Here is a 57,671-nt window from a genome sequence, read left to right on the forward strand (position 1 = left end):
TGGTTTTGTGTAAATAAGTTGATGGCCTTGAGGAAAGCATGAATTATAAGTACCAATTAGAAAAAGTAATTGAGTTTATTGGCAAACATCTTGATGAAAAGCTTGATTTAACTCAATTAAGTACTATTGCCTGCTTTTCAAAATACCATTTTCATCGTTTATTTACTGCTTATACAGGACTATCGCTACAACAATATATTCGTTGGCTTCGTTTAAAACGAGCGGCCCATCAGTTAGTTGTTGATAAAGATAAAACCATTATCGAAATTGCAATAAATGCGGGATTTGAATCCCATGAGGCTTTTACTCGTGTATTTAAACAAGCTTGTGGTATGAATCCAAGTGAATTTAGAGTGCACTCAAATTGGAGTTTTTGGGAAAACCCACCGTATTATTTGCCAAAACAAGGTAACATCATCATGAATGTATTGATAAAAGATATACCAGCCAGACGTTTGGCGGTATTTGAACATCGAGGTGCACCTGAAAAATTAGGTGACAGTGTCAATAAGTTAATTCATTGGGCAAAGTCTCAATCAATGAACTTAAAACCGAAAGCAGGGGAAGCTTTTGGCTTTGCTTATGACGATCCAAAAACAACTGACCCTGTAGATTTTCGTTTTGACTTAGGGATTACCGTACCAGAACAAATAAAACTCGAAGGTAGTATCATTGAAAAACACCTACCTGCAGGACGTTATGCTGTAACAGTGCATAAAGGCTCACGTGATAGCATTGGAGACACAGTCTATGGTTTATATCGTGATTGGTTGCCTAATTCAGGCGAACAACTGGGTGATTTACCCTGTATTTTTGCTATTACAACTTTGATCATGAAGTAGCTGAGACAGAGCTGCTTACAGAGTGTTGGCTGTTATTAAAATAAACTTTTTATGATATTGGTTTAAAAAGGGAGCCTGGGTGAAGGCGCAAGCCGTAACCCGGGAAATCAGCGGCAAGGAAAACCCGGGTTGCGCTTCGCTCCACCCAGGCTACGAGCTACAAAGCTTAACTTTGTTGCCAAGTGGCTTTTGCCTTGAATAGTTCAGGTAAGTCATTTACGGTTTTTTTTACCTCTTGTGGCAAAGCAAACAAGTCCCGAGTTTTTTGATAATAAACGCCCAAAGGCACTGGGTATGCAGGAAAAGATAGAGAGGCAAGGCGCATCGCAGCAACAAAATCACTTGGGCTATGATGATAAATACCTTTTTCCTCTGCTGAAACACTGGCGAATTGCCCTTCTTTTATGTGCAATGCTTTCTCTTTTTGCGAACCATAGAGTAAAGGTTGGCCTTCTTCCAATATCACAGTATTCTCAGCCCGATTACTTTTAAGCGCAAACTCATCAAAAGCACCATGATTAAAAATATTACAATCCTGATAAATTTCTACAAAAGAACAGCCCTGATGCTCTTGTGCTTTCTTTAATATAGTTCCCAAATGAAGGGGATCTTTGTCTACAGCCCGAGCTACAAAGCTAGCGCCCGCAGCTAGAGCTAAAGTAAGTGGGTTCACAGGTTCATTAGCTACTCCCTTAGGAGATGTTTTTGTCACTTGACCTTTTTGTGATGTTGGTGAGAATTGTCCTTTAGTTAAGCCATAGACCTGATTATTAAATAACAAAATATTAACATTTACATTACGACGTAAAATATGAATCAGATGATTGCCGCCAATGCTTAAAGCATCGCCATCTCCGGTAATTACCCAAACACATAGATCCTCGCGAAGCGCTTTTAATCCTGTTGCAACTGCAGTAGCTCGACCATGAATGGTATGAAAACCATAAGTATTCATATAATAAGGCAGCCGTCCAGCACAACCTATTCCGGAAATAAAAACATGCTGTTCTGGTGGTAGCCCCAAATCAGGCAGCATTTTTTGTAACGCCATCAAAATGGCATAATCACCACAACCAGGGCACCAACGAACTTCATTAGCATTGGCAAAATCTTCGCGCTTATAATTGTTGTTCATAATTGGCTTCCGCTTTTATAGTATTCATCAGATGACTGACAGTAAAAGGCTGACCATTTGATTGGCCAACCACCTGTGCATCAACCAAATAGGTGGCACGGATAATTTGGCATAATTGTCCTGAATTTAACTCAGCAACCAATACTCTATCGTATTTTTTTAAAATATCACCTAAATCATTTGGTAAAGGATGTAAATGACGTAAATGCACATAAGCAATTGCTAATCCTTGCTCCAAGCATTGCGAAACTGCTGATTTTAAGCTGCCATAAGTACTTCCCCAACCCATTAAAATGATTGACGTATTAACATCGCCTTCAATTACTAAAGGTCCATATTCTCGTGCAATTCCATCGATTTTTTGCTGGCGTAAGTGAACCATTTTTTGATGATTTTCAGCATCATAGCTTACACGGCCGTCTTCGCCTTGTTTTTCTAAGCCTCCTAATTGATGAATATACCCTGGAGTACCTGGTCTATTCCAGCTTCGACTTAAAAACTCGTCACGAGTGAATGGTTTTGGAAAACGGTTAAATTCAATTTGAGGCAGTTTTAAAGAGCTTACATCAGGTATCTTCCAAGGTTCAGCAGCATTTGCTAGATAAGCATCCAGCAAAACAATCACCGGGGTCATATATTTAACAGCCAAATAAAATGCTTCTAAAACCGTATTAAAGCAATCTGCAGCAGATTGTGCTGCTAATACAGGCAATGGTGCTTCGCCATGGCGTCCATAAAGCGCCTGACGTAAATCACTTTGGCTTGTTTTCGTTGGTAATCCTGTGGAAGCTCCTGCGCGTTGAACATCAAGTAAGACTAAAGGGAGTTCAGCTACTACAGCCAGACCAAGACTTTCACTTTTTAGATCCAGCCCCGGTCCCGAAGTTGTAGTTAAAGCCAGTCTTCCTCCGTATGCAGCTCCAATGCAAGCACAAATTGCAGCAATTTCATCTTCTGCTTGGAGTAATTGTACCCCAAAATCAGATAATCGCGCACATTCATGCAGTATCGCTGAAGAAGGAGTAATCGGATAACCCGAAACCAACATAGGTATTTGTAGCGAAGTAGCCAATGTAGCTAGTGCTAAACCTACTGCTTCTACACCTGTAATTTGTCGATATTCCCCTACATCCCGATTAACCTCGCCTAACATATAGTCACGGCGCGTTAACTCTAAAGTCATGGCATAATTGTATCCAGCTAATAATGCCAATTGATTGGCTTTGGCAACAACAGCATTCGTTTTGAATTTTTTAGCAATGAACGCTTCACATGCTGCCGTTGGCAAATCAAATAACCAGAGTACTAAACCCAAAACATAAAAGTTTTTAGTCTTGGTAGCTTGTGGTTTAGTCAATTCAAGCGAAGATACTGCCTGCAATGTTTGGGTAATTAAAGGAAATGAAACAATTTGGTAATGCTCAGCACAATTATCGAGAAAGCACTTATCCATTCCTGCCTTTTGCCAATCTTTCTCCTGATAACTGTCTTCATTAATAATTAACAAACCGCCTTGATTTAGATGTTGTAAGGAGTTTTTTAATGCCGCTGGATTTAAAGCAACCAATACATCCAACGATTCACCTGCCGTAAAAATAGCATGTTCAGCCATCGCCAATTGAAAACCGGAAACCCCAGCCACAGTGCCCGCAGGAGCCCGAATTTCGGCAGGAAAATCTGGTAAAGTACGTACATCACGACCAGTAAGTGCCGCGCTAATGGTGAGTTGCTCGCCCACCAATTGAACGCCGTCTCCTGAGTCTCCAGTAATACGAATAACAATCACGTCAGATGTTGACATAAAGTCTTGCTTCCTGCATTAGTTGGCGCATGTGTCTTACTGCCTCTTTCATACCACAAAATAAAGCTCGGGCAATAATCGCATGGCCTATGTTAAGTTCATGTAATTCTTTTATAGACGCTATAGAGTATACATTATGGTAATTAAGGCCATGGCCTGCATTGACAATCAAATTTAAACTCGCTGCATATTCAGCGGCATGCTTTATTCGTGCCAATTCATGTTGTTGCTGTTCCACATTGACAGCATCAGCATAACACCCTGTGTGCAATTCAATTACAGGGGCGCCAATATCTGCTGCAGCTTTAATCTGCTCATGATCTGGATCAATAAATAAAGAAACCTCACTACCCATAGTCTGCAAACGCCTTACCGCATGCTCTACCGACTTCTGGTGTGTGATCACATCCAGTCCGCCTTCAGTAGTTAATTCTTCGCGTTTTTCTGGAACTAAACAAGTATGCTCGGGTGCTATTTCTTCTGCAAAATCCAGCATTGCATCGGTCACTGCTAATTCAAGATTCATTCGCGTTTGTAGTACTTGTTTCATCAAACGGACATCACGAGCCTGGATATGTCGTAAATCTTCTCTCATATGCAAAGTAATACCGTCAGCTCCTGCCTCTTCCGCATCCATTGCAGCCTGAACAGGATCAGGATAACGAGTTCCTCTTGCCTGGCGTACGGTAGCTATATGATCAATATTAACACCCAATAGTATTGGCTTATTCATTTTACACCTTACAATAAAATAAAGAGTATAAAGTCCATCATGGCCTAAACTCAAGTTGCTTGAAAACATATATATGCGTTATACGTGTTCAGTGCAGCACACCATTTAATATTGTAGACTCGACCCTTAAAACTATTTAGGGTCTGTTACCAATTCGCTAAATTGAGCCAAAATGGTAGAATTGTTAACAAACCTATTTTATTTCTGCACAATATAAAGCCCTTGTCTTAATCTCACGACCACCTAGAAGATGATCAATTGCTTGACGCATAATTATTTTTGCTGATTTAAGGTAAGAGGCTTCATTTAAATTATCTTGTGCCAAAGCAAGAATATGTGCCCCAGGAATTCCCCTGCTATGTATAATAAATCCTTCACCTGCAACAAATTGATAACGTAAGTCTGCAACAATCAGATTTGCTGTTCTTGCTTCGTGTGTCAATGAAAAGGAATAGCCGCATGCATGCAATAAAGTCCACTCAAAACGCCTTAACAATGCTTCTATCACTAATCTCTCTTTTGCTGATGCGAGATTATTTAAAGTAAACAAATAAGCATCGAATAATGCCGTGTCGAGATAATTGGGGCTTAGTGCATAATAAAGAATTTCATTTACATATAAACCTGCAAAAAGTGAGCCGCCTGTAAGTTGAAGCGTGGGCACAATACTTTCAATAGATTGCGTATAATATCGCTCATGACGTTCAGCAAGATTTACCCACAAAGGAGTAAAAGGTTGTAAAAGAGCTTGCTTTTTAGGTGTACGGCCGCCTCTGGAAAGACATTGAACCACACCTAACTCACGCGTAAAAAAACTGACGCGAGCACTCGTATCTCCAGACCATTGCTTGTGTAAAACCCAAGCCTCTATTGTCCTAATCATAGCCTAATTGTTTTAATATACGCTCGTCATCTGACCAGCCGGATTTTACCTTACACCAGCATTGCAAGAATACTTTCTTACCTAAAAGTTTTTCCATGTCTATCCGTGCAGTTGTTGCCATTTCCTTTAATTTTTGTCCTTTATCACCAATAATCATTCGCTTATGATTGTCTTTATCCACAAAAATCAATGCATGAATACGCACAAGCGTGCCTTCATCTTTAAATGACTCAATATCTACAGTAACAGAATAAGGTAATTCTTGTCCGCAAAAGCGGAAAATTTTTTCACGCAATAATTCCGCACATAAAAATTTTATGGGCCGATCGGTCAATTGATCATCTGGAAATAAATGAGGTCCCTCAGGCAAATAATTCTGTAATTTTTCTTGCAATTCATCGACCTGCACCCCTGTTTTTGCCGATATAGGAATAATCGCATTAAATTCATGCTCTTGACTTATTTGCTCTATCCAAGGTAACAACTGAGCTTTATCATCAATTTTATCCACTTTATTGATTACCAAAATACTCGGCACTTTGGCTTGTTTTACTAAATTCAAAACGTACTCATCCTCTTCTTCCCAATGAGTCCCATCAACCAAAAAAGCAATCACATCAACATCGCGCAATACACTAATCGCAGTTTTATTCATCATGCGGTTCATTGCTTTTTTATTTCCTTGGTGAATCCCGGGTGTGTCTACATAAACAAATTGGTACTCACCTTCAGTACGTATCCCTAAAATACTGTGTCGGGTTGTTTGTGGCTTTCTGGAGGTTATGCTCACTTTTTGCTGCAAAATACAATTAAGGAGGGTTGATTTACCTACATTAGGTCTACCAACTAAAGCAATATAACCACAATAACTAGTCATTAAAATAGATTCCTGTTTATTTTTAAAACATTTTATCAGTGACGCTATAAAATTTCTAGGTTTGTATCTGTTCCTACTTGATATTTCACTAAAAAACCAAGTATCCTGTGCAGTATGTGAACAAAGGATGGTTCCTATGTCTTATTTTGTAACGACGAACGGTCACACACAAATTATCGTTCCCTTAACTATTACACCTTTCAGTCATCAAGCATTACCTACTATAACAGGAAGCCCATTCAGCTATGAAGCAGGGACGGTACTGTATGGTCATTATGATATGGAATATCTCCTTCCGGGAGGCGACAGGCTGCGCTTAATCGCCAACCATGATAAAAAAACCGTACAGCTCATGTTATTTACTCATCAGGCGGCTCTCATTCAACTCCTGCCAGGAGAACGCCCTTCTTCATTGGTAGCGAATATCATAAGTAAAGTTCATCGCTACAGAATACGTTCAACGAGTTACAAACAGCCACTGACTCCGACACAAGAACAAAAATTGCAAATTACTAATGAATGCCTTGATTCATTAAAAAAACTGTTAAAAAAAGAGCGTCAATTAACCAGCCAAGATCATGAAGGACATGAAGCATTAAGAAAAGAAGTGATTGAAATCTTAGGACACTATTCTGATCAGAATCGCTTGCTAGCAGCTTCTCCGCTTGTATCTGAAGGTTCTCTAGGAAATATTCTTTATGAAGCCCATAAAACAGCACAACATTATGCTTTTAACCGTGTCTACCCTGTGTCACGGCAAGATCAAATGGATTTTAGTCGCACCGTCAAGAACCATGAAGCACCCCAACCCTGCCTCGTGTGGGATAGTGAACTTCACATAGGGCATAACAGCAAAGATTTGGATGATGCCTTAAGAGTTATTTGTAACTATTACAAACTCCCTTCCGCCGCGAATTTGAGCAATGTGCCAGCAAATCGATTCGCACAGCTTGCAGCTTTTTTTAACAAGCTATGGCGTGATGGCTATGATTGGATTAATTATCTTGCAATAGATACCAAGCCAGAACATAAAACAGAAGTACTGCCGCGTTTAGATGGGCTCACGATTACCCAAATAACCCCCTATTACAGGCTGCAAGGATTTCCACAAAAAGGTTATCCAGATTTAAAAACCTTGATCGCGAGCCTTATAAATAGCTCCAAAGAACCAATATTTGAAAATAACAGAAAAAAAGCGAAAAAGAGGATCAGCAAACTACCCACCGGTAGTTGGATAATTAGCACTAATGAGCAACTCATCCTGATAAGACAGGAAAACAAAATAGTACAATTACGCTATTTTGTTCACGATGAGCTCTTCTATCCTTTACCCGAAGGACAGGATTTATATACTTTAGGACAAATCAGCAAACGTCACCTCTACTTGCCAGAGCGTGTTAGCCTTAGACTTAATGCGTTTATTTCACGTATTCCCAGATTTTTCCATAAATTCTACAAAAGCATGCATCACTTTATTATCCATAATGTGCATCATGATTTTTTCAACCATATACATGACACCCATATTCCAAAACAGGACGATTTTAAAGAAAAACACAAGCACTACACTAAAGTAAGAAACTCGCTGATATTGGCTTTGGAAAATAAAGGACTTTTAGCTAACGGACAAACCCTGGAAGAATTCATTAAAGAACAAATTAGCAACAGTCCTTATGTCATTGCTCGCCCCAATCATCCTCCAAGCCCGCCAGCTTATGACAATCCATTTCATCGCATCTTGGGAATAATACGTCATATTGCCAGTTTTTTTATTGATGTAAGCGAACAAAATCCCTTGATCGGTACTCTAGCACTGGCCGCTTATGCTTACGGTGGTGGTGCAGTACTTGCCCCCGAGTTCCTTAAATCCATTTTAACTAAATTACAATTACACGGTTTAATTGCAGGCATTGAACCGACACAAAAATTAGCTCATTGGATGAGCCATGGAACCCTCTCTGAAGCGATTTCTGCATCGATGACCTATTGGCAAGGTGTGCAAGCAGCAGGAAATCTGGATAAGTTTTTTGTTGAAGCATTCAATATCCTTAAAGAAGATCCTGCAGAAATTGCCATTATTGCTTCATTAGCGCTTGGTTTAGGGTACGGCTTAACTAAAGTCATTCCATCATTGGGACGTGAAATGGGGGATTTTCCCTATACCAATTATGCCGCTTTAGGTGGAAAAGGGGGCGCAGCTATTTATGATACCATTATGCACCCAGGTGACGATTGGTTTCTTGGGACGTGTAAATGGTTATGTAAAAGCTTTGTAACCCTGGGGAAGCTGTGCATTGCTCCTTTTATTGAAGGATATTATTACGGATTTAACGATGGGTTTATCAGGGGTTGGCAAAAAAGTGGATTACTTGCCAAGAACATCAGCAAACAAATTTTATCAGCCTGCACTGATTTTACCTTGGCACTACTCACCATCCCACTTATCGAAGTAAGCGCTCTTTTTATCCATGTACCCTTTCGTGGTATTACGAATCTACTCATTAAAACACTTGCACTCTTTGGTAACATCAGTGATATAGGTGAATTATTACTTTTCTTTTCAACAAGACCACCAGCAGACAATTTAATAACCAATTTCAGATTATCACCGCTTTATGGGTTTACCTGGCCCTTCGGACACTTTTCCAATAATCCATTCCTTAATCTTTGTATTAATGGTGTTCGAGGTCTAGGCATCCCGCTATTACAATTAATAAAAAATCTTCTTGTTTTACCCTTTCTTGATTTTATTTCTTTCTCTACCCGCGTGGGACTCACTGTTTTAGATCCTATAAGCCGCATTTTTGCCTACGCTTTAGGCAGTATTATATATACCATCGGTGAAGTATGGGATAGTTCTTTTGGTATTTTATTTGCAGCTAGCGCAAAAGGAATTACAACACTCTGTAACTGGATCGATAATCAAGCCAGCGCGATGAAACACATTTTATTATCCTTTATAGAAAGTCAACGCGGTCATTTGTATTATTGGGCATTTGCAAAAGATGATCTTAAACTGCATACGGCTTTAGATGATATGGAATATTACGCTAAAGATCCCAGGCGTTATGAACTCATTCCACATTCAAGCAGCCACTGTTTGCTACAAACTCTCCTGGATAATGACAGTGAATCACATACATTAGAAAAAAATCATAGCCCTATTTCTCATCACCAAACCTTATTTACAGTAAAAAGTTCGAAAAGTAATGCAAAAGTTCCTTTTCAAAAAGAAACAATCAGCTATAGTAGTTAACGTGCCATTCTAAGCTATATGCTTCTGATGATTTATTGTACAATGTTGTATATAATTATAATATGGTGTAAGAGGATACAGCTCTATGTCGATTGCAAAAGAAAACCTAACAGAACATCTTACCTCAGATGAACTCGCCCTTATAAATGAAAAACTTGACAGTGCCATACAAGCAAAAGTAGGCAGTGGTGAGCTTAGTTTTTCCTCACCTGGAGATGGAGCTGATCCTAACCCTTCTACAATCGATCTGAGCCAATTTGGCTTACGTAATCCAGAAGATATAAAGATTTTCTTATTATCGCCTGCTGGGGAAACAGTAACCCATGAAATTGGCGCCGAGTTAGCTCTTGAGAGAGCCATTGAAGAAGAGCGGCAACTGCAAATACAAGAAGAAATCACGATGCAAGAGCGGAGAAGAGGTTTTCTATTCCAGTGGCTGCTCGCAGAGGAAGCTGAAGCCCAAAAAGCGCAAAATGAGTTAATCCAAATGCAACAGGATAAGGTCTTAAAAAATGATCAAGTTCCATTGAAAAGCCCACCTACTGAACTAAAATCAGAGACTAAAGAGGCCATTAAAAATTATACTGAAGCTATAGAAAAACTTCAGCAAGATATAAAAACACTTGAGCAGCATGAAGAAAAGTTAAAAACTGAACGAAAAATGCTTACTGAAAAATATAGTACATACAATGAGGGTTTAGATAAATTTAATGCACCTCAGTTTGAAGCACAATCAGAAAAGCAAATTAAGAAACAAATTAAAGCCCTCCAAAAAGAAGCCGATTTAATCTCAGATAAGATGATGCGGCCTGGTCTAAAAGATGAAGATATTTATCGATTAGGAAATGAGCTCAATACAGTCGGTCTAAAAATTGCTAGCTTGGAAGACATCCTTGCCGCTAAACGACAAAACAAAGAACCTGAAAAAATCTATGCTGATATTAATGGAAATGTTAAAGATTCTGCAGGAAATGACATTACTAAAGAAGATGCTGCATTTGTTCTTTCAAAAGATCAAAAGATTGAGAAAGATAAAGATGGAAATTATTATCTTCTAAAAAAAGAGCAAGAATTAAAAAATATGACGCCAGAGGAAATAGCTCAGGCCAAATGGGATTTCCAAAATAAAAAGAAAGATCTCACAGTAAAAGTATTCGCTGATGCTGAGGGAAATGTTAAGGATCCCGAGGGAAATGCCATTACGTACGGCAAGGCTGCTTTTGTTCTTTCTAAAGGTCAAAAAATAGCGAAAGATAAGGAAGGGAATTACTACCTTTTAAAAGAAGGTCAAGATTTAGACACTATGAGTGATAGTGACAAAAAACAGGCAAAGAACGACTTCCAACATAAAAAAAACGATCTCAAAATTGTAAAAGATGTAGTTAAAGATGTGGAGAAGGAAGAGCTGAATCTCAATACCGCACGCAGCACTCAAGCCAAAGCTGAAAAACTAATGGCACAAAACCAACTTACTTTAATGCAATCTGCTCGTGCAAAGGCAGAACAATCTTTAAACCCTGCTTTGTCTATGCAACCCCCGCAATCCACGATCACGTCAGGTAATAACTTTGGCTTGAACGCAATATCCATTCCAACGCCGACGCAATCTAAAGGAACTTCACCTTCAATGCCGTCACCGCAACAAATTTTAACTGCTGCTGCATTCGTCCAAACTGTAAACAATGGACAAAAACCCATCACTTGGGGCTCTCTATTTACTACAGTCAAAACAATACAAGATCCAAAATCACGTGATAAAATGGACGACTACGTTACAGATAAGGCGAAGAAAACTTTATCAAAAGACGAACAAAACGAATTGGATAAAAATCCGGAAACATTAAAAGAAAAAATCAAACGTATGTTAGAAATGGCACCTGTTCCCCCAACAACGATGAACGATTTATTGAAAAATATGCCTAAATTTGGGGAAGACTCCTATAAGAATAATGTTACTTCCGAATTGAGTCCAGTGGAAAAACGAGAGGAACAAGTCAGCACTCCATCCTCACCTAGATAACAAGCAATTCACCCCTATCCGAGCATTCCATAGAATGCTCGGTGCATACTTTAAACACCGTAATTTTCTTTTTTCAAACTAATTAATATCCCTAATTTATTTCAAATAAGAATCACTAATATACTTGCCAACACAAGCCAACTCTTCTAACATTAAGTTTTGTAATTTAACCCATTTGAAACAAAGTTTACTAAAAAATATATAGCATCATCCGCTCCAGCTTGCAACGATGTATAAAACTTAGAGGATGACACTATACATCACCATAGGACTAGCTATGATCTTAGATAAGTTACTTGGCAATCAATCTGTAATTATATCCTTGGATGTAGACAATTTTTTGTTTGAACGGTTAGAGCAAATTAAAACAGCCGGTTTCGATTTAGTTGAAATTAATTCAACAGATCAAAAATTATTAAATCAGGCAATTACTCGTTATCCTTCGCTTAAAATCGGTGCCGGCGGAGTGATTGATACACAGCAACTTGAAAATTGCTATCAGGCTAATGTACATTTTGCCACCAGCCCTGGTTATTTGCCCGCCATTGCCCACACAGCAAATGTTTACTCGCTGAATTACTTACCCGGAGTTGCGACGATTTCAGAAGCAATGGCAGTAATGAGCCTAGGCTATGTGCATGTTCGTCCATTTCCAGCTGATTTGGCCTTTTGCACTCTTTTGAATAAATGCCTCCCACATTTAAAATTGCTCCCTGCCGAAATTGAATGGGAAGAAGCAGAACATTTCCTTAATTTACCCGCTGTAGCGGCAATAAGTATACATAATCCCGATACAAAACAGCTCAGTGCGCTTACAACAAGTATTTTGGCGTAACAATATGTTTTATTTATAAAGATCAGAATTCAACTTAAGTACTGCCAAGATAGATAATAATCCTTAAGGTTGAGTAATCTATAATATAGTCACTTTAACGCCCTGATTATGCTCACTGATGCTCTATTAGATAGAACAGTAATTATTCTCTCCTCGTATAACGGGCAAACTAAAACCGATCCTGCCTTCAATCTGCACAAGCTAGGCATCAAAAATGCGCTCATTGGATTTATTGAACAATGCAAATTATTGCCACTTGCTCAACAATTAGAGCATATCGCTAAGGAAATGAAAGAAAAAACAGGAGATATGGCTGCTAAAATTGAGCATGAGAGTAGCCAAAAACGAACTTGGACCTTAGTTTTTACTTTAGCGGCTTTGGCATTAGAACGTAAACAAAATCTTCCTGAAAATCATCCTGAAATTGTACCTATTAATAAACTATTATCCGGATTAAGCAACGGTTGGGTTCATGGATTTGGTTCTATAGGACTTGGATTAAACCTTAATGTAGAAGCAATTAATAACCTTATAGAAGGAATGAAGGAGTGGATACAATATTTTGACATCAATCAAGGCATGCAAAACAAACACGAAGTTTTATTAGCTCTTTATGCTGCTGCATGTTCACTTGAGGAAAAACTATCAAGCTATCGCATAATACCTAAAAAATTTAAAGATGAAATGGCAACAATAAAAAGCTTGATTGCTAATAAATTTAATGACTTAAAAAATAAGTTGGAAGAAGAAAACAGAAACAGAATAAGTAGCGCTTTGCAAGTGTTGGGACCTGACGAAGACCCTTTATATCGTCAATTCAAAGAGCAGATAATTAGATTAAAAACATAACAAGAAGCAATGCAACAAAAAAGAGACAGCTTTCCAAAAGATAAATTGAATCGATTACAAGAATTACAGCTCTTGCTGAAAAAGCAAGAGATACTATCTGAAACAGAGATACTGAGTCAATTCTGGGAGAAGTATAATACTCCAGAAAAATTTACAGGGATCCTAAATGATCTCGAGATCCCAGTAAGTGAAAGACCTGGATGGCAAGAGTATTATAATTACCAGCATGGCTCCTTTAGACAACAATTTTTTTCAGTATTTTTGACCGGCTCTTGGGGAATACCTCAACAGTTGGGAGGAATTCCAAGTAATACAATTTCTGTAGACTCTCTTAGTTCTAAAAGCGGAGCTGTGATACAACGACTCGAAGTGATGCGCGCTGAAATTAAACAACAGAAATTAATTCCTGATGAAGAAAATCCGTCTCAACTTTTTGAGAACATAGAACAAAATTTAAAAGTCTTATCAGGTTTTAAAAAGGTTAGTCTTGAATCAATAACGGAACAATTTGAAAAAAATAGAGGAGGACAGGCCTCAACGAAAGCATTGGTACAGGTAAATAGTGATATCGATTTACTTAAAAAAAATTTGCACGCACAAAAACGTTTAGTTGAATCTCTTCAGAATATTTATGCTCAAATAAACAAAATAAAACACCATGTAGATTGTAGTGAACTCGAAAAAACGTGCGAAGCTCTTCTAGATAAAGTTGTTAAAACCATTAGCTACACTGAAATACCTTCAGATTTACCAACCTCACAAAAAATTAATACCTTGAGTCTCTCAATAGATAGAGCCATTGATAATGTAGAAGGCATCCAACGGAGTATTAATATCCTTGTACATTCGAAACAAAAAACAATGATTGAATTGGTGACTGGATTTATTAACTCTAAGGAAAATACATTCGGCCATAAACTATTATTAATTTTTTCTCCTGCCTATAAAAAAATGTTCAAAGACTTAAAAGAGGCTACAACAGCAAAAGAGGTTAGCTCAGAGGAGTCATCTGAAAAAAGTTTTAATAAAATTAAAGAGATACTAGGCCTATCCGATGAACATGCTCGTGAGAAAGAAATTAAAAATCAATTTAAGACTCTAAAGGAAGAAGCACAGAAAACTTTAGATGGAGGATCCAGGGTAACAATTCCAGTTCATAATTAAGTTTAAAAATGAGCCTCTTTTTAGAAAAAGCACGCTTGCAACACCATTTTGGCATACTTCCAGTTTATTTCTTATAACTATTATTTAATTCGTGACCTGTTTGTATTTCATATTGTCTTAATATAATCATGTTATAATAAATTAAGCACTGTGATTTATTTTAGGTCTATTATGTTTTCAAAAGAATCTGTAGACTCAACCGAAAAGAAACTTTTAAGTTTTAGTCCAGAAACGGAAAATGTAAAATTAGATAAATTTAAGAAGTCTATAGAAACAACCTTTAATCCTTTTATTAGCGATGTTAAAAAAGAACCTCTTGCGAATCAGTTAAAATTCATTGAAGAAAATTTGAAAAAACAACTTCCTTTGAAGAAAAGGCTGCGCTTTCTTTTTTTTCTGGCAGTAACTGCAACGGTACGTGGTGAAAAACTGACAGAAAATCATCCAGAAAAAGCACCTATCAATGAACTATTATCTCATCTAAGTGACGGATTTATCAATGGTTTTACTGGTTTTATGAACGCTCCTAAATTCAGGCTAGTGATGGATGTTATAAAAAGTTTCAACGAATGGTCTAAGGCATATAAAATCGATGATCCAGAAATGAGTCATAATGTCTTGCTTGCTTTTTATTGTATGGCCTGTTTTTTTGAAACTCAATTAGACCATCCCCTGATTCCTAAAAGTGCAGGGAAAGATTTGGAAGAAATGAAGGGGCAAATAAAACAACAGTTTACTCAATTAGCACAAGCATATGGAGATTCGTTAAAAAACAGTGAATCATCACACAGTAGTGCCTTACAACAATTAACTCCCGAGAAACAGGCATACAAACAATTTCAGGTAAACTTGGCGTCAATAAAAGAACACGAAGCTAAAGTTGTACGGATGATGCAATTGAGGCAGATCTTATTAAGTAGTCATCCTAGAAATGCAACTCCAATAGAGAGATTTTGGGCGCATTATCAAACTCAAGAACAGTTTAACCAACTCATGGATGATCTCGAAATAAAGCCAGATCAAAGAAAACATTGGCAGGCATTTTTTAATGCAGAGCGTGGCAATTTCTCCCAAAAAATTTCGGGAGGATTCTCTATCATTCTTTTTCCTAATGCTATAGGTGGTACTCCAAGTGATTTTTTCTCTCTAGGCATGCTTACTCGGGAAAATACTCTCGCTTTAAGTAAATTAAAGGTTAATTTAATAACATACAAAGACCCTACTAAGCTTGTTGCTGAGATTCAAAGTGAATTTAACGAGCTAAAAACAGTAGAAAAAAAAGATATACAAACATTAAAAGCGCATCAGTCACAAATTAAATCAACTAAAGGTATAAAAGAAGGTATTATTGATATCGTACTTTCTGATGTTAATGCATTTCAACGACATTTACTTGCTCAGGAACAATATGTCCTTCATCTGCAAAAGATTCATACAAAGATATTAGAGTTAGAAGCGCTAGGAATTAAGGCCGATGATTTACTTGGTCCCTTTAAGGTGATGCTTGATCATGCAGTAGAAACCGTTCCGCATGGGGATAAACAAATAGATCAAAAATCACCTGAAGAAAAAATCGACGCTTTGCTTCAAGGAATAAGAAAAACTCAAACAGATGCTGGAGAACTCGGAGAAGAAATCCAAAAAGATGTAGCTAAAATACGCGGTCTGGTACATAGTGATTCCAATGATGCTCTTCTTAATGCCACGGATCGATTTATCCAGAAACATGAAAAGAATTTCCTTCATAAGATATTATGTTTTTTCTCTAAAACCTATAAAGAAATGTTTGAGTCTTTGCAAGATGCTGTAAAGGCAAAAGACACTACCCAGATAGCAAGTATTTTAGTAGGAAAGGCAGAGGAATACGCTAAGACACGTCCCGTAAAAATGTTATTTGATGAGGCACAGGAATTGCAAACATTAAAAACAACACCCGCGAACAACGGCTGAGGCAAGCTCCATCAGAGAGTTTGGTCACTTGAATAGATTAGTAACGCCAAATTGACTCAATATACACTGAGTCATTCTCTATTCACCAACAGATCCAGAAGAAAAAAGCCAGCACCAATACAAATTGCACTATCCGCTAGATTAAATGTAGCAAAATGATGATGCTTATAATAAACATCAATAAAATCAATCACATAGCCATCAAGTGCTCTATCGATCAAATTACCAATCGCACCACCTAAAATAAGACTAATGCCAACTAAAAGGAATCGAGACTGGCTTTCAGTACGATACAACCAGACAGCAAGTATAACGCTCACGATGAAGCTAAAACCGGCAAAAAACCATCTATGCCAATCTCCGGCACCGCTTAAAAAGCTAAAAGCAGCGCCAGAATTATAGGCCAAAGTAAGATTAAACATTGGAAAAACAGGTAATGGCTTATAGGGAGTTAAAAAAACACTCGCTAAGTACTTACTTACTTGATCAAAAACAATCACTATAAGACTGAGCATAAACCATGGCCATTTTCTCATATAAACTGCCTCATTTCCTCTTGGCCGCTAATATTGCCAACACAACGTAAGCAGAGCTCAGGATGCTGGGAATTTTGACCCACATCAGGCCGTCTGTGCCAACAGCGAGCACATTTTTCATGTGGACTTGCCGAAACGGCAATAGAAACACCATATGCTGTAGCCGCTATACCAGCTGGAGCTGAATTCATAGGATGTACTGCGGCACCAGATGTGATGAGTAAAAAGCGCAATTCCTCACCCAAACGAGTCAGTTTAGGCAATACTTTGTTGTCCGCATATAAAGTGACTTCTGCAGCCAAAGCAGAGCCTATTTCGCCTTTTTGACGTGTCTCTTCCAAAGCCTTATTCACTTCGTCACGGATTAAATGCAATTCATCCCAATCGTCCATGTTCACATCATCAATCTTTGGCCAGGCATCATACCAAAGTTCGGTAAAGACCGATTCTTGATTATAACCGGGTATATAACGCCCTATCTCTTCTGCTGTGAAAGACAAAATAGGCGCCACCCAAAGAGTAAATGCCCTAATGATGTGATACATTGCCGTTTGGCAAGAACGTCTGGCTTTGCTTTCTTTTGCGGAGGTATATTGCCGGTCCTTAATCAAATCAAGATAAAAACTTCCCATGTCTACCGCACAGAAATTATGAAGTTTCTGATAAATCACATGAAATTGATAGCTTTCATAAGCTTCGATAATTTCTTTTTGTAAAAGCTGGCTGCGCTTTAACGCCCATTTATCCAATTCCAAAAGATCTTTGTTGTGTACGCCATCAACTGCTGGGTCAAAATCGAATAGGTTTGCTAATAAAAAACGGGCTGTGTTGCGAATCCTTCGATAAGCGTCTGCATTTCGCTTGATAATTTCATCTGAAATACTCACTTCATGTCGGTAATCCGTGGAAGCGACCCACAAACGTAAAATATCCGCACCGTGTTGGTTAACCAACTTATCCAAAGCAACATAATTCCCTTTGGATTTAGAAAGCTTTTTACCCTCAGCATCCACAGTATAGCCATGAGTCAATACTGTTTTATAAGGAGCAATACCATACATAGCAACAGAAGTAGTCAATGAAGAGTTAAACCAGCCGCGATGCTGATCTGAACCTTCAAAATAAATATCTGCAGGGAAAGATAACGCTTTATTTTGTTGCAAAACACAGAAATGAGTTACACCAGAGTCAAACCACACATCCATAGTGTCGTTAATTTTGTCATATAATTCAGCATCATCTCCTAAAAGCGCTTTTGCATCCATCTCAAACCAGGCATCAATGCCAGATTTCTCAATAAGCAACGCAACTTTTTCAATAAGCTCCAGTGTATTAGGATGCAATTCACGAGTCGTGTTATGAACAAATAAGGGCATAGGAGTACCCCAAGCTCTTTGTCTTGATATACACCAATCAGGTCTATTTTCAACCATATTACTGATACGAGCCTTACCCCAATCAGGAACCCAAGTCACTTTATCAATTTCTTTAACAATATGTTCCCTTAACCGACCTTTATCCATTGAGATAAACCATTGAGGCGTCGCTAAAAAAATCATCGGGGATTTATGTCGCCAACAATGAGGATAACTATGTCGAATATTCTCTTTCGCTAAAAGAACTCCTTTTTCAGCCAAAACTTCCAAAATTGTGTCATTGGCCTTTAATACAGAAAGTCCAGCAAATAATTCAACATCATCAGCAAAACAACCGTTTCCTTTAACTGGATTAATTAAAGGCAATTTATAAGCTTGGCCGACCAAATAATCATCTGGTCCATGTGCAGGAGCTGTATGTACGCTTCCAGTACCGGATTCAGTAGTTACATGCTCGCCTAATACCACTGGCACAACTCGATTATAGAAGGGGTGTTTTAAGTTTAAATGCTCAAAAACCTTTCCTTTTGCTGACCCACAAATTGTATATTGGCTCACTCCGTAACGAGCCATAGTAGATTCAACCAAATCGGTGGCAAGTATTAAATAAGAATCATCTGTATCGACTAAAGAATAATCAATCGCAGGATGTAAGCACACAGCTTCATTAGCAGGTAAAGTCCAAGGAGTCGTAGTCCAAATAGGAAGGCTAACTGGCTTTGTTTTTGCATTTTTTTTAAACAATCCAATAAATTCTTCGGGATTCACCGCAAAAAAAGCAACATCAATAGAAGGCGAGGTTTTCTCGTCATAATCAACCTCTGCCTCAGCCAAAGCAGAACCACAATCAATACACCAATGTACTGGTTTAAAGCCTTGTTGCAAATGACCATTTTTAATCATCAAACCTAATGCGCGAACGATATTGGCTTCATAACGAAAATCCATAGTGACATAGGGATTATACCAATCTCCAAAAACCCCAAGACGTTGAAACTCATCCCGCTGAATATCAATTTGACTGGCGGCATACTCACGACATTTGGCACGAAACTCTCGTGCAGATACCTTATCACCAACACGCCCTATCTTTTTCTCTACATTGAGTTCAATAGGCAACCCATGACAATCCCAACCAGGAACAAATGGCGCGTCGTACCCGCTGAGTGATTTGGATTTAATAATAATGTCTTTAAGAATCTTGTTTAACGCATGTCCGCAGTGCAAATGGCCATTCGCGTAAGGAGGGCCATCGTGTAAAATAAAGTGCTTACTTCCGGCACGAGCATTACGAATTTTTTCATAAACTTTTTTTGCTTGCCAATTAGCCAAAACTTCAGGCTCTCGAGTAGCTAAATTTGCCTTCATTGGAAATGAAGTATTAGGGAGATTTAATGTATCTTTGTATTCTGCCATAAGAGTTTACTCTGCGAAATCGTTAAATTGTTTGGTGACTATTCACCCTATACTGTCCCTATTTATAGTGTATCTTGAATGAAAAATAATTTGAAAAAACCATACAGTATCATCCCTATCCTATTTTCAAAATGTTTTTCATTCAACCTGCACTCAAATCTATTCCCAACATTGATACAGAGGCCTTTTCATTACAATTCCTGAGGAATTCCTTTGCCGCTGCAATATCATCATAAATCTGTGCGATTAAAGCCTCCACCGAAGTGAATTTAACCTCATCGCGCAATTTGTGCAAGAAAAACACCTGCATCAATTCACCATATATTGACCGCTCAAAATCAAATAAATGCACTTCCAAAATATTTTTGCTGCCATCTACTGTAGGACGACGTCCAATATTCGCTACCCCATACACCATTTGCGAAGCAATTCGAACTCGAACTACAAATACTCCCTGCAAAGGCAAAGAATAGCGATGCAACGCCAGATTTGCCGTAGGAATACCCCACTGTCGCCCACGCCCGTCTCCATGTAATACACGACCACAAATACTATAAGGTCTACCTAGATATTTTGCTGCTGTATTCAGATCGCCATGTTGCAATGCCGTTCTAATTCGTGTTGAGCTGATTCTATTTTCGTTAATACAAAAATTTGAATAAATGCTTATATCGCAGGCATATTCCGAACCAAGCTTTTTCAACAAGCTCACATCGCCTTCTCTATTTTTGCCAAAACGGAAATCTTCACCTACCAAGAGATATTTCACATTGAGCGTAGAAAACAAATAAGTGCGTGCGAAATCATCTGCAGAAGTTTGCGCTAAGCTATTATTAAATTTAAAACAGTATATGTAATCAATCTGATATGAGCGTAATACATCCAATTTTTCTCTTAAACTGGAAAGTCTTGCTGGAGCTTTCTCTTGTTGGAAATATTCTCTAGGCTGAGGCTCAAATAGAATTAGGACTAAAGGTAACTTTAAATCATTTGCTTTGTTTTCTAAAGTCCTAATAAGATTTTGATGCCCTAAATGCACGCCATCAAAATTACCAATAGTAGCGACCACGCCTTTATCAAACGCAGAAAAATGTTGAATGCCGCGCAACAATTTCATAAGTAATTCAATCGTGTAACTCGAAACCCAGTAGTATACTTGTTTTCTGCTCCGTTGAGAAATAGTAAGCGAGTTGAAACAAACTATTAAAATAGAAGCATTTATAAGCCAAACGAAGCCAAGTGAACCTGGATAAACAGAATTAATATAAACCCGGGTTACGCTTCGCTGCACCCAGGCTACATTTTTATACTTGATTCTTACGCTTTAGAATGTTTCTCAGGTATGGATCGGACAATTAAAACATCGCATTCAGCGCCATGCAAAATGGAATTTGCTGTTGAACCCAATAATAAGGAAAGACCATGCTTGCCATGACTCCCCGTAACAATCAAATCAATATGTCGCTCTTGTGCGACCCTTAAAATTTCATTTTTAGTGGAGCCAAATTCAATAAATCGGTGTTTTGCATCTACCCCTAACTTTTCACCCAATTCATTGAGTTCTTTTTCAGCTTGCTCGCGAATAGATAATTCAACTTCAGCAAATCCGGCAAACCCAGGATAAGCATAAGCAGGAATGGGTTCTACGACATGAACTAATATCAAATCAGCGCCGTTCTCATCAGCAATTTTTTTTGCCTTATGCGCTGCTATAACACCTACTTCGTCAAAGTCAGTAGCAAACAATACCCTCTTATACATCATTTTCTCCTTATAATTCTGATGCCTATTTATAGACTAGCAGATTTAAAATTAATTGCATTACAAAAAGATATGTTTTGTATCCCGAAAGTAATGAATCAAATCTCATAACTGAACACGCTCACCCTATTAAATCAGAGGCGCCGATTAATTGGATGTATGAATAACTATTTTAAAAACATCAATGCAATAAGTGGATTGTGGAACAAATTTTGTTGGGTCGAACGACTCAACTTACTCGCTATGGTCCATTTTGAAAGATGGATCCGTGTCTACACAGAGATGACAGCCTTTTAGCATCATTGAAATTGTACTATTGATAAACGCTTAGATAAAATCAAAAATTGATGGGGACCTCAAGATTATAATGTACTCTACAGCAAAATCACTCCAGATTTTTATCTTTTAACCTCAGATGCTCTTCAGCTTTTGCAATTGCTTTCCGAATTACTTGAGCTTCTTCTGATTGTTCTGGAGCCAGTTTTAACAAACGTTGCCAATAACGTATTGCATCTTCATACGCATGACTTACAAAAGCATCCATCGCGAGCATCGCCAATGCATCGGGCTGATTTGGATTATTTTTTAATAATCGGCTAAATACTTCAGTGATCTGTTCAGTAAATTGCTGATTATTCAGTACCCACAAACTGTGCGCATAGTTCACTGCATATTGTTCATCATTTGGATTAAACTGATATGCTTTTGCAAAAGCATCTGCAGCATTTTGTTTTTCATTTTGGCTGCTGTACAAACGTCCCAAAAGATACCAACCTTTAGCACTTTTTGGGGTTTCATCCAATTTTGCACGCAATTTTTCAATTAATTCCTGTGGACTTTTAATCGATTCCAATATTTTTTTAGCCTGTTTCTGGGAATTAAGATGATGGACATACTCTTGCCATCCTCCAAAACCACCCCAATAAAAATATCCTGTAAATGCGCCTAAAAAGACAACAGGAACCAGCAATAGGCTGGCGATAAAACGGCGTCGGAATGGGTAAACCATGAACATACAGGCTAAGCCAGTCAAACCTGCTAATAATCCCAGTAACCACCATTCATTCATAAGAAACTCACTAAATTATGCATATTCCTTCTCTCGCGTTCCAAAACAAGTCCGCCAGAAAATAACAAATCCCAAGAGTAAAAATAAAATAGGTCCAAACCACAATAAAAGAGTTACAGCTTTAACCGGTGGATTAAACAGGATAAAATCTCCGTAACGAGCAGTCAAATAATCACTGATTTCACTATCGCTCTTACCCTCTTTCACCATTTGATAAACCTGATTACGCAAATCTTTAGCCAGTTCAGCGTTAGAATCTGCCAAATCTTGATTTTGACAAACCAGGCAACGCAAATCTTTGAGCAGATGATTAAATTGAGCTTCCTTTTGAGCAGAATCCAAAGGATAAGTACTGTTTGCCCAAACTGACGAACCTAAAAAAAGCAAAAACCCCAAAAAAATAAAATATGTTAGAACTCTCCCGAAACTTGCAACAAAACGAGAAGACATGAAGTCATATGAGGATTCGAGCACCGTATCGATGAAGTAAGCACCCTTTGCAGAGGCGTTTCGAAAGAGGTCTATTCTCATGAAGTCTGCTCCAACTGTTTCATTAAAGGCGAAATCTCTTTTAGCCACATCTCTTGAGTCATAATTCCAGCATGTCGATAACGGATGATTCCTTTTTTATCAATCACAAAAGTCTCTGGTGCGCCATAAACACCCAAATCGATAGCAACTTTTCCGTCCTGGTCTTGGATGACTCGCTTATAAGGATTTCCCCATTGCTTCAGCCAGCGGAGAGCATCATATGATTTGTCTTTGTAATTCAACCCATAAATTAGCACTCCTTCACGCGCCAATTGCAACATAAAAACCTGCTCATCGACACATGCTGCACACCAACTCGCCCAAACATTTAATAAAACCACCTGGCCATGTAATTGAGTGGAGCTAAAAAAAGAATTCGGATGATGTAATTCAGGCAGACTAAAGTGAGGTAATGGCTTCCCAAGTTGCACCGAAGGTAATTCATGCGGATTTAAGGACAAACCACGCCAAAGAAAAACACAAAGCAGCAAAAAAAGAGTAATTGGAATCACTTTCCATCCTATTTTTTTCATGCCTTCAACTCCTGGGCACCAATTATTGCTTGCTGCCTTTTTTGATAATATCGTCTATCTGTCAGTGCAAAAAAACCACCTGCCAAAATCATAAAACCACCAGCCCAAATCCAACGAATCAAGGGCTTATAATAAAGTCTTACAGACCAGGAACTATCAGTTAATGGCTCACCTAAAGCGACATAAATATCTCTAAACGGCGTTACATCAATTGCGGACTCAGTCATAGCCATTTGCCCCACTGTATAAAGCCTTTTTTCAGGATAAATCAGCTTGCTCTTGCCCTGATAATTTATTTTAAATTGAGCTTTAGTTCCTTTATAATTTGGTCCGTTTAATGGTTCCTGGTGCATAAATTCAATAGAATAACCAAGTAAAGATACTTTTTTTCCAGGTTCCATTTGTACATCATCTTGCACACCATACGCGGTAGAAACTGCAATACCAATTACCGTAGCTGCCACTCCCAAATGTGCGAGAATCATTCCCCAAAAAGCTCGCCCTACTTTATATAAACCACGATCAAAAATCCGTCTATAAGCAGCTTGAAATGTACTTAAAATCACCCAAAAAGCCAGACTTAATCCCATAAAAGCTGAACTATTAAATTCTTTAGTGGTAGTAATTAATAAAACCAAAGGAATTAAGAAGCTAAGAACAATTGTTTTCCAAAGTTTTTTTAATACACTTTGCCAATGATCTCTGTTCCATTTTAAATGAATACCAATTCCCATTAATAGCAACAGAGGAATCATTAAAGGGACGAATACAGCATTAAAATAAGGGGCTCCGACAGATAGTTTACCCAGGCCTAAACCTTCAACAAGTAATGGATACACCGTTCCCATTAAAACAGTGAGCATAATTACTACTAAAAAAACATTATTTAATAATAAAGCGCTTTCCCTGGAAAAAGGACTGGGGTTGCTGCTTGAATGTAAGGTTTGAGCTCTAAAAAGAAATAATAACAAAGAGCCACCAATAACAAATAATAAAAATCCTAAAATATATAATCCGCGCTGTGGATCTACAGCAAATGCATGAACTGAGGTCAAAACCCCAGAACGCACAAGAAAAGTACCTATTAAGCTTAAAGAAAAAGCTGCAATTGCAAGCAACATAGTCCATGCTTTAAATTGTTGACGCTGCTCAGTTACCGCCAAAGAGTGCAACAAAGCAGTACCTACTAACCAAGGCATAAAAGAGGCATTTTCGACCGGGTCCCAAAACCACCATCCGCCCCAGCCTAACTCACGATATGCCCACCAGCTTCCCAAAGTAATCCCAGCCGTTAAACAACACCAGGCAGCTAATGTCCAAGGTCTAGTCCACTTGGACCAACTGGCTTCTACTCTACCTGACCAAAGTGCTGCAATGGCAAAGGCAAAAGCTACAGAAAAACCGACATACCCCATATACAACATTGGCGGATGAAATAAAAAACCCGGATCTTGCAATAAGGGATTCAAATCACGACCTTGGGTATCTAAAACTTGAAATTGGCGTAAAAAAGGGTTAGATGTAGTCAGCAAAAAAAGAATAAATCCAATGCCTAACCAACCAAGAACAACTAAAACACGAGTACGCATTTCCTTATCCAAACCCGCACTGCAAAAAGCCACCAGCAACGTCCAAAAACTCAGAATAGAGACCCATAACAGCATGGAACCTTCATGTCCCCCCCAAACCGCACAGAGTTTATAAAACCAAGGCAAGTTAATGCTGGAATTACTGAGTACGTAAATTACCGAAAAATCATCATTTAAGAAACAACACGTGAGGAAAAGATAAGATAAGGCAATAAAGAAGAACTGGCAGACTGCATAAGTACTTGCAGCATCTATCCAATTATTTCGTTTCAATTGCAATCCTGCGAGTGGAATTAATGCAAGCATTATGGAAGAAAGCAAAGCCAAAACCAAAGAAAAAAACCCTAATTCTGCAATCATGAATGTACCTTTTGGGATAAAGCTGCTTTCACTTCCGGCGGCATATAATTCGCATCATGTTTCGCCAATACCTGTGAGGCACGAAAATGTTGATTATCAAGCAGCTGCCCTTCAGCAACTACTCCCTGCCCCTCTCTAAATAAGTCTGGAAGAATACCCGTATATTTTACGGTAATGGTTTGATTAAAATCGGTTATTTTAAATACAACATCCAAACCCTTTTTCGAGCGAATAATAGAACCCTTTTCAACCATCCCCCCCATACGAATATTATGCTGTTGTGGGGCTTCACCCGCTACAGCCTGGGTAGGAGTATAGAACAAGCTTATATTTTGTCTCAGCGCATATAAAACCAGTGCTGCAGCGGTGGACAAAATAGACAGGGTAAATACTAAAATCATTATCTTGCGTCGGCGTGCTGGAATCATTTTTATCGCTTAAACCATTGTTGTAATTTTTGACGTGTCTGTTTTCCTTTCCATTTCATACCTAATAAATTTATTACTAAAACAACACAAACCAAACCATAAGCCGGCCAGACATAAATTGAGTATCCACCCATTGTCAGCCACTCTAAAAATTGATTCATTTAAATTCCCCTTCAAATTGAATCTTGACCCAAGCTTGCCTCTTTTCCCTAAGCAATAATTCTTGACGTGCTTTCTCTAAAATAATCCACAAACAGTATAAAAAAAATCCAGCTATGGTTAACAATAAAGGATATAACATGCTTCCATCAATCTTGGGCTTGGCAAAGACTGACAAAGTAGAGCCTTGATGCAAAGTATTCCACCAATAGACTGAATAATGAATAATTGGTAAATCAATAATTCCTACTAAAGTTAAGATAGCAATAATTTTATCTCCATTGTCTTTATTTTTTATTGCATAGTGGGTTGCCAAAATCGCAGCATAAAGCAATAAAAGAATTAATTCAGAAGTCAAACGAGCATCCCAAACCCACCAGGCACCCCACATGGGTTTACCCCAAATACTTCCAGTTACCAATGCAAGAAAAGCCATACTAAGGCCCACTTGAGCAACAATATTAATTAAAAGACCTGCTATCTTAATACGCCAAACCAAAAGCAATACAGCTAGAAAACCCATCCAGGCATAGAGCATCATGGACAAAAAAGCACTGGGTACATGCACGTAAATAATGCGGAATGCGTCACCTTGTTGATAATCAGGCGGGGTAAATGCCAATCCCCAAATTATACCAACAACTAAAGTAACTAAAGCACCCCCTGCCAAAATTGGAGTAAAGCGTCCAGTAAAATTATAAAAAAGCTTAGGCGAAGCCAGTTGGTATAATAATTTCCACATAGGAATAATTGAAATCAAAAAAAGCGGATTTTAACACGTATCCCCCTATTCGCAAAACCCGGAAGCACTTAAAGTCTGTTGTCATTTCCCGAGCTTGAGCCAAAATGGCCTGATTTTCGAGTATTAAAGCACAGCATACACGGAGTATGTGAGCATCGGAACGCAGAAAATCGGACCATTTTGACCAAGCTAGTAGAGATGGAAACAGACCTTATTCAACATGACTGATACGCATCACCCCGGCAATTGCATAGGGTAAAAATCCTGTAGCAACTACAGACATTGCAAGTAATAAAGCTAAATAGGCGCTAATTGGCAATCCTTGCATGGCTATATTTAAAGTGCCACTTCCAAAGATAAGTAAAGGCAGGGTTAGCGGTAATAAAATTAAAGCCATCAAAAGCCCCTTCTGGTTAACTCCAACTCCAAATGCAGCGGCCAAAGCACAAAGAAACAGTAACGCTGGGGTGCCACAAATTATAGTAAGTGCAAGCACCTCTGTTTCCCAAACGCTCAATGAAAATAATAAAGCAACCACAGGACATAAAATGAGTAAAGGCAATAAATTAAATAACCAATGAGCAATGATTTTTGCACCAACCAACAAGGGCAAAGATTGACCGGAAACAATCCATTGTTCGATGACACCATGTTCATAATCTTGTTGAAATAAGCGCTCTGAAGAGAGCAAAAAAGACAAGAGTATCGCCATCCAGACTAAACCAGGAACTATGGTTTTAAGCAATACAGCTTCCGGCTTTAGAGTCAGGGGAAACATAAAAATAAAAATTAAGAAAAATAGACATGAATTCACTAAAAAACGAATTTGACGCACCTGAATAAGCAATTCACGTTTGCATTGTTTGGCAAATAAGGAAAAGGAAGAAATCACAAACAATACTCCTCATAATCAGAGGGATTTAGCGGTAATTGCTGGTGAGAAGTTAATAAAACTGAGCCACCCTGTTTTCGATGAGCTGCTATTTTATCCATAATTAATGTAATAGCCTTATCATCTAACGCGATTAAAGGCTCATCAAGAAGCCATAATTTGACATTAGAGAACCACAAGCGCAGCAACCCTGCTTGTCTGCGTTGTCCGGCGGATAATAAGCTGCAAGGAACATCGAGGTGGTGTTCGAGTTTAAAAATTGAAGCAAGCTCTTCTAAGTTATTATGCACTTCTTTCTTTATACTGCGTGATGAGGAAGCATAATGAAGATCAAAAAAGCAATTCTCTTTTAAAGTTAAATTAGGGTTAATACCTGTTTTGTGACCTACGAAACATACTTGACGTTGATAAGCAGAGTGGTCCCTGGCTATATTTTGTCCAAAAAATTGAATTTCACCTTGAAGCGGATGATATAAACCGGCAATTAGTTTTAATAGGGTCGTCTTGCCTGCACCATTTCTACCCCGCAAATGAAGCAATCCTCCTGCGGGCAAATGAAAATTTACTTTATCTAATAAAGGTTGATCCTGATAATCAAAATCAAGGTTAATCACATCAAGCATAGGAAATGATACACTTCTTTGGTTAGTATTTAAGTAGCCTGGGTTCAGCGCAGCAGAATCTCCTATACATCCCTGAAAAATCAGCTCAGCTCTATTCCGACGTCCCGCGGACAAGCCGCGGGGCGTAGGCAGAGATATGGTTAAGAGACAGCTTCGCTGAATCCAGGCTACGCTTAATAAAGAAATAGTACTCGAACTAAAAAACAAAACAAGTTTTAATTCATTGCTAAACCCTTCTCAAATTCTAAATCACTTCTTCGCTCAGCAACCATTTCTCTAAATGCTTTTATCGAAGAGGTATCGCGATTAAAAAACCAAGTTGTAAATCCTTGACTTGTAGCGAGTACATTATGTTTCGGACTATTTTCTAACGTCCCTACTACGTTATCAATATTTTCTGAAGTGGCTTTTTCAAGTTGGCTTTTAAAATTTAACAAAATTCTGCTTTTTAAATAATCACCTTTGAGGCCTTTATACTCTCCACCTAATTTATTACCATCTGCATTGAAAATATGGAATCTATTTTCGGAGGGATCTCTTACTTCGGCTTCATAATGAGTACCTTGCAAATAAAGATTTGGTTTTATAATTTCACGAATCTTTTCAATCAAATCAGTACAAATTCCATTCATAGACAGAGCAATTAAACCCTGAGCTTGAAGAGGTATGCTGGAAGGAACTTTTAATAAATTTGGAGCCATTACGATAGCTAAATTTGCTGCGGGCATTTTTGCTTTAGGTTTTGCTGATACATTATTTAACAGAACAAGTAAACGAAAGGCAATTTTTTTATTGATATCTGAACCTTCATTGAATAGATGATTTCTTAGGTCATTATATTCACTTGTTGCTTTATCGAAGGACGCTCCCCTTTCCTTTTGAGTTGCATGTATTTGTTCTTGAGCTTTTTTTAAATTATCAAATTTCTCATAGCTAAATAAAGGCTCTCCTATATTTTGCAATTCGCGTATTACTGCTTTAAGTAAAGCTGCTTGCTCAAGCTGTGTCAGGGTAGCAAAATCCATCTTGCCTTTCTGAATTTCAGCGATTTTAGAATCCATAAGAGGTTTGCCTCCAGATATTCTAAAAATTCCTTCGGACGCATCTTTTTCTATCGACTTACCCAAAATGCTAATTAGAATAAGTGCAGCATACTGCAAGTTCTGAATTTTTTTTGCCTTAATTTTTCATTTGATGGCATAAATAATACTCCTATTTTTTACAACTAATTTTCTTTCTACTTAATTGGGCTCTTGCGAACTGCCTTATTGATCGCCATAATTTGTTTTTATTTTTTTTAAGGTTAGCAATGGAATTTTTAAGTCAATACGGTATGTTTCTTTTAAAGTCAGTAACAATAGTTATTGCCTGCCTAGTCGTAGTTGCAGGTTTTTTTTCTATGAGCCGTAAACCAAAGCCTAAACTGGAGGTTACATCTCTAAATAAACATTATGATCATATCATATCCATAATGAACAAAGAAGTTCTTGGCAAAAAAACACCCAAAAAGAAAAAAAATAAAGAAGAACAACCCACGCTTTATGTTATTGATTTTCACGGCGATATTAGAGCCTCTCAGGTAGAACAACTTAGGGATGAAGTAACTGCAATTCTTTGTACTGCAAAGCCTAGAGATGAAGTTTTAGTTCGCCTGGATAGTCCTGGAGGTATAGTTAATAGTTATGGGCTGGCTGCTTCACAGCTTCAACGTATTCGTGATAAAAATATTCCTTTGACTGTAAGTATCGATAAAATGGCTGCCAGTGGCGGTTACTTAATGGCCTGTGTAGCCAATCAAATCATTGCTGCTCCTTTTGCAATTATTGGCTCTATAGGTGTAGTAGCCCAAATCCCTAATTTTCATCGTTGGCTTAAAAAACACGATATTGATGTGGAACTATTAACCGCTGGAGAATATAAACGCACTCTAACACTTTTAGGTGAGAATACTGAAAAAGGTAGAAAAAAAGCTCAGGATGATCTGGAAAAGATACATGCTGCTTTTAGAAATTATGTAGCGGAACATCGAGAACAACTCAATATAGATCAAGTTTCTACAGGAGAGCACTGGTTAGCCAAAGATGCCTTTGATCTGAATCTCGTAGATAAATTATGCACAAGTGATGACTATATAATAGAAAAAATTGCACGCTATAAAACATTCAAACTAACCGTTCCATCCAAAACATCTCTAGCCAATAAATTACTTAAGCCAGCGATGCGGTTTATGCACCCATGGGGTTAACACATCAAATTCAGCAGGTGAATTAAAACGATGAATAATAAAAAACCTTAATATTCAAAATACTGGGCTGAGCGGATGAATTTTAGATAATGGTGTATAATTAACTTATATTACAAAATGGAGTGAGCCATGAGTGACTTTAAATCGAAACTACCCGATCTCAAAGAGTTAGCTTCAATGACAAGCAAGTTATTTACAGATATTAAAAAGAGCGTTGGTGAAATCGTTCATAACTATAAAGAAAATAGAGCACAACAAGCAGAAGAAGCAGAACAAACAAAGGTAGAACCAGCTGAAGAAGCCAAACCCCAAAAACCTGTGGAGGAAAATAAAGCGGCTGCTGAACCGGCTAAACCTAGCGAACCTATTGAAACCATTGAGACTACTGAAGTTGTTGAAACTATTGAAATAGTTGAACCTAAAGAATCAAAAAAGAATCAGAAGAAGAATCAAAAACTGATAACACCAAACAATAAATATTTTATCTGATTACGTTACGCCTGAGTGAAACAACTGTCTCTTAGTCACAAGTCAAGATTGTTGGGGAAAAGTCAGATTTGAGTCCAGATTGAGTGAAAGTGGTTCTCAAAAAGCGCAGCATAGATAACTATGTGAGCATTTGTTGAGACTATTTCACCCAAGATGTACCAAATATGGCTTTTCGGTGAGTTGTGTAGAAGATTCAGATGAAACACAGTGGAACCCGGGACTTATATGTATAGTCCTGGCCTATTTTAAATATCTGAATTACCTTTTGCTCAAACCCGCTCAGGGCGAGTAAGCCCGTATTTGCGCATTTTTTCAACCAGAGTGGTACGTCTCATATTTAAATAGCTTGCAGCATGAGCCACTACCCAATCTGATTCATTTAATGCTTGACTAATCAGTGCTAACTCAGTTTTTACCAGATGTTCTTTTAAGTCTATGCCTTCTGCAGTGAAAATCTGCTCCGGATTCATCACCTCTAATAAAGCCTCTCGTTCAGAATTGGAAGTATCAGATTCTGCATATAGGGGGGCATATTCACCACGTATCTTTTGTGGTAAATCTTCTTTATTCAAAATTCCTTTAGGATACAAAATAGTGAGTCGTTCCACCAAATTAGCCAATTCTCTGATGTTACCTGGCCAACTGTACTGGCTTAATGCAGTCATCGCATCCGGCATTAAACGTACACTTGGCCTGTTTTCGCTCTCAATGCGTGCGATCAATTCGTTAAATAACAGAGGAATATCCTCTGTCCGCTCTCTTAAAGGAGGCATTTCTATAGGAAATACATTAAGCCTATAAAATAAATCCTCCCTAAATTTTCCTTCCTTAATCGCTTCTTCCAAATTTCTATGTGTCGCGGCAATAATTCTTACATTCACATCGATGCTTTTATTAGATCCCACCCGCTCAAAACAACGTTCTTGCAACACTCTTAATAATTTTACCTGCATGGGCAAAGGCATATCCCCTATTTCATCAAGAAATAAAGTCCCTCCGTTTGCTAATTCAAATCGTCCTTGTCGCGAAGTAATTGCACCAGTGAATGCACCTTTTTCATGGCCAAATAATTCACTTTCAAGCAATTCTCCTGGAATAGCGCCACAATTAATTGGAATAAAAGGTTTCATACCTCTTGATGACAGAGCATGGATATTACGTGCGACTACTTCTTTACCTGTTCCAGATTCCCCAAGGATTAAAACACTTGCTTCAGTATCAGAAACTTGCTCTATTAATCGACGAACATTCCGAATGCTGGCACTGTTACCCACCAAGCTACGTAATAAAGGATTTTTATGATTGCTAATCATAATGGATTTTACTGCTTCTTTAGCAATTTGACATTGATGCAAAGATTCCATTATTTGAGCATAAGTAAATGGAAATGGCTGGCAAGAAACAACATTGCGCAATAGGCATTGGGTATTATTTAATTTTTGACCAACCATAATAATTGGAACTTTAGCAAACTTGTTTACCAAAGAATCCAACTCATTTATAGTTTCCTGAATTGATTCACTTGCACCAAGAAGAATAACATCGGGACTTATATCAGCAAGGCGCCACGCGCTATACTTACTGACTTCAGTAGATTCACCGATAAAATCCAGTATTGTGCACAACTTGCCGCAACGACTTTCATTATTATCAATGATAAGAACCTTGTCATTAATACTCATAAACTTATCCTTAAGTTTTATATACTTGCCACCATCATTCTCTCCCTTAAATCGAGGAAAGATTTCAATAATTAACCTATCGATAACACACGATTAATCGAAAAGCATTACACTGATTCCCGAAACACAATTCCTGGCTACCAATTGTTTTAGTCGCACTTACCTGGGTTTCTTTCACAAAATACTTAGCCTGCATAAATCCCATGCGATTGCAAAAAGAATTAGCTGCCCGTGAACCACAACCTTGCTTGTGGTCATAACACCAATCCACACGATAATCGTTAAAACGAGGGGCGGCAAAACGCTTTTCCCGATAGTGGTAAGGTTTTGGAGGGGTATGAGATAAGTCCGTAGCGCAAACAATAGTCATAAATCCGTTGCAACGCCAGCCCTTGCAGCTTTGACTGGTTGATAAATAATGTGTTAACCCGATATTGTAGGCTATTTCATTATCGCTGGAATAATCATAACCTAGCATTTGGCAATAATGATCTGCTACGATTTTGCCACATTCCTTACCATCTACGGTACAATAATCCAGACGCTCCCCTAGATAAGTAGGATGCCAGAAGTTTCGAAAAGCTTTATTGTGCTTTTCAGTTGTATTTGCTTGGCCCGAAAAGGAACAAAATAAAAAAACTAAAAACATAAAGTAACTAAAATTGATCATTAAAACAATCCTTTAGCGATTATCAAATCATGTTAGCCTATGACGCCTACTGGTACAAGAGTAACATAAGGTAAATCACTATTGATTTATTAAATGTAGCACATCTAGCTTCATTCATTTTTAAATAATAGTTATTTTTTTATGGTTAATCTGATAAAATAATGACCATGAAAAATTTTTTTATTTTTATTGCGATACTTCTTGTACTGCTCCCATATACTACAATGAGCAACAAAAACGTTGTTTCTAATCCTGTTACAACTACAGTTGCGGGATCTACAAATCAATGTTTACAAAAATCTCCTATTTCTACATCTATTCGCTGTAATTTTAGCCAAACATATGTAATACCAACTGAATTGAGCTTATCAAAAACCTCTTCACTTATTGGTTTGTTCTCCTTTTCTCTATATCTTTTATCTCTCTGCTCTGGATTTAAAACACGAATCTATAAGCCACCACGCTCATTTTCTAATAGTTAACCCCTCTGTTTTTAAATACTGATGCTGATGATTTCTTAATCATTAGCCGGTTATATTATTGGAGAATTTTTATGAAAAATTTATTTAAAGCCATTTTATTAATTATGGTAATTTCTTATTGTCCTACATCTTTATGGGCATCAACCGATAACGTAAATCATATTGAAAAGAATTATTTTCAATTTGCCATCCCTGAATATCATACAAGCAGACAATCAGGACAAACAGTTACTATTTATGTACGCTATGCTTACAAGAAAAAATTACCAAATAGTGAATATCCTGACTATCGGGTATTACGTACGGCTGTTTTAAAGTATATGGAGCCTACAGTGGAATTTCCTGCAGAAGTATTTTGGGAAATTCTCGCTACTGCAATGGGGAGAGATTTAATAAAAAACTACCCACTAGATGGTGTCAGTATTCAACTGGATGTTCTGGATAACCCAAATCCAAACAGCTTTGAGCCAGGTGATCATGGACCTACATTTACTGTAGGTGACATAGAGCCTTTAGATGTACATCACTAGCTGGATAATTAACGTAGCCCGGGTGGATTGAGCATCAGAAAGGCTTAGCATTCACTCAGGCTACATTTTTTAATTTTTAGCCAGGCTCTGTTGCCATGAGGTATCGTCATGGTTTCATTATCCTTTTTCTATGTGCCGCGTACAAGCCCTGAGCGATCCCCGCGAAATTTACCCTCTACGTACCGCACATAAAGCGCAGTACGTAGAGGGTTGAATATAGTTCATTTAAAAATATAAAGTGACATTCAAGTTTCGCGTGTTCTCTCAGGGACAAGCCGCGGGACGTAGTAATAAAATAGAGTATTTATGGGGTTCTTAGCAAAAAACTGACGAGCTCTCAGGCTTACATGCTGATGTATGTTGGTTTTCTCAGCGTATTTTTTCGTTCAAGATGAGCCAAATATAGCGTTCCAGAGACCCTAAATAGGATTATCACTATCGATAAATAGATGCTCTAACTCAAATTGAGAAGCAAGATGCTTACCTAAAGCCTGAATACCGTAACGCTCCGTTGCATGATGTCCACAAGAATAATAATGAACTCCTAATTCCTTTGCTTGATAATAAGTTCGTTCGGATATTTCCCCACTTATATAAGCATCGACACCTAAACGAAATGCGTCCTCGATAAAATCCTGGGCGCCCCCACTGCACCAGGCAATATGCGTGATCGGCTTTTCACTGCCTGAGATGAATAAAGGGGTGCGTCTTAATTTTTTTGTTAAATACTCAGTAAATTCTGCATGTTTCATCGTTTGAGCTAACTTTCCTGACCACAGTAGATTATCAGTACCACCTGCTCTATGCATGTGTACCATATCCACTTCAAATAATTTGGCCAGGCAGGCATTATTTCCAAGATCAGGATGACAATCCAAAGGAAGATGGTAGGCAAATAAATTTAATTTATTGCATAACAAATTATAAATTCGTTGCCGTTTCATTCCTGTAATCACTGGCGCTTCACCACGCCAAAAATAACCATGATGAACGAGTAATGCATCTGCGTTCCATGCAATAGCTTGAGAAATTGCGTCCTCAGATGCAGTGACTGCAGTGCAAATTCGACTAATCTGTTCTTTGCCTTCAACTTGCATTCCGTTAGGAGCATAATCATTGTATCGTTCACAGCCTAACAATTGATGCAGGTATAACGACAGTTCTTCTTTAGTAATCACCGGTCAGAAACTCGCTTGATGTCAGCACCCAATAAAGATAATTTTTCTTCTATGCGTTCATATCCTCTATCTACATGATAGATACGCTCAACCGATGTTTCACCTTCTGCAACTAATCCAGCTAAAATCAAACTGGCTGAAGCACGTAAATCTGTTGCCATAACAGGGGCGCCGTTTAATTTTTCAACGCCATTAATTATTGCTGTGTTTCCATTAAGTTGAATCTGCGCCCCCATGCGTTGCAACTCCTGCACATGCATAAAACGATTTTCAAATATAGTTTCAACGATAGTTGAAGAACCAACTGCTACTGAGTTCATTGCCATAAATTGAGCTTGCATGTCTGTTGCAAAAGCTGGGTACGGTGCTGTAGAAATATTTACTGCCTGAGGGCGTTGATTGTGCATATTAAGACTAACCCAATCCTCCCCTATGGTTAATTCCGCACCTGCTTCTTCAAACTTACATAGCTGTGATAGTAAAGTATCAGGTCGTACTCTTTTTACAGTAACATGGCCTCGTGTTAGGGCCCCAGCAGCAAGATAAGTTCCTGCTTCAATTCGGTCAGACATAACAGAATAAGTCCCGCCTGAAAGAGATTCCACACCTTCAACCTCAATTATTGAAGTTCCAGCACCAGAAATCTTTGCCCCCATTTGAATTAGAAAATTGGCTAAATCCACTACTTCAGGTTCACGGGCTGCATTTTTAATAATTGTTGTACCTTCAGCAAGAGTAGCTGCCATGAGTACATTTTCAGTACCCGTCACAGTGACTGTATCAAACATCAAACGCTTTCCTTGCAAACGGCCACGTTTACAACGGGCATTGATGTAGCCATTTTTGACTGTGATATCTGCACCCATAGTCTTCAACGCTTTTAAATGCAAATCGACGGGTCTTGTCCCAATAGCACAACCTCCGGGCAAAGATACATCTGCCTTACCAAACCGAGCAAGCAAAGGCCCTAAAACTAAAATCGAAGCGCGCATGGTTTTAACTAAATCATAAGGAGCAACAAACTCATTAACTTGATTCGCATCGACCTGGACATTCATTTTCTCGTCAACAATTAATTGCGCACCTAATTGACCGAGTAATTCCATCATGGTAGTTATGTCTTTGAGATGAGGCACATTGGAAATGGTGACATGATCTCTTGCAAGTAAACTTGCAGCCATAATGGGTAAAGCAGCATTTTTTGCTCCTGAAATAACTACTTCACCATTGAGTGCCTTACCACCATTTATTAATAATTTATCCATTTTGCGTTCCCCATTCTTCTTTTGTCCACGTCTTCATGCTAATTGCGTGAAGCTTACCAGTGGTAATTAACTCTTTCAGTTGCGCATAGACCCACTGCTGTCTGGCTACCTTGGATTTATTTAAAAAGACATCACTTACTACAGTTATCTGATATTGATAACCATCCCCCTCCACTTTGATGTAAAAAACATCATCAATGGCTTTAAACTTTTGTTCTATTTCTTCATTACTTATCATTAAAATTAGCTCACAAATTGAAATAAATACAACTTTTGACAACAAATACATTTAGGGTGAAAGCACCAGCATTTCCCAAGGTCTGTTATCCCAATAAAAAAAGAAAACCCGGGTTATGGCTCGCACCTTCACCCAGGCTACAATTTATAATCCTAAAAAAAGTAACCACTCTCCAAAAATTGGAAATTCCTCTTAGAAAAATTATAAAAAAATTATACGGCCTCCAAAATTCGTTTCACGCCACAAAATTCAGCTAAAGATTGCGTTTCATCAGGTATTCCAATGATTTCAAAAAATTTATTATTTTTTTTACATAACTTTCTAGCCTCGATAAGTAATGCTAAACCTGCACTATCACAATGTTTCACGTCACTTAAATCCAGACTGAATCGGTCACTTTTATCCTCCATCAAAGCCTCATAGAGCTTTGCTCGCACTGCAACAACTGACTTAAATGTAAGATCAATACCCGGTTTAAAACAAACGTGATTCACCATTAGGAAGCCCTTTTAAGTTGCTTTTTTTCCATTAACTTGATGACCTCATCAATACTGGAGTTTTGTAAGGCTGCAGCGAATTGCGACCTGAAACTTTGCAACAAACTTACTCCTTCAACGCTGATATCATAAATCTTCCACTGACCATTTTGGGCAACAAGGCTATAAGATAATGGAATATTTTGACCTTCGGCCCGAACAATAATGCTGTTAACTCGCAAAAATCGGGAATTCAGAGAGCCTCTTAAAGGCAGGAATTGTATGCTTTCATTGGTATATTGTGCCAAAGGGCTAGAATAAGTACGGATCACCAAACGTGTAAACGCTTTGGAAAATTGCGCTCTTTGTGAATTTGTTGCTTTACTCCATGCTTGCCTTCCCAAAACAGAACGTGACATACCTGCTACATCAACAATAGGAAGTAAATTGGTTTCTACAGCCTGATAAACAATATTGGGATTGCTTTTTAAATTGGCTTTATTTTCTTTTAGGGTCGCAATGATATTATTGGCTGTTTGCTCTAACATAGGTATAGGAGAGTTTTGCGAGGCATTTATCATGGGAGATAAAATCACACTGGCAACGAATAAAATTGTTTTTATTATTCTCATGTTCTGACCTTATTTTTTAATGTTAAATAGTAGTTGACCAATTAAATTTTCAAGAATAATTGCTTCTTGAGTCTTTCCAATCACATCTCCATTTCGCAAATAAGGATGGTCTTTGTCGTCATCATCCTCAAAACCCGGGACAATACTAATATAATTGGAACCAAGTAACCCTTCTGTCAAAATTCGCGCTGAAGCATCTTCATAAGGTATTTTCTTATCACTACGCAAGCGCATAGTTACCTTTGCATTAAGTTCTCCTGGCTGCAAATCAATATGAGTTACTTCCCCAATTTTAACCCCCGCCACGGTAACAGGTGCCCGCACTTTCAATCCACCAATATCGGTAAAATCAGCAGTTACCTCATAACTGTCATGAGACATAAGGCCAGAAAAACTACTCACTTTCATCGTCATGACCAACAAAGCCAATATACCAAGCAACATAAATAGGCCAACACTGAAATCTACATAACGTTGCTTACTCATTTACCAATCTCCAATCATCATTGCGGTCAACAAAAAATCCAGTCCTAATACAGCAAGCGATGAATAAACTACTGTTTTAGTCGTCGCCTGACTAATACCTTCTGCAGTAGGCACACATTCAAACCCCTGGAATACAGAAATCCAGGTTACAACAAAAGCAAAAACTAAACTTTTAATGATACCACTGAGTACATCAATACGGAAATCCACTGCTGCTTGCATATTGGACCAAAAACTTCCAGCATCCACACCTAACCAGTGAACACCGATAAAATAACCTCCAAAAATAGCTACAGCAGAAAAAATTAACGCCAAAAGAGGTAAGGTAATAAAACCCGCTATAAAACGAGGATAAATAACCCTGCCTAAAGGGTCAACTCCCATCATATCCATACTGGATAACTGTTCTGTTGCTTTCATCAAACCAATTTCAGCAGTTAAAGCTGAGCCCGCACGCCCAGCAAACAATAAGGCACTAATTACCGGTCCAAGTTCTCTTGAGATACTCAAGGCCAATAATTGACCTAATTGACTTGATGCACCAAATTTTTGCAAAGTATTATAACCCTGCAAACCCACAACCATACCAATAAATAAAGCAGAAACAACGATAATCAAACACGACAAAACACCAACAAAATGGATTTGATAACGCAGCAAAGGCCAAAGCTTTGCAATGCCTGGTCGTCTAAACAACATGAAGAACAGAAATAACCCGGAATTTCCCAGGTTTTGCAAAACCCGCGAACTACGGTTACCAATACGCATGATGAACTCAAGCATCTAATAGCTCCTCTATATACGATCTGGCTGGATAATGAAAAGGAACAACTCCATCTGCTTCTCCATGCATAAACTGTTTGATCTGAGGTTCAGATGTTTGAATAAGCTCCTCGGGAGTTCCTTGCCCTATGATGTGTCCACCAGAAATAAGGTAAATATAATCTGCTATAGAACAGGTTTCTTCGACATCATGTGAGACAATGATTGTTGTGGTATGCAATAATTCATTTAACCTTTTGATTAAACGAACTAAAACACCTAGAGAAATCGGATCCTGTCCTGTAAATGGTTCATCATACATCATAAGCTCTGGATCCAGTGCTATAGTACGAGCTAAAGCAACTCGCCTGGCCATTCCGCCTGACAATTGGGCAGGCATAAGAGCAGCAGCCCCCCGCAATCCAACCGCTTCAAGTTTCATCAATACGATGTCACGCAACATCGATTCATTTAATTGAGTATGTTCTCGCAAAGGGAATGCCACATTATCAAACACGGAAAGATGAGTGAATAAAGCAGAACTTTGAAAAAGCAAACCCATGTTGCGTCTGGCCTCATACAAAGCTCTACGAGATAATAGATGCATGTTTTGACCATTGACGTGGATAAAACCACTGTCAGGCCTTAGCTGAGCACCAATTAACTGCAATAAAGTGGTCTTTCCAGAACCACTAGGCCCCATAATTGCGGTAATCTTACCTCGCTTAACCACCATATCAATGCCGTTGAAAATGCGACGGCTTTCACGAGTGAAGACTAAATTTTTTATTTCAACCCAATTTTCAGGCATATTCTCTTTTCCGGTTATAGCCAAAAGTAGAAGTATACCCCGGATCGAAAAAAAAAATGAGGTGTTTAATCCTATTTATTCAAATGTTTTTTTGTTAGAATGAAAAATAAACAAAAAACATCCAATAGACTATGAATTTCTGTACACTTGGACTTGCTGTCATTGAAACTGAAGCACAAGCTGTCTTTGAATTAACCCAGCGAATCGATAGCCGATTTGAAAAAGCCTGTGAATTGTTGCTTGCCTGTAAAGGACGGATCGTCGTAACTGGCATGGGAAAATCGGGTCATATAGCGAACAAAATTGCTGCTACCTTATCAAGTACAGGCAGTCCCTCATTTTTTATGCATCCAGGTGAAGCAAGCCATGGAGATCTAGGAATGATTACCCGACAAGATACCGTAATTGCTATTTCTCACTCGGGCAACACATTAGAATTAGTCACGTTACTTCCTTTATTAAAACGATTGGAAGTCCCTCTGATTACCTTAACTGGAAACTCTGAATCGACTTTAGCGAAAGCAGCAGATGTTAATTTAGATGTCAGTATTAAACAGGAAGCATGTCCACTTGGTCTTGCGCCAACAACCAGTACTACTGTTGCCTTGGTTATGGGCGATGCACTGGCAATTGCACTTTTGCAGGCCAGAGGCTTTAGTGAGGAAGACTTCGCCTTGTCGCATCCTGGAGGATCTCTGGGTAAACGACTTTTACTGCGCATAGACGATCTCTGCCATCAAGGAACACAACTTCCACTTGTACATGAAAATGCAACAGTAAGTGAAGCACTCATTGAAGTAACGGATAAAAAATTGGGCATGACCTGCGTTATCGATCACAAGGGGTATCTTGTTGGAATCTATACAGATGGAGATGTTCGACGGACTCTGACACGTCAGTATGATATTAATACGACTCCAATAAAAGAAGTCATGACGCGCAATGCCCGCACAATCCCTAAGGGAATGCTTGCTGCCGAAGCTTTAGCCATTATGCAAAAACACAGCATCACTTCATTAATTGTCATCGATGAAGAAAAACGTCCGGAAGCTGTTCTTCATCTTCATGACTTATTAAAAGCAGGTGTTTTTTAAATGAATAAATTAATTGAACGAGCCAAAAGTATTAAATGCCTTATCTGTGATTTGGATGGGGTTCTTACTGATGGCCTCTTGTATATTGATAATCATTTTAATGAATTGAAAACATTCCATATTCACGATGGGGTAGGCTTAAAATTACTCATGGCTGCTGGAATTGAGGTGGCCGTTATTACTGGTTCGCGCAATGCTGTAGTGGATCACAGGATGCAACAATTAGGTATTATTCATTATTATAAAGATCAACTGGATAAACAGGAGACATATAATCAGCTGAAAAATAAATTAAATCTTCAGGATGAACATTTTGCTTATATTGGTGATGATATTCCTGATGCTCCAATTATGCAGCAAGTCGGCCTTAGCGTTGCAGTTGCCAATGCAGTATACCAAATTAAAGAAATTGCTGTGTGGCAAACGTCTCTACCAGGCGGTCGTGGTGCGGTACGTGAGTTATGCGACCTTATTCTTAATGCACAAAACAAGATGGATTTAGCTATCGCAGGTTATCTAAAATAATGAATGCAACAAAACAATTCATGTGGCTTTTTTTTACTTTGATTCTCCTGGCATGTTCAGGATGGTATTATAGCCACTCAAGAACATTAATTCGCCTGGATAGTGAAACCTTGGCGAATTCAGTGGATACTACTATTTCTAACGTTATAGTTCGTCAGTTTAATCAACAAGGAATGCTCGCCAATAAGCTTACCTCCCCCTTCATGCAGCATATTCAAAAAGATAATGTCTATTTATTTCAAAATCCGCATATTGTTGTAAGTCAGGAAGAGCAACCTCCCTGGGATATTCGCTCAATAAAAGCCAAATCATTTGAAGGCGGAAAACAAATCACCTTTACAGGCAATGTTATTGTACGCCAGAAAAAAGGAAATAACTCAGAAGAAAGTACATTAAAAACAGAAGAAGTAACCTACTACCCTAAGGAAAAGAAAGCAAGTTCCGATGTGCTTGTAACGTACGAACAACCAGGTAATATTATTCAATCAACCGGAATGAATGCTTATCTCGATGAGAAAAGAGTTGAATTATTACACCAAGCACGAGGAAGTTATGTTCCAGCGAATGGTTAACTACAGTCTGTTCTTTCTTTTAATGTTCACTTCTTGTTCCTACGCGCTTACAGAAGATAAAGAAAAAGTAATGCATGTGATGGCAGACTCAGCTGATCTCAGTCAACAGGAGCATAAAGGGATTTATACTGGCAATGTTGAATTGGTACAAGGTACAACAAATCTGCAAGCCGCTAAAGCAATAACTCTGGGAAATAAAAAAAATCAGCTTGAGGTTGCTATAGCTACCGGAACTTCTGAGAAACAAGCGCATTATTGGACAATAACCGATCCCAATAAACCTCCAGTGCATGCCTATGCAGACACCATTCGTTATTATCCACTGCGTCATTTAATTGAATTAATTGGAAATGCTCGAGTAGAACAAGGAAAAAACTCTTTTTCTGCTGCAAAAATAAGCTATGATACTGAAAAACAACACGTTCTGTCTCAAGGTAATGGCAATAAAAGAATAATTATTATTTATCATCCAGAAAAGAAACCATCATGAGCATCCTGGAAGCGCGAAATCTAAAAAAATCGTTTAAATCACGAACTGTGGTTAATGGCATCAGCATCCATATTAAAAAAGGTGAGTGTGTTGGCTTGTTAGGGCCTAATGGAGCAGGAAAAACAACCTGTTTTTATATGATAGTGGGTTTGCAATCATGCGATGAAGGTCAAATTTTCTTGTCCAACCAAGATATAACAACACATGCTATGCATCAAAGAGCACGCTTGGGAATTAGCTATCTTCCTCAGGAAGCCTCTGTTTTTCGTAAACTCACTGTGGCAGAAAATATCATGGCCATTTTAGAACTTAGGGCTGATTTAAACGAACAAGCCCGAGAAGAAAAACTGGATCTGTTGCTGCAAGAATTTCATATTTCACATCTTCATAAAAGTCTGGGTATGTCCTTATCCGGGGGAGAAAGACGACGTGTTGAGATTGCAAGAGCTCTTGCAATAGAGCCATCTTTTATCCTGCTTGATGAGCCTTTTGCTGGGGTTGATCCAATTTCGGTCATTGATATCAAAAAAATCATCCAACATTTATGTAATAAAGGCATTGGTGTTTTAATTACTGATCATAATGTAAGAGAAACCCTGGATATCTGCGAACGGGCCTATATTGTTAGCCAAGGAAAAATATTGTGCGAAGGAACCCCTAATATTATACTGGCCAACCAACAAGTAAGGGCTGTTTATTTAGGCGAAGAATTCACTTTGTAATAGTGTTGCCTGGGTGCAATTGGTACTTAATATTTTGATTTAACATGCTACTCATTATTGATAATTACGACTCATTTACCTACAACCTGGTTCAATATTTCCAATGCCTCAATCAGGAAGTATGTGTTTATACCCATGATCAAATCACTGTGGACCAAATAAAAAAACTTGCTCCCAAATACTTGGTCATCTCACCAGGACCGAAAGCTCCTGATGATGCAGGTATTTCTATGGAGGCTATCCGTACCTTTTATCGTACCATTCCTATATTAGGTATTTGTCTTGGACACCAAAGTATTGCCCAAGTCTTTGGCGGTCGAATAATTCCGGCTCCGGAAATCATGCATGGAAAAACGTCGACCATAGAACATAATCAACAAGGAATTTTTAAAAATATTCCGAACTATTTCAAAGCAACTCGTTATCATTCCTTGGCAGTAGATAAAAATAGTCTTACAGAATGTTTTTCTATCGATGCATGGGTGTATGATACAATTATGGCAATTTCGCATCGTCATTACCCTGTTTTTGGTCTACAATTCCATCCAGAAGCAATATTAAGCCAATATGGACTGCAATTATTAGAGAATTTCTTAAAATATGAAACCCAATCTTCTGTTTGAGCATCTCATCGCGAAAAAAAATTTAAATCCAGAACAAATGCAAGCAGTGATTCATGCCTGTATGTCAGGTCAATATAATGACGTACAAATCGCTACTTTTTTAGCGCTCATGCGTATGAAAGGTGAAACAACCGATGAATTAATTGCCGCCGCGGAAGTGATGCAGCAATTGGCCCATCCCATAGAATTAGGTACTAATCTAATTGATATCGTTGGAACAGGCGGAGACGGTAAAAATACATTTAATGTATCAACAGCGTGTAGTTTTGTAGTTGCCGCAGCAGGATACCCAGTAGCAAAACATGGCAATCGTTCTGTCTCTAGCCGTAGTGGTAGCGCCGACTTATTAGAACAAGCAGGCTTTATATTAAATCTATCTGAGCAGCAAATAAAAACGTGTATACAACAATATGGCTTGGCATTTTTATTTGCTCCCCACTACCATCCAGCAATGCAATACGCACGAACAGCGCGACAACAACTCGGCATTCGAACCTTGTTCAATCTACTTGGCCCCTTAATTAATCCTGCCCGCGTAAAAAAACAAGTTGTTGGTGTATTTTCAACAGCTTGGCAAAAACCACTAGCTACAGTTCTTGCTCATTTAGGAAGTGAAAGAGCCTTGGTAGTAAGTTCCCAAGATGGCTTAGATGAGGTCAGTATTGCAGCACCTACAGATGTCATTGAGTATCGAGAAGGAACTTTTAATCACTGGGTAATTAATCCAGAAGACTATAACATCAAACATCACTCTTTAAATGAAGTGATTGTTGATTCACCAGCTCAAAGCTTAGAATTGATTCAAACAGTTTTTTCTGGAAAACAAGGTGCAGCACGTGACATGGTTTTATTGAATTCTGCTGCAGCAATTTACTGTGCTCATGGAGGTATTTCTTTTATACACGCATTAGAGCAGGCCAAGCTCGTTATAGATAACGGTAAAGCCACATATTGTTTTACTCAACTTAGCCAACTAACCCAAACTTTAAATAAAGAATCACATCATGAATAGTATGTTACAACGTATTGCCCAACGTAAGCAGGAAGAGGTTGCTCTCGCAAAGAAAAATAAACCTTTAAATGTGTTGGTACAACAACCCATCATGGATCGGCGTGATTTCATTGCCGCTCTGCAAACTAAGGAAACTCCAGCAATTATTGCAGAAATTAAACGAGCCTCTCCAAGTAAAGGATTGATTCGAGAGGATTTCAATGTGAGCGAGATCGCTTCAATTTATGGAAAACATGGTGCACGCTGCCTTTCAGTGCTTACTGATGTAAATTTTTTTCAGGGTCATCCTGATTATTTAGCCCAAGCAAAATTACATTGTAAATTACCTGTACTACGAAAAGATTTTATTCTTGATTCTTATCAAATTTATGAAAGCCTAGCACTAGGCGCAGACTGCATCTTACTTATAGTCGCCTTACTTGATGATGCGCAATTAGCAGATTTCTGTCAATTAGCACATGAGTTGGCTATGGCAGTACTTGTGGAAAGCCATAGTAAAGAAGAGCTAGAGCGCGCTTTACGGTTACCCACGCCTTTAATCGGCATTAATAATCGTAGCCTTCATACTTTTAAAACGGACATCCAACTCAGTATCCAGTTAAAACAATATACCCCCCAAGATAAAATAACCATTACTGAAAGTGGTATTAATACGCATTCAGATATAAATTTGATGCAATCTCATGGAATTAATACTTTTCTCATAGGAGAAAGTCTAATGAGAGCCAAAGATATAGGAAAAGCTCTAGATCAGCTTATAACTGGAGAGTAGCACAAATGTAATCGTGTTTTGTAGCCTGGGTGGAGGCGTAAGCCGTAACCCGGGTTTCTGGATATGAATGAACCTTTCGACCCCGGGTTACGCTGCGCTTCACCCAGGCTACGTAACTACTCCCAATTTGGCTCAGAGGGTTGTGATGGCTCAGGCTCAGGAGATCCAGGATCATCAGGCTCGTAAGGCTCTGGTTCTCTTGGATATTCGTCAGGCTCATCAGGATACTCATAAGGCTCTGGTATTTCGCCGCCGTTTTTCAAAATAACACCCTTATGTTGGTAAGATTTATAAAATTATAGCAAAAGGAAAGAAAATGAGAGTGGCTGTAATCACCGGCGCTGCAAATGGAATTGGCTTAGCTTTAAGCCAAGTCCATTTACAGCGTGGCAACATTGTAGTTATGGTAGATAAAGATGAAATGAAACTCAAGCAGGAAGCCGAACGATTATGGCCCCTCTTCCCAGAAAAGCTTCTGGAAGTCTCTTGTGACATAACACAACCTAATGACGTAGCACAATTGGCACAACGCGTTGAAAGCAAATTAGGACGTATTGATTGGATCTATAACAATGCAGGCATTATTGGTCAATTAGCTCCGCTATGGGACTTGAGTTCTGAACACATCCAAAAAGTCATGGAAGTTAATTTACATGGAATGATTCATATCATTCAAGCCTTTATTCCTTTCTTGTTTCAACAAACTTTTCATTCACATATTATTAATATAGCAAGCTTATATTCATTATGTACCGGTTCCCAAACTGCTTCTTATGCCATGTCAAAACATGGGGTACTTGCTTTGTCTGAATCATTGTTTTTTGATCTGGTACGCCTGAAAAAACCAGTAGATGTCTCAGTGGTATTCCCCTCTTTTACTGATACATCACTTTTATCTCATGCTCCCGATGTAAACTCGTCCTTTCATGAAGTGTTACAATCCCTTTTATCGCACTCACGCCCTGCCATGGATATTGCAGAACATATTGTTCATGAAGTGGAACAAAAGAAATTCTATATTTTTCCAGATAAAGAAGTAAAAGGATATTGTGAGGAACGTACCAAGGCAATGATTTTACAAGAAAACCCACATGTAACTAATATTGAAAAATTAATGGGTGCACTCATAAAACGACAGGAATCCAGGAATTAATAGCCAGCCTGGTGAGGTAAAGTAAAGTCTGATCTAATCGTTCCATAACAGGTCACGAGGAGATCTATCACATTATTTGGATACATTGTAGCCTAGGTGCAGCAGCGAAACCCGGGTTCCGCCGCGCTTGCACCCAGGCTACACCATACGGAGCATAGCTAGTTCTGTGGTTATTTTTCGGAGCGATTTTCGTTCAAAACCTAATGGGTTCTCTAAGCTTCCAGCATATCCAATAATTCTCGACGGAATTTATGATAATCAACCTCTACAGCATGTCGTGTATGTGATTTAAATCGGTAATGAGGCTTATTCATCTCCTCATATGCTTTTTCATGCAATTTATCAGGCCGTTTTAAAGTTCCCATAATGATGCGCGCTGCTATTTTTGACTGATAATCAGCAAGCGGCCAGATACATCCTTGAGGCTGGCACAAACCAATAAAATATAGGTTATCATAGTCTGGATGCATCATTTTTCGATAAAGAGGTATCTTTGTTGAATTACTGAAGTCAGCAATTTGCTTGTCAATAAACGGGAAACTTATTTTGTAGCCCGTAGCAAAAATCACTGTATCAAACTCTTCCGACTTACCGTGAGTAAAATGGACACGATTTCCTTCGAAATGAGTAATTCCCGGGCGGGGGAAAATTTCACCATGACGAATAAAATAAAGCAGCTCTGTATTAATCGTTGGGTGGATTTCTAAAGGGCCACAATCTGGTTTCATTAATTTATATTTGGCGTATCTACCCTGTAGGATTCGAGCAAAAAAGCTCAGAACCTTCTGTCTTAACCAAGAAGGCATCCACCTAATTTTTGCTACCGCATCATCTGTCGGCTTACCAAATACAAATTTAGGAAAAATATGATAACCTCTGCGCATACTGATGCACGTTTTCGAAGAAATACGCGCCACTTCTACAGCAATGTCACAAGCAGAGTTGCCACCTCCAACTACCAAAACACGTTGATCCTTAAAAACAGAAGCTTTTTTATATTGATGTGAGTGAAGCAACTTGCCAGAGAACTCACCTGGATATTCAGGCATAAAAGGATCCCAATGATGGCCATTAGCGACTAATAAATAATCAAAATATTCTTCATGGGTACCCAGATTATTTTCAAAAATGACTTTCCATTGATGCTGCTCAGTATGCTTTACTTGTAACACATTGGTGTTAAAACGGATGTATTTAGTTAAATCAAAATGACTCGCATAGCTTCTAAAATAATCTAAAACCAAAGTATGCGATGGATAATCAGGATAGTGCGCCGGCATAGGAAAATCTTCAAACTCCGACCAACGTTTTGAACTGATAATATGGGTCGTTTCATAAACACTGGAATGATTATTTTCTTCATCATATACCCAATTCCCACCGATCTGATTATTTTTTTCAAATACAGTGATATCTGTTACACCTTGCTCTTGTAAGTTTTTAATTGCAGCAAGTCCGCTTGGACCTGCTCCGATAACGCAGACACGAGGAAAATTTTCTTTACCCTTTTGCTTTATTTGCATTACTCAACACCTTTTTTACTTCTTCCATTATCATTGCTTGTACAACAGGCTCTTTATCAATAGTGAAATGATTTACTGTAACGCCTTTTATCGCAGCAACATTAATGTTGTCAATACGAGTTTGTTCCGGATTTACAGCTTTGAGCTTCAAACCACTAAACATGGGCACATACCCAGATTTGTAAAAGTTCATCGCATGTTTTACATTAGGAGGCACAATAGTTTGAGATACAGCATCAACAGTAACCAATAAGTCCACAGGAATACCGGCTTTATTTAAATTACGTGCAACCTTAATTTGTTCATTTGCACCTAAAGAATGTCCCACCAGAATAATAGGTCTATGCTGTTTATGTTTCTGATAATAAGTAACAATTTCACGAGTCACATTACCCGCGTTGTACCACATGTCACTGGGTGCTGCTACATTACACTCTTCTTCAACGGTATTGCTAAGTGTTCTCATCCCCGTGCTAAAAACCCCCAACCCGCCCAGCATAGTATGCACTTCGCCATGATAGAGCTGTGACTTGCTTTTTTTCACTGTCTTCGTTGCTTTTTTCGTTGCTTTCTGGGTTGCAGATTGATGAATCACAGACTGAGCTGTTTTAGGTATTGGCCTTTTCTCTGAAGCCCTACCACCTGACAGGTCGACACAACCAGTCACACTCATGGTTATGAGTAAAAACAAAAATGAGCTGAAAACACCTAATTTTTTATTTTGGAATGAGTTCATTTTATTTTTATTTATTATTTTTAAAGCGGGGATCATAGCTTATTCTGAGAAGGTTTGCCAAGATAGGCTCTTAGATGAAATGAAATTCTTTATCTCTATAAGTAAGTTATTAATTTTGATACTCTTCATGTGAAATACAAAACTTTATGCTTAAAATTTAAAATCTGTCATTGCAGGAGGACAATCACAATTGATTACAGAAAAAATGAACACAATCCTTACTGTCAGCCAGCTTAATCGACAGGTTAAAAGCTATCTTGAAAATGAGCTGGGTATGGTTCATGTCGAAGGAGAACTCTCTAATTTGAGTAAACCGATATCTGGGCATTTATATTTTACCTTGAAAGATACTCATGCCCAAATTCGCTGTGTTTACTTTAAAAATCGCCATACCAGTGCGCTTGCATATAAGCTATGCGACGGACAACATATAGTCGCCAGCGGAAGATTAAGTCTGTATGAAGCCCGTGGCGATTATCAATTAATCGTAGAACAAATGACCGAAGCAGGCTTAGGGGCGCTTTATCAGCGTTTTGAAGAGTTAAAAAATAAACTGGCTGCTGAAGGTTTATTTGATTCAATAAAAAAAAGACCAATTCCCGTCATGCCTCGTGCCATTGGAGTAATTACCTCAACCACTGGTGCGGCAATTCGCGATATATTATCCACTCTTGCACGACGATTTCCCTTGGCTAATGTCTTCATCTATCCAAGTGAGGTTCAAGGTGCGTCAGCAGCACCACAACTGATTAAGGCATTAAGACGTGCGAATTCAGAGAAACGCTGTGATGTGCTCCTGCTTGCGCGTGGAGGAGGAAGTATTGAAGATTTATGGGCATTTAATGATGAACAATTAGCACGTGACATTGCAAACAGCTCAATACCTATTGTATCAGGTGTAGGACACGAAACAGACTTTACAATTGCCGATTTTGTAGCGGATTACAGAGCAGAAACTCCTACAGCAGCGGCTGCTGCAGTGACCCCTGATTGTAATGAATTGTTGAAATTATTAAATCACTCCATCTCGCGTATGCATCAAGCAATGTACCGTTTTTTGCAAAAATACCAAATAAAATTACAGCACTTAATCGAGAAAATATCCTCACCGCAAAAGACCATTGCCAGTTACTGGCAAACTACCGATTACCTGGAGCGACAATTGATTGCTTGCATGAGCTACATCATAAAGCAAAAAAAACATCAACTTCATCTGTGCATCAACCATTTGAATTCTAAAAACCCAAAAACACAAATCAAGCAAACACTAATACTTTTACAAAAAATTTCAACGCAATTAATCCATCACATGCAAAATAAGATCAATCAACTCAAATATCAATTGAGAACACAATTATCCACCTTGCACGCAGTCAGTCCCTTAGCTACACTGGATAGAGGATATGCTATTGCAACGAAAAAATATAAGGTGTTGTTTTCCAGTAAACAAGTAAGGATTGGCGATACAATCGATGTACGATTGGCACAAGGCGATTTAACTTGTGAAATCACTCAAATACACGAGTAAAAAATGCTTGAAGAATTAAATAATAGCCTTAATTGGATTATAAGCCAGACAAAAAATAACATTCCCATTTTAGAAATTATTTTATTGATTATTTGGCTTTTCTTTTTTGCAAGTCTGTTTTTTAGAAAAATATTATTGTTGGGTATTATTCCACGGCGTGTCTATGGCTTGCCTGGCATTTTATTTGCCCCACTTTTACATGCGAATTTCAACCATATATTTTTTAACTCGATCCCTTTAGTAGTTTTAAGCAATTTCATTTTGATTAATGGACTGAGTTACTTTCTTGTCGTTACAATAATGATTACAGTTTTAAGCGGCATTGCTATCTGGTGTTTTGCCAAACCTGGTTTACACATAGGTGCCAGTGGTTTAATTACTGGCTACTGGGGTTTTTTAGTGAGTAATATTTATCAAAGCGGGACATTAACTACCATCATCTTAGGCATCATTTGTATTTATTATTTTGCTGGTATCTTCTTTGGTATTTTCCCCAAAGAAAAAGGAGTATCCTGGGAGGCGCATTTATTTGGTCTTTTAGCCGGTTTGGCTACAAGCTATCTATTTGCAATGTATCCTAATTACCTCCAGATAATTCAAATTCCATCTACTAATTTTTAAAATATTAGGATCTATGCTTGCTCTTAAGTCAGTGCCTGATTTTCTAGTGCAGAAGTGCTTGCATGCGGTATTAAACAGAGTAGCGCAGAAAATCAGAGCAGTTTGGCCAAGATAGTGGAAATGGAAACAGACCCTATGCTATCCTAAAAACAAAAAAATAATTCGAGAAATCAAGATGCAGTCACTTAAAACTCTTTTTTGTATTAGTATATTAAGTCTTCTTATTTCACCTTTATACGCCGCAACAACCCAATTTCTTCCTTCTGGATGCTGCAGCCAGATGGGCGGCATCAGTTACTGCGACTCATCAGCAGGCCGTCTTGTGTGTAAAAATGGTTTTTACTCTACATGTTATTGTACACCCCATGCAGTGATGGATTTAAATCTGTTTCGAGGTTGCTGCTTATGGAAAGGTGGGGTTGTTTCTACTTACTCCATAACTGGGTTCGTTGTATGTAATGACGGTTCCGTTTCAGAAGAATGTTCTTTGCGACCAGAAGAGAAAATTGCAGCGTGGTAAGCTCCAATTATTTTTCAAGGTGGCAATAGGAAACTTCTTGTTTTGGTAACCAATGGGCTCATAAGCAAATAAAAGCACCTGCCCCATTAGCACTTATCTTGCGATAGAGGAATCATTAATGCACTACAAAGCCTTATCTATAGCAGGATTTGATGGCTCTGGCGGGGCTGGAATTCAAGCTGACCTCAAGACATTCTCTGCATTGGGGTGCTATGGAATGACCGTACTTACGGCATTGCCTGTACAAAATACTTGTGGTGTAAAAAGCTGTTACAGCATTCCATTGCAAGCTATAGAAGATCAACTAAATGCCATTTTCGATGACATTAAACCTGACGGTATAAAAATAGGTATGCTCTTCAATAGCGAGATCATTGGCTTAGTCTCATCATTTCTTAAACGAAAAGCAGCAGATATTCCTATTGTCATTGATCCTGTAACTGTTGCTAAAAGTGGCGATCCTTTATTATTGCCCGAAGCTGTAGACTCTTTGATAACAGAACTTATGCCGCTTGCTACTTTAATTACCCCTAATCTTCCAGAAGCATCTACTTTTACTGGAATAAATGTTTCATCTGAAAAAGAAATGAAGTACATTGGTCAAAAATTGCTTGATTTTGGACCAAAATACGTTTTACTCAAAGGCGGCCATCTGCAATCATTAGAGTCGAATGATTTATTAATAGGAGTAAATGGGGACACTCATTGGTTTGCAAGCCCAAGAATTAATTCACAAAATACCCATGGAACTGGATGCACTCTTTCTGCAGCGATAACGGCTTGCCTTGCCCAAAAAATTGATTTAATTAAAGCATGTAGCATTGCAAAAAATTATTTGTTCAATGCCATAAAAGCTGCAAAGGAAGAACGTATTGGTCTAGGAAATGGACCGGTGCATCATTTTTACCATTTTTGGCCGGTACAATTGTTGGATTAAGAAAACCAGAGCTATAGATTATGACAACCAGGCTATAACACGGATTTTCCTATTCATAAACTCCCCAAATTAGGATTTGCGGGCCCTTACCCAGAATACAAATGAAAAATTTATATTAAGTTCCAATTTTTCTTTAATTATTTTTTTGTAAGCTATTCCCTCTTTTTCAATTGCTTCACCAAAACATAATGCGCTGAAAAGAATCAACAAATACCCTATTGCTGAGTAACAGAATATAGTATCCGAGAAACATAACAAACAAAAAGAAACCAGCATGCCCAATAGAAACGGTTTCATTTCTTTAAGCTTTAATGCAGTAATAAACAATGTACCAATGAAAAAAAGAAAAAGAGCAATTCCTATCAAACCCAGTTCCGCAAGGGTCAGCCAATATTGGCCATGAGGTTCATTAAGCTTATGTCCCCAGGAAGGAACAGGTTGATCTTTAATAAAGTGATATTGAAACCCTCCTGTCCCTACTCCTACAATTGGATGTTTTTTAAATAAAGTTTTTGCATATCGATGAAACTGATATCTATAACCTAAAGAAGTATCTGTTTGATTGTACTTTAAGAGCCTAAGATCATTCACCAGGGAGTAAGCGCCATCTTGCATTACTGGGCTAAGCATAAATGCCAAACCACTCACACTCATAAACAGTACAAGCCCTATTAAAGCTTTTCTAAGAGGGAATTTTTGCACAATCAACAAGCACATTAATACACCATAAATGATGTAGCCTGCTCTTCCTGAATTAATAAAAAATATTTGATAGCTTCCTAATACAATCATGGATAAATATAAAGATCGCAACCATTTGCCGGTATTTGCTTGGAGCAGCAAAATCCCCGCAAAATAAACTGCCAAAGCAATCATGATTCCAGTAACAATATGATTATAAAATACTTCTCCAGGATCCAGAGAAGTAAAAAAATCATTTATAAATAGATTGTTAATTTTCAATATAGAAAGAATACAAGTGAACAGCATGGATAATATATAACTATTTAAAGCCCATGTTCTTGTTTGCGGTTTAATAAAACCTACAGCAAAAATCGGTAGAAAAATTAGCTTAGAATATTTATTGACAATATTGTATTCCAATTTGAATGGGGCTTTCGACCATAAACAGGCGATAACAACATACAGAAATAAAACGACCGCAGCTCGAGCCCATAATGTATTAAAGGCATAAAACAAATATTGTCTGTAAGAAGGGGTAATTCCTATGGCCAACAAGCTAACTACAGTTAATATTGACTTAATGCTTGGACTTATAGGAATAAAAAATACCAATAACATGAGAAGGGTTGGTATCAGTAGATGAAATTTTTCGATTCTTTCTTCTAAGAAGCTCAGGTTCAAATTAATTCCTCTGTGCCTTTTGCCAAAGAAGGCAATTGTTCCAGATTGCTGTCTTGATACAATTGCTTAATGCCACGATAAAAAGTTCCTTGTGCATTAAACACTGCAAATAAAAAACCTATTCTGCCATCGAGAAACCCACGTTGCAAGATATAACATCTAAAAAACATCCAGGAAGTGCTCGCCAATGTTTTAATAAAGCTGGTTTTTTTTTTATTTAGGATATATGTTTTGGCGCTATAGGATGAATATTTGTTCATTTTATATAACACATGACTCACGTCTTTAAATGAGTGGTGCATAATAGTACTTTTGATTTTACCAATACGTGCCTCCTCTGGAAGAACTATCTTTTCATGCACAATGTCACTACTGAAATAGGCATTTGCACGCTTAAAAAGACGAGCATGACGCTTAGGACTAGAAGAGTATTTTAAGGGTTGATTATAGAAGTACATTTGGATTGCGATTCTAAAGGCATCTGCTGAATCAGATGCCATGGCCTCAAGGATCTCTCGCTGCAATTCCTCACTCACAGACTCATCAGCATCAAGATTGAGCACCCAGTCTCCTTGAGCTTTTGATAATGCCCTTTGTTTTTGAGCACCATAACCTGGCCAATCTGTAGAAAAAACATGCTCTGTATATTCTTTGGCAATAGCAACCGTTTTATCGGTACTTCCGGAGTCCAATACTATTATTTCATCAGCAAATCGAACAGATTCGAGACATTTTCTAATATTCCTTTCTTCATTTTTGGTTATTATTATTACACTCAACGTCATTTAAAAAACACCCTCTCGATGATCGTGACTATCAAAGTGTAACTTGCCATCTTTAACTTTTAAGGTCACATGACCACCATGCATCAACTTACCAAATAAAAGCTCATCAGCCAGAGGTTTTTTTACATTCTCTTGAATCAATCTGGCCATAGGACGAGCCCCCATCACTTTGTCATAACCATGTTCAATAAGCCATTCACGAGCCATTTTATCGACGTTAAAGGTAACTCCTTTATGACTTAATTGCTCATCCAGCTCCATAATGAATTTATCAACGACTAAACCAATCGTCACTGCATCCAATGGAGCAAAATTAATGATTGCATCAAGTCTGTTTCTAAACTCAGGGCTAAATTGTTTTTTAATTACTTCAAGTCCATCATTACTATTGTCTTGTTGTGAGAAACCGATGGAATTTCGTACCAACTCTCCTGCTCCCGCATTAGAGGTCATAACCAGAATAATGTGTCTAAAATCTGCTTGACGTCCATTTGTATCGGTTAAAGTACCGTGGTCCATAATTTGCAACAGCAAATTAAATACATCTGGGTGCGCTTTTTCGATTTCATCAAGCAACAGTACCGCATGAGGATTTTTAGTTACAGCCTCCGTCAACAGTCCCCCTTGATCATAACCAACATATCCTGGAGGAGCACCAATTAAACGAGAAACAGTATGTTTTTCCATGTATTCAGACATATCAAAACGTAATAACTCTATGCCTAAAACATTAGCCAATTGTCTGGTTACTTCTGTTTTTCCAACACCTGTTGGCCCAGCAAACAAGAAACAACCTACAGGTTTTTGGGGATCTCTAAGTCCAGAACGACCTAATTTAATTGCAGAAGCTAATGCGGTGATCGCCTGATCTTGCCCATAGACTAAAAGCTTCAAATCACGTTCTAAATTACGCAAGGTATCTTTATCACGCGCTGATACTTTCTTAATCGGTATACGAGCAATTTTTGCTACAACGCTCTCAATTTCAGTGACACTTATTATTTTTTTACGCTTGCTTGCAGTTAATAAATTCTGATAAGCGCCTGCTTCATCAACAACATCAATTGCTTTATCAGGTAAAAATCGATCATTAATGTATTTTGCAGAAAGTTCAGCGGCTGCTTTTAATGCAGGAATCGTGAATTTCACTCCATGATGCTCTTCTAATCGACCTTTTAGCCCTTTCAATATTTCAAAAGTTTCATCGACCGTAGGTTCAGGAATATCAATTTTTTGGAAGCGTCTTGCTAAAGCTCTATCTTTTTCAAAAATACCTCGGTATTCTTGATATGTTGTGGAGCCGATGCATTTTAACTCACCATTGGCCAGCAGGGGTTTTATCAAATTGGATGCATCCATGACACCGCCAGAGGCTGCTCCCGCACCAATAATTGTATGAATTTCATCAATAAACAGTACAGCCCCTTCCTGTTGTCCTAATTGCTTTAATACTGCTTTTAATCGTTTTTCAAAATCACCCCGATATTTGGTTCCAGCAAGCAAGGCACCCAGATCAAGTGAGTAAACGATACAATCACGGATTGCATCCGGTATTTCACCATCCACAATACGTCGCGCCAAGCCTTCAGCAATTGCGGTTTTACCTACCCCTGCTTCGCCAACAAGTAATGGATTATTTTTCCTGCGTCGGCACAATACTTGGATTGTACGTTGTATTTCTTCATGACGTCCGATTAAAGGGTCAATCTTTCCTTGTTTCGCACGTCGGTTGAGGTTTGTGCAATAACTTTCTAGAGGTGACTCATTACCTTCTGATGAGCCCATATCATCTTCCATAGAATTCATGTTCTCATGCATATCATTATTTTGATACTTAGAAACGCCATGAGAAATATAATTAATCACATCAAGTCGTGTAATATTTTCTCTACGTAAGAAATAAACTGCCTGGCTTTCTTGCTCACTAAAAATAGCTGCTAAAACATTTGCTCCAGTAACTTCGGTTTTTCCTGCAGATTGCACATGAAATACAGCACGTTGTAATACACGTTGAAAACCAAGTGTAGGTTGAGTTTCTCTATCCAATTCATCTTCAGGGATTCTAGGAGTAGTTTCATCGATGAACTCAATTAAATCCCGGCGTAATGCTTCAATATTTGCATCACATGCTTGCAATACACTTCCAGCTGCAGGGTTATCAAGCAATGACAACAACAAATGCTCAACGGTCATAAATTCATGACGTTTTTCCTTTGCTTCCTTGAAGGCTAGATTCAAGGTGAATTCAAGTTCTTTATTTAACATTGTCGTTGCTCCTCTTCAGCCCATAGCAAATTACTCGGGTTCCATGCTGGATAGCAATGGGTGCTGATTCATTCTGGCGTATTCGTTTACCAGCGCTACTTTTGTTTCTGCTATATCTCGCG

At 38.2% G+C, this 57,671-nt stretch carries 59 protein-coding genes (1 of these 59 only partly in view); 23 read left to right on the forward strand and 36 right to left on the reverse strand.

What is annotated here, in order from left to right; genetic code table 11:
- Positions 1 to 38: 38 nt before the first annotated feature.
- Positions 39 to 842: an AraC family transcriptional regulator gene (locus DY223_RS10580; RefSeq protein WP_235810460.1), complete on the forward strand. Its 804-nt coding sequence runs from the start codon at positions 39 to 41 to the stop codon at positions 840 to 842.
- A 166-nt stretch (positions 843 to 1,008) separates the two neighbouring features.
- Here the strand turns inward: DY223_RS10580 and DY223_RS10585 are convergent, their stop codons facing one another.
- The 5 genes from DY223_RS10585 to era all read right to left on the reverse strand — a co-directional run bounded on the left by DY223_RS10585 (position 1,009) and on the right by era (position 6,271).
- Positions 1,009 to 1,977: a 2-oxoacid:ferredoxin oxidoreductase subunit beta gene (locus DY223_RS10585; RefSeq protein WP_058458128.1), complete on the reverse strand. Its 969-nt coding sequence runs from the start codon at positions 1,975 to 1,977 to the stop codon at positions 1,009 to 1,011.
- Positions 1,961 to 3,778: a 2-oxoacid:acceptor oxidoreductase subunit alpha gene (locus DY223_RS10590; RefSeq protein ID WP_058458129.1), complete on the reverse strand. Its 1,818-nt coding sequence runs from the start codon at positions 3,776 to 3,778 to the stop codon at positions 1,961 to 1,963. The genes DY223_RS10585 and DY223_RS10590 overlap by 17 nt, the downstream gene beginning before the upstream one ends.
- Positions 3,765 to 4,511, reverse strand: coding sequence for a pyridoxine 5'-phosphate synthase (gene pdxJ / locus DY223_RS10595; protein ID WP_058458130.1), 747 nt, complete (start codon positions 4,509 to 4,511; stop codon positions 3,765 to 3,767). The genes DY223_RS10590 and pdxJ overlap by 14 nt, the downstream gene beginning before the upstream one ends.
- A 193-nt stretch (positions 4,512 to 4,704) precedes the next feature.
- The gene (recO, locus tag DY223_RS10600) at positions 4,705 to 5,394 is read right to left on the reverse strand and encodes a DNA repair protein RecO (protein ID WP_058458131.1); all 690 of its coding nucleotides are present in this window, start codon (positions 5,392 to 5,394) and stop codon (positions 4,705 to 4,707) included.
- Positions 5,387 to 6,271 carry a GTPase Era gene (gene era / locus DY223_RS10605; protein WP_058458132.1) on the reverse strand — a complete coding sequence of 295 codons (885 nt, stop codon included), beginning with the start codon at positions 6,269 to 6,271 and terminating at the stop codon, positions 5,387 to 5,389. Before era ends, recO begins: the two co-directional genes overlap by 8 nt.
- A gap of 136 nt (positions 6,272 to 6,407) precedes the next feature.
- Between era and DY223_RS10610 the strand changes: the two genes are divergently transcribed.
- From DY223_RS10610 to DY223_RS10635, 6 genes are all read left to right on the forward strand, one after another.
- Positions 6,408 to 9,527 (forward strand): hypothetical protein, encoded by a 3,120-nt coding sequence (locus DY223_RS10610; protein ID WP_058458133.1) that lies wholly within the window; start codon positions 6,408 to 6,410, stop codon positions 9,525 to 9,527.
- Between the two features lie 85 nt (positions 9,528 to 9,612).
- Positions 9,613 to 11,547 (forward strand): hypothetical protein, encoded by a 1,935-nt coding sequence (locus DY223_RS10615; RefSeq protein WP_058458134.1) that lies wholly within the window; start codon positions 9,613 to 9,615, stop codon positions 11,545 to 11,547.
- A gap of 277 nt (positions 11,548 to 11,824) precedes the next feature.
- Positions 11,825 to 12,382, forward strand: coding sequence for a beta/alpha barrel domain-containing protein (locus DY223_RS10620; protein ID WP_058458135.1), 558 nt, complete (start codon positions 11,825 to 11,827; stop codon positions 12,380 to 12,382).
- Positions 12,383 to 12,490: 108 nt separating this feature from the next.
- Positions 12,491 to 13,231, forward strand: a complete 741-nt coding sequence (locus tag DY223_RS10625) for a hypothetical protein (RefSeq protein ID WP_058458136.1) — start codon at positions 12,491 to 12,493, stop codon at positions 13,229 to 13,231.
- Positions 13,232 to 13,240: 9 nt separating this feature from the next.
- The gene (locus DY223_RS10630) at positions 13,241 to 14,395 is read left to right on the forward strand and encodes a hypothetical protein (protein ID WP_058458137.1); all 1,155 of its coding nucleotides are present in this window, start codon (positions 13,241 to 13,243) and stop codon (positions 14,393 to 14,395) included.
- Positions 14,396 to 14,566: 171 nt separating this feature from the next.
- Entirely contained in the window at positions 14,567 to 16,345 is a 1,779-nt protein-coding gene (locus DY223_RS10635; protein WP_058458138.1) for a hypothetical protein, read from the forward strand.
- Positions 16,346 to 16,416: 71 nt separating this feature from the next.
- Here the strand turns inward: DY223_RS10635 and lspA are convergent, their stop codons facing one another.
- The 14 genes from lspA to DY223_RS10705 all read right to left on the reverse strand — a co-directional run bounded on the left by lspA (position 16,417) and on the right by DY223_RS10705 (position 29,520).
- Entirely contained in the window at positions 16,417 to 16,881 is a 465-nt protein-coding gene (lspA, locus tag DY223_RS10640) for a signal peptidase II (RefSeq protein ID WP_058458139.1), read from the reverse strand.
- A complete protein-coding gene (gene ileS, locus DY223_RS10645; RefSeq protein WP_058458140.1) occupies positions 16,878 to 19,673 on the reverse strand; it encodes an isoleucine--tRNA ligase in 2,796 nt (931 codons plus the stop codon). Before ileS ends, lspA begins: the two co-directional genes overlap by 4 nt.
- Before the next feature lie 142 nt (positions 19,674 to 19,815).
- Positions 19,816 to 20,790: a bifunctional riboflavin kinase/FAD synthetase gene (gene ribF / locus DY223_RS10650; RefSeq protein ID WP_058458141.1), complete on the reverse strand. Its 975-nt coding sequence runs from the start codon at positions 20,788 to 20,790 to the stop codon at positions 19,816 to 19,818.
- A 200-nt stretch (positions 20,791 to 20,990) separates the two neighbouring features.
- Complete coding sequence (locus tag DY223_RS10655; RefSeq protein ID WP_058458142.1) at positions 20,991 to 21,434, reverse strand: universal stress protein; 444 nt, start codon at positions 21,432 to 21,434, stop codon at positions 20,991 to 20,993.
- A gap of 385 nt (positions 21,435 to 21,819) precedes the next feature.
- Positions 21,820 to 22,503: a tetratricopeptide repeat protein gene (locus DY223_RS10660; protein ID WP_058458143.1), complete on the reverse strand. Its 684-nt coding sequence runs from the start codon at positions 22,501 to 22,503 to the stop codon at positions 21,820 to 21,822.
- Between the two features lie 15 nt (positions 22,504 to 22,518).
- Entirely contained in the window at positions 22,519 to 22,953 is a 435-nt protein-coding gene (locus DY223_RS10665) for a cytochrome c-type biogenesis protein (protein ID WP_058458186.1), read from the reverse strand.
- A gap of 77 nt (positions 22,954 to 23,030) precedes the next feature.
- Positions 23,031 to 23,567, reverse strand: a complete 537-nt coding sequence (locus DY223_RS10670; RefSeq protein WP_058458144.1) for a DsbE family thiol:disulfide interchange protein — start codon at positions 23,565 to 23,567, stop codon at positions 23,031 to 23,033.
- A complete protein-coding gene (locus tag DY223_RS10675; RefSeq protein WP_058458145.1) occupies positions 23,564 to 25,516 on the reverse strand; it encodes a heme lyase CcmF/NrfE family subunit in 1,953 nt (650 codons plus the stop codon). Before DY223_RS10675 ends, DY223_RS10670 begins: the two co-directional genes overlap by 4 nt.
- Positions 25,513 to 25,944, reverse strand: a complete 432-nt coding sequence (gene ccmE / locus DY223_RS10680; RefSeq protein WP_058458146.1) for a cytochrome c maturation protein CcmE — start codon at positions 25,942 to 25,944, stop codon at positions 25,513 to 25,515. Before ccmE ends, DY223_RS10675 begins: the two co-directional genes overlap by 4 nt.
- 2 nt (positions 25,945 to 25,946) lie before the next feature.
- Complete coding sequence (gene ccmD, locus DY223_RS10685) at positions 25,947 to 26,105, reverse strand: heme exporter protein CcmD (protein WP_058458147.1); 159 nt, start codon at positions 26,103 to 26,105, stop codon at positions 25,947 to 25,949.
- Entirely contained in the window at positions 26,102 to 26,845 is a 744-nt protein-coding gene (gene ccmC, locus DY223_RS10690; RefSeq protein WP_058458187.1) for a heme ABC transporter permease CcmC, read from the reverse strand. Before ccmC ends, ccmD begins: the two co-directional genes overlap by 4 nt.
- A gap of 211 nt (positions 26,846 to 27,056) precedes the next feature.
- Complete coding sequence (gene ccmB / locus DY223_RS10695; RefSeq protein WP_058458148.1) at positions 27,057 to 27,737, reverse strand: heme exporter protein CcmB; 681 nt, start codon at positions 27,735 to 27,737, stop codon at positions 27,057 to 27,059.
- Positions 27,734 to 28,360 carry a heme ABC exporter ATP-binding protein CcmA gene (gene ccmA / locus DY223_RS10700; RefSeq protein ID WP_058458149.1) on the reverse strand — a complete coding sequence of 209 codons (627 nt, stop codon included), beginning with the start codon at positions 28,358 to 28,360 and terminating at the stop codon, positions 27,734 to 27,736. The genes ccmB and ccmA overlap by 4 nt, the downstream gene beginning before the upstream one ends.
- Positions 28,361 to 28,575: 215 nt before the next feature.
- On the reverse strand, positions 28,576 to 29,520 hold the full coding sequence (locus DY223_RS10705; protein WP_064115084.1) for a RhoGAP domain-containing protein: 945 nt from the start codon (positions 29,518 to 29,520) through the stop codon (positions 28,576 to 28,578).
- A 149-nt stretch (positions 29,521 to 29,669) separates the two neighbouring features.
- Here DY223_RS10705 and sohB point away from each other — a divergent pair, with 149 nt between their 5' ends.
- Complete coding sequence (gene sohB, locus DY223_RS10710) at positions 29,670 to 30,605, forward strand: protease SohB (RefSeq protein WP_058458151.1); 936 nt, start codon at positions 29,670 to 29,672, stop codon at positions 30,603 to 30,605.
- Positions 30,606 to 30,734: 129 nt separating this feature from the next.
- Positions 30,735 to 31,094 (forward strand): hypothetical protein, encoded by a 360-nt coding sequence (locus DY223_RS10715; RefSeq protein ID WP_115684313.1) that lies wholly within the window; start codon positions 30,735 to 30,737, stop codon positions 31,092 to 31,094.
- Positions 31,095 to 31,363: 269 nt separating this feature from the next.
- On the opposite strand, the gene DY223_RS10720 is transcribed toward DY223_RS10715, so the two are convergent.
- Both DY223_RS10720 and DY223_RS10725 read right to left on the reverse strand, forming a co-directional pair.
- Positions 31,364 to 32,776: a sigma-54 dependent transcriptional regulator gene (locus DY223_RS10720; protein ID WP_058458153.1), complete on the reverse strand. Its 1,413-nt coding sequence runs from the start codon at positions 32,774 to 32,776 to the stop codon at positions 31,364 to 31,366.
- Between the two features lie 76 nt (positions 32,777 to 32,852).
- Positions 32,853 to 33,446, reverse strand: a complete 594-nt coding sequence (locus DY223_RS10725) for a hypothetical protein (protein WP_058458154.1) — start codon at positions 33,444 to 33,446, stop codon at positions 32,853 to 32,855.
- A 553-nt stretch (positions 33,447 to 33,999) separates the two neighbouring features.
- Between DY223_RS10725 and DY223_RS10730 the strand changes: the two genes are divergently transcribed.
- Positions 34,000 to 34,458: a hypothetical protein gene (locus DY223_RS10730; RefSeq protein WP_058458155.1), complete on the forward strand. Its 459-nt coding sequence runs from the start codon at positions 34,000 to 34,002 to the stop codon at positions 34,456 to 34,458.
- A 419-nt stretch (positions 34,459 to 34,877) separates the two neighbouring features.
- On the opposite strand, the gene DY223_RS10735 is transcribed toward DY223_RS10730, so the two are convergent.
- From DY223_RS10735 to DY223_RS10770, 8 genes are all read right to left on the reverse strand, one after another.
- A complete protein-coding gene (locus DY223_RS10735; protein WP_058458156.1) occupies positions 34,878 to 35,636 on the reverse strand; it encodes a Nif3-like dinuclear metal center hexameric protein in 759 nt (252 codons plus the stop codon).
- Positions 35,633 to 36,901: a UDP-N-acetylglucosamine 1-carboxyvinyltransferase gene (gene murA, locus DY223_RS10740; protein WP_058458157.1), complete on the reverse strand. Its 1,269-nt coding sequence runs from the start codon at positions 36,899 to 36,901 to the stop codon at positions 35,633 to 35,635. The genes DY223_RS10735 and murA overlap by 4 nt, the downstream gene beginning before the upstream one ends.
- Positions 36,894 to 37,139, reverse strand: a complete 246-nt coding sequence (locus tag DY223_RS10745; protein WP_058458158.1) for a BolA family protein — start codon at positions 37,137 to 37,139, stop codon at positions 36,894 to 36,896. Before DY223_RS10745 ends, murA begins: the two co-directional genes overlap by 8 nt.
- 212 nt (positions 37,140 to 37,351) lie before the next feature.
- Complete coding sequence (locus tag DY223_RS10750) at positions 37,352 to 37,636, reverse strand: STAS domain-containing protein (protein WP_174223911.1); 285 nt, start codon at positions 37,634 to 37,636, stop codon at positions 37,352 to 37,354.
- Positions 37,636 to 38,247: an MlaC/ttg2D family ABC transporter substrate-binding protein gene (locus tag DY223_RS10755; RefSeq protein WP_058458159.1), complete on the reverse strand. Its 612-nt coding sequence runs from the start codon at positions 38,245 to 38,247 to the stop codon at positions 37,636 to 37,638. The genes DY223_RS10750 and DY223_RS10755 overlap by 1 nt, the downstream gene beginning before the upstream one ends.
- 9 nt (positions 38,248 to 38,256) lie before the next feature.
- Positions 38,257 to 38,733, reverse strand: coding sequence for an outer membrane lipid asymmetry maintenance protein MlaD (gene mlaD, locus DY223_RS10760; RefSeq protein ID WP_058458160.1), 477 nt, complete (start codon positions 38,731 to 38,733; stop codon positions 38,257 to 38,259).
- Positions 38,734 to 39,516 (reverse strand): lipid asymmetry maintenance ABC transporter permease subunit MlaE, encoded by a 783-nt coding sequence (mlaE, locus tag DY223_RS10765; protein ID WP_058458161.1) that lies wholly within the window; start codon positions 39,514 to 39,516, stop codon positions 38,734 to 38,736.
- On the reverse strand, positions 39,509 to 40,306 hold the full coding sequence (locus DY223_RS10770) for an ATP-binding cassette domain-containing protein (RefSeq protein ID WP_058458162.1): 798 nt from the start codon (positions 40,304 to 40,306) through the stop codon (positions 39,509 to 39,511). Before DY223_RS10770 ends, mlaE begins: the two co-directional genes overlap by 8 nt.
- 131 nt (positions 40,307 to 40,437) lie before the next feature.
- Between DY223_RS10770 and DY223_RS10775 the strand changes: the two genes are divergently transcribed.
- From DY223_RS10775 to trpC, 8 genes are read left to right on the forward strand one after another with little or no spacing between them, the layout of a single operon-like run.
- Complete coding sequence (locus DY223_RS10775; protein WP_058458163.1) at positions 40,438 to 41,400, forward strand: KpsF/GutQ family sugar-phosphate isomerase; 963 nt, start codon at positions 40,438 to 40,440, stop codon at positions 41,398 to 41,400.
- A complete protein-coding gene (locus DY223_RS10780; protein WP_058458164.1) occupies positions 41,401 to 41,925 on the forward strand; it encodes a KdsC family phosphatase in 525 nt (174 codons plus the stop codon). It abuts the gene before it with no gap.
- A complete protein-coding gene (lptC, locus tag DY223_RS10785) occupies positions 41,925 to 42,497 on the forward strand; it encodes an LPS export ABC transporter periplasmic protein LptC (protein ID WP_058458165.1) in 573 nt (190 codons plus the stop codon). Before DY223_RS10780 ends, lptC begins: the two co-directional genes overlap by 1 nt.
- The gene (gene lptA / locus DY223_RS10790; RefSeq protein ID WP_058458166.1) at positions 42,478 to 42,987 is read left to right on the forward strand and encodes a lipopolysaccharide transport periplasmic protein LptA; all 510 of its coding nucleotides are present in this window, start codon (positions 42,478 to 42,480) and stop codon (positions 42,985 to 42,987) included. Before lptC ends, lptA begins: the two co-directional genes overlap by 20 nt.
- Positions 42,984 to 43,709 carry an LPS export ABC transporter ATP-binding protein gene (gene lptB / locus DY223_RS10795; protein WP_058458167.1) on the forward strand — a complete coding sequence of 242 codons (726 nt, stop codon included), beginning with the start codon at positions 42,984 to 42,986 and terminating at the stop codon, positions 43,707 to 43,709. Before lptA ends, lptB begins: the two co-directional genes overlap by 4 nt.
- A gap of 44 nt (positions 43,710 to 43,753) precedes the next feature.
- Positions 43,754 to 44,332 (forward strand): anthranilate synthase component II, encoded by a 579-nt coding sequence (locus tag DY223_RS10800; RefSeq protein ID WP_058458168.1) that lies wholly within the window; start codon positions 43,754 to 43,756, stop codon positions 44,330 to 44,332.
- Positions 44,310 to 45,344 (forward strand): anthranilate phosphoribosyltransferase, encoded by a 1,035-nt coding sequence (trpD, locus tag DY223_RS10805; RefSeq protein ID WP_058458169.1) that lies wholly within the window; start codon positions 44,310 to 44,312, stop codon positions 45,342 to 45,344. Before DY223_RS10800 ends, trpD begins: the two co-directional genes overlap by 23 nt.
- Positions 45,337 to 46,116 (forward strand): indole-3-glycerol phosphate synthase TrpC, encoded by a 780-nt coding sequence (gene trpC / locus DY223_RS10810; RefSeq protein ID WP_058458170.1) that lies wholly within the window; start codon positions 45,337 to 45,339, stop codon positions 46,114 to 46,116. Before trpD ends, trpC begins: the two co-directional genes overlap by 8 nt.
- A gap of 116 nt (positions 46,117 to 46,232) precedes the next feature.
- Here trpC and DY223_RS19245 read toward each other — a convergent pair whose 3' ends face one another.
- Positions 46,233 to 46,379, reverse strand: a complete 147-nt coding sequence (locus tag DY223_RS19245; protein ID WP_165482498.1) for a hypothetical protein — start codon at positions 46,377 to 46,379, stop codon at positions 46,233 to 46,235.
- A 53-nt stretch (positions 46,380 to 46,432) separates the two neighbouring features.
- Between DY223_RS19245 and DY223_RS10815 the strand changes: the two genes are divergently transcribed.
- Entirely contained in the window at positions 46,433 to 47,269 is an 837-nt protein-coding gene (locus DY223_RS10815) for an SDR family NAD(P)-dependent oxidoreductase (protein WP_058458171.1), read from the forward strand.
- Positions 47,270 to 47,481: 212 nt separating this feature from the next.
- Here the strand turns inward: DY223_RS10815 and DY223_RS10820 are convergent, their stop codons facing one another.
- Complete coding sequence (locus DY223_RS10820; RefSeq protein ID WP_058458172.1) at positions 47,482 to 48,792, reverse strand: flavin-containing monooxygenase; 1,311 nt, start codon at positions 48,790 to 48,792, stop codon at positions 47,482 to 47,484.
- Positions 48,770 to 49,528 (reverse strand): thioesterase domain-containing protein, encoded by a 759-nt coding sequence (locus tag DY223_RS10825; RefSeq protein ID WP_058458189.1) that lies wholly within the window; start codon positions 49,526 to 49,528, stop codon positions 48,770 to 48,772. Before DY223_RS10825 ends, DY223_RS10820 begins: the two co-directional genes overlap by 23 nt.
- Positions 49,529 to 49,733: 205 nt before the next feature.
- Between DY223_RS10825 and xseA the strand changes: the two genes are divergently transcribed.
- The 4 genes from xseA to thiD all read left to right on the forward strand — a co-directional run bounded on the left by xseA (position 49,734) and on the right by thiD (position 53,134).
- Complete coding sequence (xseA, locus tag DY223_RS10830) at positions 49,734 to 51,056, forward strand: exodeoxyribonuclease VII large subunit (protein ID WP_058458173.1); 1,323 nt, start codon at positions 49,734 to 49,736, stop codon at positions 51,054 to 51,056.
- 3 nt (positions 51,057 to 51,059) lie between these two features.
- Positions 51,060 to 51,677 (forward strand): rhomboid family intramembrane serine protease, encoded by a 618-nt coding sequence (locus tag DY223_RS10835; RefSeq protein WP_058458174.1) that lies wholly within the window; start codon positions 51,060 to 51,062, stop codon positions 51,675 to 51,677.
- Between the two features lie 175 nt (positions 51,678 to 51,852).
- Positions 51,853 to 52,197: a neurogenic locus notch gene (locus tag DY223_RS10840; RefSeq protein ID WP_082642393.1), complete on the forward strand. Its 345-nt coding sequence runs from the start codon at positions 51,853 to 51,855 to the stop codon at positions 52,195 to 52,197.
- A gap of 118 nt (positions 52,198 to 52,315) precedes the next feature.
- A complete protein-coding gene (gene thiD / locus DY223_RS10845) occupies positions 52,316 to 53,134 on the forward strand; it encodes a bifunctional hydroxymethylpyrimidine kinase/phosphomethylpyrimidine kinase (protein WP_058458175.1) in 819 nt (272 codons plus the stop codon).
- Positions 53,135 to 53,203: 69 nt separating this feature from the next.
- Here the strand turns inward: thiD and DY223_RS10850 are convergent, their stop codons facing one another.
- The 4 genes in view from DY223_RS10850 to clpS are tightly spaced (at most 30 nt apart) and all read right to left on the reverse strand, a layout consistent with a single transcriptional unit that may run on beyond the window.
- A complete protein-coding gene (locus DY223_RS10850) occupies positions 53,204 to 54,499 on the reverse strand; it encodes an O-antigen ligase family protein (protein ID WP_235810461.1) in 1,296 nt (431 codons plus the stop codon).
- Entirely contained in the window at positions 54,496 to 55,284 is a 789-nt protein-coding gene (locus tag DY223_RS10855) for a glycosyltransferase family 2 protein (RefSeq protein ID WP_058458176.1), read from the reverse strand. Before DY223_RS10855 ends, DY223_RS10850 begins: the two co-directional genes overlap by 4 nt.
- Positions 55,285 to 57,549, reverse strand: coding sequence for an ATP-dependent Clp protease ATP-binding subunit ClpA (gene clpA, locus DY223_RS10860; protein WP_058458177.1), 2,265 nt, complete (start codon positions 57,547 to 57,549; stop codon positions 55,285 to 55,287). It abuts the gene before it with no gap.
- A gap of 30 nt (positions 57,550 to 57,579) precedes the next feature.
- Positions 57,580 to 57,671, reverse strand: partial view of an ATP-dependent Clp protease adapter ClpS gene (clpS, locus tag DY223_RS10865; RefSeq protein ID WP_019235066.1) — the 3' portion only. It continues 232 nt past the right edge of the window; the window shows 92 of its 324 coding nt (coding positions 233-324); the start codon falls outside the window, past its right edge; the stop codon is at positions 57,580 to 57,582.

Source organism: Legionella bozemanae, from assembly GCF_900450575.1.
Classification (GTDB): domain Bacteria; phylum Pseudomonadota; class Gammaproteobacteria; order Legionellales; family Legionellaceae; genus Legionella; species Legionella bozemanae.

Bases quoted from the DNA above. Each gene is read 5' to 3' on its own strand.
- DY223_RS10580 (WP_235810460.1), top strand. From the start codon at position 39: ATGAATTATAAGTACCAATTAGAAAAAGTAATTGAGTTTATTGGCAAA.
- DY223_RS10585 (WP_058458128.1), bottom strand. From the start codon at position 1,977: ATGAACAACAATTATAAGCGCGAAGATTTTGCCAATGCTAATGAAGTT.
- DY223_RS10590 (WP_058458129.1), bottom strand. From the start codon at position 3,778: ATGTCAACATCTGACGTGATTGTTATTCGTATTACTGGAGACTCAGGA.
- pdxJ (WP_058458130.1), bottom strand. From the start codon at position 4,511: ATGAATAAGCCAATACTATTGGGTGTTAATATTGATCATATAGCTACC.
- recO (WP_058458131.1), bottom strand. From the start codon at position 5,394: ATGATTAGGACAATAGAGGCTTGGGTTTTACACAAGCAATGGTCTGGA.
- era (WP_058458132.1), bottom strand. From the start codon at position 6,271: ATGACTAGTTATTGTGGTTATATTGCTTTAGTTGGTAGACCTAATGTA.
- DY223_RS10610 (WP_058458133.1), top strand. From the start codon at position 6,408: ATGTCTTATTTTGTAACGACGAACGGTCACACACAAATTATCGTTCCC.
- DY223_RS10615 (WP_058458134.1), top strand. From the start codon at position 9,613: ATGTCGATTGCAAAAGAAAACCTAACAGAACATCTTACCTCAGATGAA.
- DY223_RS10620 (WP_058458135.1), top strand. From the start codon at position 11,825: ATGATCTTAGATAAGTTACTTGGCAATCAATCTGTAATTATATCCTTG.
- DY223_RS10625 (WP_058458136.1), top strand. From the start codon at position 12,491: ATGCTCACTGATGCTCTATTAGATAGAACAGTAATTATTCTCTCCTCG.
- DY223_RS10630 (WP_058458137.1), top strand. From the start codon at position 13,241: ATGCAACAAAAAAGAGACAGCTTTCCAAAAGATAAATTGAATCGATTA.
- DY223_RS10635 (WP_058458138.1), top strand. From the start codon at position 14,567: ATGTTTTCAAAAGAATCTGTAGACTCAACCGAAAAGAAACTTTTAAGT.
- lspA (WP_058458139.1), bottom strand. From the start codon at position 16,881: ATGAGAAAATGGCCATGGTTTATGCTCAGTCTTATAGTGATTGTTTTT.
- ileS (WP_058458140.1), bottom strand. From the start codon at position 19,673: ATGGCAGAATACAAAGATACATTAAATCTCCCTAATACTTCATTTCCA.
- ribF (WP_058458141.1), bottom strand. From the start codon at position 20,790: ATGAAATTGTTGCGCGGCATTCAACATTTTTCTGCGTTTGATAAAGGC.
- DY223_RS10655 (WP_058458142.1), bottom strand. From the start codon at position 21,434: ATGTATAAGAGGGTATTGTTTGCTACTGACTTTGACGAAGTAGGTGTT.
- DY223_RS10660 (WP_058458143.1), bottom strand. From the start codon at position 22,503: ATGAATGAATGGTGGTTACTGGGATTATTAGCAGGTTTGACTGGCTTA.
- DY223_RS10665 (WP_058458186.1), bottom strand. From the start codon at position 22,953: ATGTCTTCTCGTTTTGTTGCAAGTTTCGGGAGAGTTCTAACATATTTT.
- DY223_RS10670 (WP_058458144.1), bottom strand. From the start codon at position 23,567: ATGAAAAAAATAGGATGGAAAGTGATTCCAATTACTCTTTTTTTGCTG.
- DY223_RS10675 (WP_058458145.1), bottom strand. From the start codon at position 25,516: ATGATTGCAGAATTAGGGTTTTTTTCTTTGGTTTTGGCTTTGCTTTCT.
- ccmE (WP_058458146.1), bottom strand. From the start codon at position 25,944: ATGATTCCAGCACGCCGACGCAAGATAATGATTTTAGTATTTACCCTG.
- ccmD (WP_058458147.1), bottom strand. From the start codon at position 26,105: ATGAATCAATTTTTAGAGTGGCTGACAATGGGTGGATACTCAATTTAT.
- ccmC (WP_058458187.1), bottom strand. From the start codon at position 26,845: ATGTGGAAATTATTATACCAACTGGCTTCGCCTAAGCTTTTTTATAAT.
- ccmA (WP_058458149.1), bottom strand. From the start codon at position 28,360: ATGCTTGATGTGATTAACCTTGATTTTGATTATCAGGATCAACCTTTA.
- sohB (WP_058458151.1), top strand. From the start codon at position 29,670: ATGGAATTTTTAAGTCAATACGGTATGTTTCTTTTAAAGTCAGTAACA.
- DY223_RS10715 (WP_115684313.1), top strand. From the start codon at position 30,735: ATGAGTGACTTTAAATCGAAACTACCCGATCTCAAAGAGTTAGCTTCA.
- DY223_RS10720 (WP_058458153.1), bottom strand. From the start codon at position 32,776: ATGAGTATTAATGACAAGGTTCTTATCATTGATAATAATGAAAGTCGT.
- DY223_RS10725 (WP_058458154.1), bottom strand. From the start codon at position 33,446: ATGATCAATTTTAGTTACTTTATGTTTTTAGTTTTTTTATTTTGTTCC.
- DY223_RS10730 (WP_058458155.1), top strand. From the start codon at position 34,000: ATGAAAAATTTATTTAAAGCCATTTTATTAATTATGGTAATTTCTTAT.
- murA (WP_058458157.1), bottom strand. From the start codon at position 36,901: ATGGATAAATTATTAATAAATGGTGGTAAGGCACTCAATGGTGAAGTA.
- DY223_RS10745 (WP_058458158.1), bottom strand. From the start codon at position 37,139: ATGATAAGTAATGAAGAAATAGAACAAAAGTTTAAAGCCATTGATGAT.
- DY223_RS10750 (WP_174223911.1), bottom strand. From the start codon at position 37,636: ATGGTGAATCACGTTTGTTTTAAACCGGGTATTGATCTTACATTTAAG.
- DY223_RS10755 (WP_058458159.1), bottom strand. From the start codon at position 38,247: ATGAGAATAATAAAAACAATTTTATTCGTTGCCAGTGTGATTTTATCT.
- mlaD (WP_058458160.1), bottom strand. From the start codon at position 38,733: ATGAGTAAGCAACGTTATGTAGATTTCAGTGTTGGCCTATTTATGTTG.
- mlaE (WP_058458161.1), bottom strand. From the start codon at position 39,516: ATGCTTGAGTTCATCATGCGTATTGGTAACCGTAGTTCGCGGGTTTTG.
- DY223_RS10770 (WP_058458162.1), bottom strand. From the start codon at position 40,306: ATGCCTGAAAATTGGGTTGAAATAAAAAATTTAGTCTTCACTCGTGAA.
- DY223_RS10775 (WP_058458163.1), top strand. From the start codon at position 40,438: ATGAATTTCTGTACACTTGGACTTGCTGTCATTGAAACTGAAGCACAA.
- DY223_RS10780 (WP_058458164.1), top strand. From the start codon at position 41,401: ATGAATAAATTAATTGAACGAGCCAAAAGTATTAAATGCCTTATCTGT.
- lptC (WP_058458165.1), top strand. From the start codon at position 41,925: ATGAATGCAACAAAACAATTCATGTGGCTTTTTTTTACTTTGATTCTC.
- lptA (WP_058458166.1), top strand. From the start codon at position 42,478: ATGTTCCAGCGAATGGTTAACTACAGTCTGTTCTTTCTTTTAATGTTC.
- lptB (WP_058458167.1), top strand. From the start codon at position 42,984: ATGAGCATCCTGGAAGCGCGAAATCTAAAAAAATCGTTTAAATCACGA.
- DY223_RS10800 (WP_058458168.1), top strand. From the start codon at position 43,754: ATGCTACTCATTATTGATAATTACGACTCATTTACCTACAACCTGGTT.
- trpD (WP_058458169.1), top strand. From the start codon at position 44,310: ATGAAACCCAATCTTCTGTTTGAGCATCTCATCGCGAAAAAAAATTTA.
- trpC (WP_058458170.1), top strand. From the start codon at position 45,337: ATGAATAGTATGTTACAACGTATTGCCCAACGTAAGCAGGAAGAGGTT.
- DY223_RS10815 (WP_058458171.1), top strand. From the start codon at position 46,433: ATGAGAGTGGCTGTAATCACCGGCGCTGCAAATGGAATTGGCTTAGCT.
- DY223_RS10820 (WP_058458172.1), bottom strand. From the start codon at position 48,792: ATGCAAATAAAGCAAAAGGGTAAAGAAAATTTTCCTCGTGTCTGCGTT.
- DY223_RS10825 (WP_058458189.1), bottom strand. From the start codon at position 49,528: ATGAACTCATTCCAAAATAAAAAATTAGGTGTTTTCAGCTCATTTTTG.
- xseA (WP_058458173.1), top strand. From the start codon at position 49,734: ATGAACACAATCCTTACTGTCAGCCAGCTTAATCGACAGGTTAAAAGC.
- DY223_RS10835 (WP_058458174.1), top strand. From the start codon at position 51,060: ATGCTTGAAGAATTAAATAATAGCCTTAATTGGATTATAAGCCAGACA.
- DY223_RS10840 (WP_082642393.1), top strand. From the start codon at position 51,853: ATGCAGTCACTTAAAACTCTTTTTTGTATTAGTATATTAAGTCTTCTT.
- thiD (WP_058458175.1), top strand. From the start codon at position 52,316: ATGCACTACAAAGCCTTATCTATAGCAGGATTTGATGGCTCTGGCGGG.
- DY223_RS10855 (WP_058458176.1), bottom strand. From the start codon at position 55,284: ATGACGTTGAGTGTAATAATAATAACCAAAAATGAAGAAAGGAATATT.
- clpA (WP_058458177.1), bottom strand. From the start codon at position 57,549: ATGTTAAATAAAGAACTTGAATTCACCTTGAATCTAGCCTTCAAGGAA.